Below are 57671 nucleotides of genomic sequence, written 5' to 3'. Positions count from 1 at the left end.
CGATCTTGGAGACGGCATTGCGCTTCTTGAGTTCCACTCACAGTCAAATGCGATTGGCTTGGATATCATGCAAATGATCAATTTTGCGATTGATGAAGTCGAGAAGAATTACAAAGGGCTTGTTATCGGCAACCAGGGCAAGAATTTCTGCGTCGGTGCAAACCTGGGCATGATCCTGATGGAAGCTCAAGATGATAATATCTTTGAACTTGATTTCACAATCAAAACATTCCAGAACGCGATGATGAAAATCAAATATAGTTCAAAACCTGTAGTAGCAGCACCATTTGGAATGGCACTTGGGGGTGGGGCGGAAGTAGCTCTTCCAGCTGCACATATCCAGGCTTCAATGGAAACTTATATGGGCTTAGTAGAAGCAGGAGTCGGGCTGATCCCTGGCGGCGGCGGAAACAAGGAACTTTATATGAAGCATTTGAAAGGCATGCCGAATGGCATCGACTTCGACTTACAGAATGTAGCAAGCAAAGTTTTCGAATCAATCGCGATGGCAAAAGTTTCGACTTCTGCCGAAGAAGCGCGTGAAAATAACTTCCTGAACTTTGTGGACGGCATCAGCGTCAACAGCGACCACCTGATCTATGACGCAAAACAGGCGGCATTGTCCTTGTATGAAAATGGCTACCAAGCGCCGAAACGAGAAGGAGTGCCTGTTACCGGTGAACCGGGATATGCGACTTTATTGCTTGGAGCAGAAGGAATGTTCCTGTCAGGCTATATCAGCGAATACGACTTGAAAATCGCCCAGAAACTGGCGTTTGTCCTTTCGGGCGGCAAAGTTCCATACGGCACGAAAGTGGACGAACAATATTTACTGGACCTTGAACGCCAGGCATTCCTGAGCTTAGTCGCTCAGCCGAAATCGCAGCAGCGCATGCAGCATATGCTGGTCAAAGGCAAACCGTTACGCAACTGATCCAAAGATATTAAAGGAGGAAAAAATATGCGCGAAGCAGTAATCGTGGCCAGTGCCAGAACACCGGTCGGAAAAGCGAAAAAAGGTTCTCTTGCATCGGTGCGACCGGATGATTTCGGCGCACTCGCTGTACGGGAAACATTAAAACGGGCAGGCGGATACGACGGCCCGATAGATGATTTGATCATGGGCTGTGCAATGCCGGAAGCCGAGCAGGGCATGAACATCGCCCGTAACATCGGAGCATTGGCAGGGTTGCCGGATACGACACCTGCTGTAACAGTCAACCGTTTCTGTTCATCAGGCTTGCAGACAATCGCCTATGCAGCGGAACGCATCATGGTTGGACACGCGGAAGCGATCATTGCCGGCGGTGTTGAATCGATGAGTATGGTGCCGATGATGGGGAATGTCATCCGCCCAAACGCGAAACTGGCTGAAACAGCTCCTCAGTATTACATGAGCATGGGCCACACAGCTGAACAAGTGGCGACTCAATACGGCGTCAGCCGTGAAGATCAGGATGCTTTCTCGGTGCGCTCCCATGAAAAAGCGGCAGCTGCTATTGAAAAAGGGCATTTCGATGAAGAAATCGTGCCTGTTGAAGTAACTAAAAGATATGTTGATGAAAACAATAAGTACCAGGAAAAATCATTCATGTTCGAAATGGATGAAGGCGTCCGCCATGGTACGACTGTTCAGACATTGAACAAATTGCGCGCGGCATTCTCAGCACGCGGTTCAGTAACAGCGGGTAACTCTTCCCAAACATCTGACGGTGCAGGAGCTTTGCTTGTAATGGACCGTGAAAAAGCGGAAGCGCTGGGCCTCAAACCGATTGCGAAATTCCGTTCATTCGCTACAGGCGGCGTGCCGCCGGAAGTTATGGGAATCGGACCGATTGAAGCGATTCCAAAAGCCTTGAAACTAGCTGGTCTGTCGATCAAGGACATTGATGTCTGGGAATTGAATGAAGCGTTCGCTTCACAATCACTAGCAGTCATCAGAAAATTGAACATCGACATCGATAAAGTCAACTTGAACGGCGGAGCAATTGCGCTTGGACACCCACTGGGTGCAACCGGTTCAATCCTGACAATCCGTATGCTGAGTGAACTGAAACGCCAAGGCAAACAATTCGGCGTAGTCACAATGTGTATCGGCGGAGGAATGGGTGCAGCAGGCGTCTTTGAAATGCTGTAGGACATTTTCAAATAACAACACCGGAATAATAGAACACAGATTTGCAAGAAGATGAAGCGAAAGGCGGCGACTCCTGCGGGAGCAAGAGCGAGTCCTGAGACCCCGCAAGGAGCAACGCGACTGAGGAGGCTCAGGCAGCTCCCCGCGGAAAGCGTCCGCCTGCAGCGAAATCTTCCGAGCAGATTAAAAATAGGAGGAATATAAAATGTCAGAATCAAAAACATTGATCAAAGGCGGAAGTTTCCTAATTGAAGACGCGGATCTTTCACGCGTATTTACACCGGAGGATTTCACAGAAGAACATAAGATGATCGCCAAGTCAACGGAGGATTACGTAAACACGGATGTAATGCCTGTAGTTGAAAATCTTGAAAACCACGAATTCGAACATTCCGTACGACTTTTGAAAAAAGCAGGAGACCTTGGTCTTTTAGGTGCAGATGTACCTGAACAATACGGCGGTTTGGGCCTCGATAAAATCGCTTCAGCTTTAATTGCTGAAAAAATGTCCAAAGCAGGCGGTTTCTCAATCACTCACGGTGCCCACGTTGGTATCGGTTCATTGCCAATCGTTCTTTTCGGTAACGAAGAGCAAAAACAAAGCTACCTGCCACGCCTTGCAACTGGCGAAATGATCGCTGCATATGCATTGACTGAGCCTAGCTCTGGATCGGATGCACTTGGAGCTAAAACGACTGCTAAGCTGAACGAAGCAGGCACACACTACGTATTGAACGGCGAAAAACAATGGATCACAAACGCTGGATTTGCGGATGTATTTGTAGTCTACGCGAAAATCGACGGAGAGCAGTTCTCTGCATTCATCGTTGAGCGTGAATTCGCAGGGGTTTCTGTAGGACCTGAAGAGAAGAAAATGGGGATTAAATCATCTTCAACCCGTACATTGATCCTTGAAGACGCGGAAGTTCCTGTTGAAAACCTGTTGGGTGAAGCTGGACGCGGGCATATCATCGCCTTCAACATCCTGAACATCGGCCGTTACAAATTGGGAGTAGGCACGATCGGAGCTTCTAAACGTGCAATGGAAATCACGATTCCTTACACGAACCAGCGCCAGCAGTTCAAAACACCGATTTCATCATTCAACTTGACTCGTGAAAAACTTGCGACGATGGCTTCACAGCTGTACGCACTTGAAAGCTCTGTTTACCGCACTGTTGGTTTATTCGAGGACCGCATGAGCGGCTTTACGGATGAAGAACATGCGAACGGTAAATTGGTTGCGGATTCAATCGCTGAATTTGCTGTGGAATGCTCAATGAATAAATTCTTCGGAACAGAAACATTGGACTTTATCGTTGATGAAGGCGTTCAATTGCACGGTGGATATGGCTTCATGCAGGAATATGAAATCGAGCGCATCTACCGTGACTCGCGCATCAACCGTATTTTCGAAGGAACAAACGAAATCAACCGTTTGCTGGTTCCGGGTACTTTGCTGCGTAAAGCAATGAAAGGCGAATTGCCACTATTGCAGCACGCACAAAAACTTCAGGAAGAGTTATTGATGATGATGCCGGAAGAAATCGGCACTGAAGCATTGGCTCAGGAAAAATACCTGGTAGGAAACGCGAAAAAAATCGCTATCCTAGCTGCTGGTCTAGCTGCTCAAACTTACGGTACGAAATTGGAACAGGAGCAGGAAGTTCTTGTGAACATCGCTGATATCGTCAGCAATGTATTTGCAATGGAATCTGCGGTTCTGCGTACCGAAAAAGCGATCGCTGCTTCAGGTGAAGAAAAAGCGAAACAGAAACTTCTTTATACGCAAATCTATTGCCAGGAAGCATTCGATAAAATCGAGAAAGATGCGAAGGAAACATTGATCGCTGCAATTGAAGGCGACAACCAACGCATGATGCTTTCAGCATTACGCAAATTGACTCGTTCAACTCCTTACAATGTCATCGCTAAAAAACGCGAAGCTGCTGTTAAGTTGATCGATGTTGAAAAATACGTAGTTTAATAGATTAATTGAAGGCCGCCATCTTTTTGGCGGCTCTTTTTTATTCGCCCGCATTCCATGGCTTTGCTAGAATAGTAAAAGAAGGAGGTTTTAAATATGTTGGATTTTTATTGGTACCCGAAATGCAGTACCTGCCAAAAAGCGAAAAAGTGGCTGACCGCAAACGGGGTGGATTTTAAGGAAATACATATCGTCGATAACCCGCCGCCAAAAGATGAGCTGAAGAAAATGGTAGTAGCCAGCGGCATCGAATTGAAGAAGTTTTTCAATACCAGCGGACAGCAATACCGCGAGTTGCAGTTAAAGGATAAGCTTGCTGGAATGTCCGAAGATGAAAAACTGGAACTGCTTTCATCAAACGGCATGCTGATCAAGCGTCCGCTTGCATGGGACGGTTCAAAAGCGACAATTGGCTTTAAGGAAGAGACGTATAAAAATACCTGGGCTTAAGGAATATGCAATCTTGTAATTGAGTGGTTAATATGTCAAACTGAAATTGAAGCTACTACATATTTTGGAGGCGTTTGGATGAGCACACCACAAGAACTTCGTTATTCAAAAGAACATGAATGGGTCAAACTTGAAGATGGTAAAGCACGCATCGGAATCACTCATTTCGCGCAAGCTGAACTTGGAGACATCGTTTTTGTCGAATTGCCGCAGGTCGGTGACGAACTTAAGAAAAACGAACCATTCGGCAGCGTTGAGTCTGTTAAAACGGTTTCTGAATTATATGCGCCAATCAGCGGGAAAGTGGTTGAAGTAAACTCTGAGCTGGAAGACAGCCCGGAATTTGTCAATGAATCTCCGTATGAACAGGCATGGATGGTTGTCATTGAAGCGCCTTCTGAAGATGAAATGGGCGATTTGATGGATGCTGACCAATACAAAGAAATGACTAACGAGTAAGAAACAGTAAGCGCCCTTTTTCGGCGCTTTTTTTAATAAGCATTTATTTCAGGCGAATCGCAGTGCCGAGCATATCAATTGATTAGGGTGTTATGGCTATATAAACTAAATAGGTAACAACATGCTCTCTATTCCAATTAATCAGCGGGGTGTTGGATGATGGACAAAGTGATTGTAGTGGAAGGAATATCGGATAAAAATAGAATTGCGCCGCTCATTGCAGAATCCGTGACGATTCTTTGCACAAATGGTACAGTGAGTGCCACAAGACTTGAAGAACTGCTGTTGCCATTTGAAGGGCAGGATATCATTATTTTAGTAGATGCAGATAAATCGGGTGAAAAGCTCAGAAAACTGGTCAAGCGTGAATTTCCGGAAGCCCGCCATTTTTATATCGACCGGAGCTACAAGGAAGTGGCGACAACTCCTTTGCGTATTCTGACTGATGTCCTCATAGCAGCAAATGTCCGAGTCAATAACCTATTAGCCGAAGGATGAAGAACCATGGAAGAATGGAACCATAAAGAATGGAGTAAAGCCAAGAACACCAATAAGGTGGCGGCTTATTACCTTTATACGCCTATGTGCGGGACATGCCAATTGGCATCAAAAATGCTTGAAGTCGTAGTTGCGGCAATGCCGGAATTGCCAATCGGCAAAGCCAACTTGAATTACGTACAGGAGATCGCTTCTTTATATGAAGTGGAAAGCGTGCCGTGCCTGTTGATAACAGAAAATGGCAAGCTGAAAGAAAAGGTTTACGCCTTTCATTCTGTGCCATATATTTATGAAAAGTTGAAAACGGTTGACGTATAAATCAAGCCGTGATAAATTAATATCCTGAACAACAAACTTAATAACGTAACTCTTATAAAGAGTGGTGGAGGGAAGTGCCCTGTGAAGCCCGGCAACCGTCATGAAAATGAAATGGTGCCAAGTCACACAAAGCGAAAGCTTTGGAAGATGAGAGAACGGTTAACGTATATATTTTTGCGTGTGCCCTTCTGCTCATTTCTGAGCAGAAGGGTTTTTTATTTTGAAGTAGGAGAGTGTATCAATGATTGAGTTAAAGCAACTTACGAAGACATTCGATGTCGGAAAAACCGCCTTGACAGCTGTTGATGATGTAAATCTGACGATTGCTGACGGAGAAATCTTCGGCATCATCGGTTACAGCGGCGCAGGCAAAAGTACGCTGATCCGCATATTGAACGGTTTGGAAAAACCGACATCCGGAACAGTCGATATCAATGGGCAAAAAATAACGGACATTAAAGGCGTAGAGCTCCGTAAAGCCCGCCAAAAAGTAAGCATGATTTTCCAGCACTTCAATCTTTTATGGTCCCGGACAGTGCAGGAGAATATTGAATTTCCGCTTGAAATTGCTGGTGTGCCAAAAGCAAAAAGAGTGGAAAAGGTAAAGGAATTGGTTGAATTAGTGGGATTGGCTGGCCGTGAAAATGCTTATCCTTCCCAATTATCAGGTGGCCAGAAGCAGCGTGTCGGCATAGCCCGCGCATTGGCGAACGATCCGGAAGTCCTGCTTTGTGACGAAGCCACGTCAGCCCTTGATCCGGAAACGACGGACGCTATTTTGGACCTGCTTGTCGATATCAATAAACGCCTTGGTTTGACCATCGTCCTGATTACTCACGAAATGCATGTCATCCGGAAAATTTGTCATCGTGTGGCAGTTATGGAAGGCGGCAAAGTGGTGGAACTTGGAGATGTACTTGAGATTTTCCAAACCCCGAAACAGGAAATCACCAAACGCTTTGTTGCTCAAGTCACCGAGTCGGAGGATTCAAGCGAAACCATCAAGCATCTCCGTGAATTATATCCAACAGGAGAACTGGTGAAGCTGATATTCGTTGGTGAACAGGCAGAACAGCCGATACTGACACAGTTGATCCGGAAGTTTCCGGTGGAAGTGAATATCGTCCAGGGGAAAGTATCCCATACACAACGCGGCGCATATGGAACTTTGATCCTGCAGCTAAAAGGAGCGGATGCTGATATCCGTCAGGCGCTCGAGTTTCTCGTCCGAGAAAATGTACAGGCGGAGGTGATGGCAAATGATTGAGTCATTATTTCCAAATGTCGACTGGGATAAGATGTGGGAAGCAACAATCGAAACCATCTATATGACAGCGATGTCGACACTTTTCACGTTCGTCATCGGCCTTGTGCTTGGCATCATTTTATTCCTGACAGCTCCGAAGCAATTATGGGCCAATAAAATCGTCAACTGGCTTACTGGGGTATTTGTGAATGTTTTCCGTTCGATACCGTTTATCATCTTGATCATTTTGCTGATTCCTTTTACAAGCTTCCTGATCGGCACGATTCGTGGACCGAATGCTGCATTGCCAGCGCTGATTATTGGAGCGGCTCCATTTTATGCGCGGCTGGTCCTGATCGCTTTCCAGGAAATCGATAAAGGGGTCATTGAAGCCGCTCGTTCCATGGGCGCAACAACTGGAACTATTATCCGGAAAGTCTTATTGCCGGAATCAAAACCCGCTTTGATCTCAGGAATCACGGTCACTTCGATTGCATTAGTCGGATATACCGCTATGGCTGGAGTCATTGGGGCCGGCGGACTCGGAACTTTGGCATTCCTGGATGGATTTCAGCGCAGCCGGCCGGATGTCGTATTAATGGCAACCATTTTGATCCTGATCATCGTATTCATCATCCAATTTATCGGTGACGCGTTAACCAAAAAAGCAGACAAGCGTTGATAACGGAAATTCCGTTGACATAATAATTACAACTACAGAGAAAAGGGAGAGTACACATTATGAAAAAACTTCTAACAGGAACTTTATTGGCAACATTAGCACTAGCAGGATGCGGTAGTGACAGCAATGAAACTGGCACTGACTCAAGCAACGGCGGATCTGGAGAAAGCGAAACAAGCACGATTAAAGTGGGTGCTTCAAATGTGCCGCACGCAGAAATTCTGGAACAAGTTCAACCGATTCTAGAAGAACAGGGAATTGAATTGGAGATTGAAACCTACCAGGATTATATCTTCCCGAATGAAGATTTGGATTCAGGCGAAATCGACGCCAACTACTTCCAGCATATCCCTTACTTCGAAGCTCAGATGGAAGAGCACGGTTATGATTTTGCAAATGCCGGCGGTATCCACATAGAGCCAATCGGTGTCTACTCCCAGGAATACGATTCACTTGAAGAGCTTCCGGAAGGCGCTACTATTTTAATGAGCAGTTCAGTAGCTGACCACGGACGTATTCTTTCAATGTTAGAAGCGCAGGGGTTGATCACGTTAGCTGAAGACATCGATAAAACAAAAGCTGAAGTAAGTGATATTGCTGAAAACCCTAAAGATCTGCAATTTGAAACAGATTATGAAGCAGCGTTATTGGTGCAAATGTATGAGCAAGGTGAAGGCGATGCAGTGTTGATCAACTCAAACTATGCGATTGATGCAGGCATCAACCCGCAGGAAGATTCAATTGCACTTGAAGATTCAGATTCACCGTATGTAAATATCATCGCTGTCCGTTCTGGCGATGAAGACAATGAAGCAGTACAAGCATTGGTAGAGGCACTTAAATCAGAAGAAATCCAAGATTTCATTCTTGAAGAGTGGGGCGGCTCTGTAGTACCAGTGCAATAAGAAAAGCGACTCAAAAAAGCATCCTTCGGGATGCTTTTTCTTAATTATGGAGCTATTGGTAAAAAGTACACAAAATGATGGGGAGTTTAAACCAGCAGTAAATGATTATTTAGATATAGTAAATTAATAAAATATTCCGTGTATTTCCGAAAAGCTTATCTTATTCTGTCATCTATGGTATTTTGATATCTATTATGAAAAAACATTTGTACACATAGGGAGGACATGAAATGAAGTTTAAATTCGGTTTATTACCCAGAATTATTGTGGCTATTGTATTGGGAGTTTTAATTGGTTCCATCGCTTCGGAAAACATCGTGAGGATTTTTGCTACATTCACTTCTATCTTTGGCAATTTCCTAAACTTTGTTGTGCCATTGATTATCCTGGGCTTTATCGCACCCGGTATTGCGAAATTAGGCAAGGGGTCCGGTAAATTACTGGGGGTTTCTACACTTGTCGCTTACAGTTCCACCGTAATTGCAGGGGTTTTTGCTTTCGGGGCAGCTATGCTAGTACTTCCTGGATTCATGGAAGGCCGCGCTCTGACAAGTCTGGACGACCCTGAGCATGCACTTGCCAAAACATTCATCGACCTTGAAATGGCTCCGCTATTTGGCGTGATGTCTGCATTGATCCTGGCGTTCCTGCTTGGTATCGGAATGGCGTCTACGGGCAGTAAAACCATGATAGCCTTTTTTGATGAATTCCAGGCCATTATCGAGAAAACAATTTCTGTCATCATAATTCCGCTTTTGCCTTTCTACATTTTCGGTATTTTTGCCAACATGGCATACGGCGGAGCAGTTATGGAAATTCTGTCGTTGTTCGGTATTGTTTTTGTTTTAATCATCATCCTTCACTGGCTTATGCTGCTGCTTCAGTACAGCACAGCTGGTGCTTTAAAGAAAAGGAATCCTTTCAGCCTGCTGAAGACCATGATGCCTGCTTACTTTACGGCACTTGGCACGCAGTCTTCAGCAGCGACTATACCTGTAACACTAAGACAAACCCGAAAAACAGGAGCGGATGAACGAATCGCTGATTTCTCGGTTCCACTGTTCGCGACAATCCATTTATCAGGCAGTACGATTACTTTAGTATCCTGTGCGATCGGAGTGGTTCTTTTAACTGGCCAGACTCCTGATTTCGGATCATTCTTTCCATTTATCCTTATGCTTGGCGTTACGATGATTGCTGCCCCTGGGGTGCCGGGTGGTGCTGTCATGGCGGCAATTGGTTTATTGCAAAGCATGCTCGGTTTTGATGCAACCATGGTCGCTTTAATGATTGCCCTATATATGGCTCAAGACAGTTTCGGAACAGCTGCCAACGTTACAGGAGACGGTGCTTTGGCCAATATTGTCGACCGTTTTACAAACGGACGAAAAGTTTGAAATAATTTTTTGATTCAGTGTATTCCGGCTATTTTCTATTCTCTATACTCTTCAATAAAGCTATGGTAATATATCGAAGTATTGAGAATAAGGAGGAAACACCATGAAAAAATTATTCGTAATTGGATTATCATCTTTACTTTTTTTAGGCGCCTGCAGTTCTGATGATTCTGCTGATACAGATAAAGCGGCAGATTCATCAAATGGCGAAACAGCTTCAACAGACAATGCCGAAGTGAAAAAAGAATTGATGAGATTTTATATGGCAGTGCCTAACACGATCAACGAAGTGGACGGCGATCTGAACACATTTGAACAGCAGCAGGCTGAAGGGATTCTGCCTGAAGGCAACGAATTGGCAGCTGTGAAAGAGGCGGCTGCAAGTTCTGCAGAAGAAGCATCCCAAGCTGTTGAAGGAATCGAAATTCCGGAAACTCTAAGTGAGAAAGAAGAAGACATCCAGTCTGCACTTGGTATGATTTCAGAATCATATGATATGAAAGCAGCAGCGCTTGCTGAAGAAGAGACATCATTTGAAGCTGCCAATGCCAAATTTGCGGAAGCGGATGAAATCTTCAATTCAATTCTTGAAGAACATGAATTGATTCCTTCAAGCATTCAAAACGAAGTAAATTAAGATATAGCGAAAAGCCCACCATTCATTTGGTGGGCTTTTTCTTGTATTTTCCATAAACTATGACGATAGGTCTATTTTCAGACAAATTGAAGTGATATGCGTTTATCCGAATTTTATTGGGGTATAATGGATATTGTAAGATAATCTGAAAGGAATGATTTATTATCGAGTCAAACGGTATCGAGCATACTGAGAAAATGGAACAGGCATTTAGAAATGCACATGGATTTGGAATCAATGAGTATCAGAACGATCCGGGAAAAATTATTGAAGTGGAACAACGAAGAGATCAAGATTATAATGATAGCCAAAGAATCGTATCTCAGTTAGAACGTCAAGTACACCGTGATATATAAAAATTAAACAGTTAAAAGCTAACAGTAAAGCCGGTGCCTTGTGCATCGGCTTTTTTTATGAGAGGACGGCCCTTTTTTCTCCAGGTGGACCAGCAGTCTGAAGCTGAGAGGACAAGGGACTTCTCACTGAAATCCATTCTCAATTAAATGACATTCATTGAAAATGAAAAAAAACTAATTTTTTATGAAAAAACCGCTCGGCACTTTAAAAATACTGAGTTTTAAATTGTTTAGAGACAGTTTCCAAACTCGGTTTAATGATTTGCCAGAGCAGTCGATATCGGTTAAGATTAGAATGATACTAATTAAGAATGGTTATCCGTTCAACATTAACTATATGGAGGTATTTACATGTCAACTTTGGTCATCAAGGATTTACACGTTGAAATCGAAGGTAAAGAGATTTTAAAAGGTGTAAACTTAACTATTAATACAAGCGAGATTCATGCAATCATGGGTCCGAACGGTACAGGTAAATCAACATTGGCTTCCGCTATCATGGGCCACCCTAAATACGAGGTAACTTCTGGTTCCATCACTTTGGATGGAGAAGATGTTCTTGATATGGAAGTTGACGAACGGGCGCGCGCAGGTCTTTTCCTAGCTATGCAATATCCAAGTGAAATTTCTGGTGTAACAAACGCTGACTTCATGCGTTCTGCCATGAACGCACGCCGTGAAGAAGGCGATGAAATTTCGTTGATGAAATTCATCCGCGAGCTTGACAGCAAAATGGAAGTTTTGGATATGGAACAGGATATGGCTCAGCGTTATCTTAATGAAGGATTCTCAGGCGGGGAAAAGAAACGCAATGAAATTCTTCAAATGATGATGATCAAACCGACAATCGCTGTTTTGGACGAAATTGACTCCGGTTTGGATATTGACGCATTGAAAGTCGTTTCCGACGGGATCAACCAAATGAAAGGCGAAGATTTCGGTTGCCTGATCATCACTCACTACCAGCGCCTGTTGAATTACATCACGCCGGACCACGTCCACGTTATGATGCAGGGCCGCGTCGTTAAATCTGGCGGAGCAGAACTTGCGCATAAATTGGAAGCTGAAGGTTACGACTGGATCAAGCAAGAACTTGGAATTGAAGACGAGACTGTAGGACAAGCATAATTGAAGGGAGAGACTGGCATGACGGTTGAAACAAATTTAAAAATGACCGAGCAAGAGCTGCGCTCCTTTTCAGAGATGAATGGTGAACCTTCATGGTTTACCGAGTTGCGCCTTCGCTCGTTTGCAGAAGCGGAAACTTTGCCGCTTCCAAAACCAGATAAAACAAAAATCCTGAACTGGAATTTCACAGATTATCCGGTTCACACAGTGAAAAGCTCTACATTCGGTTCGATCGAAGATTTGACTGAAGATATCAAAACTATCGTAGATCTTGAGCAAAAAAATCTATACATCCAGCACAATAATACACCTGCGTTTTCACGTGTTTCAGAAGATTTGGCTGCTAAAGGTGTCATCTTGACAGACATTTTCACAGCACTTCGTGAACATGGTGACCTGGTGAAAAAATATTTCATGACCAACGGCGTAAAAACCGATGAGCATAAGCTGACTGCTTTGCATGCGGCATTGATGAACGGCGGGGCATTCCTGTACGTTCCGAAAAACGTGGAAGTTGAAGAGCCGGTGCAAGTTGTGTTCTATCATGACGATGCAGAAGCTTCATTATTCAATCACGTAATCGTAGTAGCGGACACAAGCAGTAAAGTTACTTATGTAGAGAACTACTTCTCAACTGTTGCAAAATCAAATGGTTTGGCAAATATCGTATCAGAAGTATTTGCTGAAGATAACGCACAAATCACTTATGGTGCAGTTGATGTTCTTGCAGAAGGGTTCACTACTTACGTAAATCGCCGCGGTGTTGCCGCGCGTGATGCGAAAATAGAGTGGGCGCTTGGACTGATGAATGACAGCGACACTATCTCTGAAAACGTGACTCACCTGATCGGTGATAATTCTATCGGCGATACAAAAACTGTAGTAGTCGGCAGAGGCAGCCAAAAACAGAACTTTACAACGAAAGTTGTGCATTGGGGTAAAGATTCCGATGGCCAAATTTTAAAACATGGCGTTATGAAAGATTCTTCTTCCGCTATTTTTAATGGAATAGGCAAGATTGAACATGGCGCAACCAGATCGAATGCGGAACAGGAATCACGCGTATTGATGCTTAGCCCGAATGCTCGAGGCGACGCAAACCCGATTCTGTTAATTGATGAAGATGATGTTACAGCAGGCCACGCAGCATCTGTTGGGCGTGTAGATCCGCTACAACTTTATTATCTGATGAGCCGAGGCATTACTAAACAAGAAGCTGAACGTCTTGTTATTCACGGTTTCTTGGCACCAGTTGTAAATGTGCTGCCAATCGAAGGCGTTAAAAAGCAATTGACGGAGGTTATCGAAAGGAAAGTCCGCTAATGATCAATAAAGAGATAAAAAGCTATTTTCCTATATTGAACCAAGAAATCAATGGCAATCCGCTTATCTATCTGGACAGCGCTGCGACTTCACAGAAACCGGTGCAGGTAATTGAAGCGCTGGAGAATTATTATAAATTCGATAATTCGAATGTGCATCGCGGCGTCCATACTCTTGGCAACCGTGCCACAGAAAAATATGAAGGTGCCCGTGAAAAGGTGCAAAAATTCATCAATGCCAGTTCCACAGAAGAAATTGTCTTTCTTCGTGGAACCACAACGGCTATCAATCTTGTAGCACAAAGCTACGGGCGTGCCAATGTGGAGAAAGGCGATGAAATTATCATCACTTATATGGAACACCATTCCAATATCATTCCATGGCAGCAATTGGCCAAAGAGCGTGGAGCGATCCTGAAATATATCGAACTTGAAGAAGACGGCACCATTTCACTTGAACAAGTGAAAGCGGCAATTACCGAACGGACTAAAATCGTTTCAATGGTCTATGTTTCAAATGTCCTTGGAACCATGAATCCGGTGAAGGAAGTTGCACGCATCGCCCATGAAAATGGAGCGGTGATGGTGGTTGACGGTGCACAGGCTGCTCCTCATCTTAAAATCGATGTCCAGCAATTGGACTGTGATTTCTTCGCCTTCTCAGGCCATAAAATGGTCGGACCGACAGGAATCGGTGTATTATATGGAAAGAAAGCTTTATTGAATGAAATGGAGCCGGTTGAATTCGGCGGCGAAATGATCGATTTTGTCGGTCTTTACGATTCAACCTGGAAAGAGCTGCCATGGAAATTTGAAGGCGGTACACCTATAATCGCCGGCGCAGTCGGACTTGGCGCAGCCATCGATTTCCTTAACGAAATCGGATTGGACGAAATCGAAAAGCACGAACATGAAATGGCAGCTTATGCCATGGAAAAAATGAGCGGAATCGACGGCCTTGAAATTTACGGTCCGAAAGATCCGGCCAAGCGGGCAGGCATTGTCACATTCAACTTGAATGATGTCCATCCTCATGATGTGGCGACGGTGCTAGATATGAGCGGAATCGCTGTCCGTGCAGGACACCATTGCGCACAGCCGTTGATGAAATGGCTGGAAGTATCCGCTACGGCCCGTGCAAGCTTCTACCTTTATAATGGCGAATCGGATGTCGACCGCCTTGTAGAAGGATTACGCTCTGCAAAGGAGTATTTCAACGATGTCTTTTAAAAATTTAGATCAATTGTATCGGTCCGTGATTATGGACCATTATAAAACGCCACGGAATAAAGGCACTATTGAAAATGACAGCATTAATATCGAAATGAACAATCCGACATGCGGCGATCGCATCCATCTGACCTTGCAGGTTGAAGACGGTATTGTAAAAGATGCAAAATTTGATGGTGAAGGATGTTCAATTTCGATGGCTTCAGCTTCAATGATGACGCAGGCAGTAAAAGGGAAAGATGTGGACACTGCTCTTGGGCTGTCCAAAACTTTTTCTGATATGATGCTCGGCAAAGATTACGACGATTCTGTGGACCTGGGTGATATTGAAGCGCTGCAGGGAGTCTCTCAATTCCCAGCAAGGATCAAATGCGCTACACTAGCTTGGAAAGCCATGGAAAAAGGCGTGCACGAGCAAGAAAAATCGTAACACAAGAATGGAGGAACGATGATGGCTAAAAAAATGCCCGAAATCGATGATTATAAATATGGGTTCCATGACAAAGATGTCTCGATCTTCCGCTCAAAACGCGGTCTGACTGAAGATATCGTCAGAGAAATTTCCAATATCAAGAGCGAACCTGAATGGATGCTCGAATCTCGTTTGAAAGCTCTTAAATTGTTTTATTCTATGCCAATGCCGCAATGGGGTGGCGACTTGGCACCGTTGAATTTTGACGAAATCACTTATTACGTCAAACCATCGGAAGCCAGCCAAACTTCATGGGATGAAGTGCCGGATGAAATCAAACAGACTTTTGATAAATTGGGTATCCCGGAAGCGGAACAAAAATACCTTGCAGGTGTTTCTGCACAGTACGAATCAGAAGTTGTCTACCACAACATGAAAGTTGAACTTGAGGACATGGGTATCATCTTTAAAGATACAGATGCTGCACTTCGTGAAAACGAAGACTTGTTCCGTGAATATTTCCAGACAGTCATTCCGGCTGCTGACAATAAATTCGCGGCTTTGAATACAGCTGTCTGGTCAGGTGGCTCATTCATTTATGTTCCGCCAAATGTTAAAGTTGAATCTCCGCTGCAAGCATATTTCCGTATCAACTCGGAAAACATGGGGCAGTTCGAGCGTACGATGATCATTGTGGATGAAGGCGCGAGCGTTCATTATGTGGAAGGCTGTACAGCACCTGTATATACGACGAATTCACTGCACTCTGCTGTAGTTGAAATCATCGTTAAAAAAGACGCTTATTGCCGTTACACAACAATCCAGAACTGGGCAAACAACGTTTATAACCTTGTTACAAAACGAGCGTTTGTTGATGCCAACGGCACAATGGAATGGATCGATGGCAACATCGGTTCTAAATTGACGATGAAATATCCTGCAGTTTACCTTCGCGGTGAAGGCGCACGCGGTATGACGTTGTCGATTGCAATCGCAGGCAAAGGCCAGCACCAGGATGCGGGCGCTAAAATGATCCACATGGCACCGAATACTTCATCTTCCATCGTTTCGAAATCAATTTCGAAACAGGGCGGTAAAGTTTCGTACCGCGGGATTGTCCGTTTCGGCCGTAAAGCTGACGGAGCCCGTTCGAACATTGAATGTGATACGTTGATCATGGACAACCTGTCCACGTCTGATACGATCCCGTACAATGAAATTCTTAACGACAATGTATCTTTGGAGCACGAAGCGAAAGTTTCAAAAGTCTCTGAAGAGCAATTGTTCTACTTGATGAGCCGTGGCGTTTCTGAGCAGGAAGCTACTGAAATGATCGTTATGGGCTTCATCGAACCATTCACAAAAGAACTTCCGATGGAATATGCGGTTGAAATGAACCGTTTGATCAAGTTCGAAATGGAAGGTTCAATCGGTTAATAGATTCTTATACAAATCCCTACTGCTTAATTGCAGTGGGGATTTTAATTTATGAAAATGTGCAAACGATATTCCGCAAAACAGCTCCGCTTTCCTGGTGGCTTGCGCTGAGCTAACTCGGGCTTTTTGCACTTCGCCCGAGTGGATCTCAGCACTTCGCCCGAAACGGAGTTGGAAAGCCAACTCCGTTTCTGCTCACCTGGGAGTCTTCGCTATTTTGCTCCATATCTCTATTTACCTTCTATAAATGGAGTTGCATAATAGCTTGATCTAAGTAAAAAGATTTTCATTGATTCCGCATGAAATCAGAATGAAGCGCTAGGCGGTGAATGGCAAAGATGTGCTCCTGCATCGCTGCGCTGCTTCGTCGCAAAGACTTGACCTTGCAAGCTCCGGTCAATGTCTTTCCTGCGGGAAAAAGACTGAGTCCTGAGACCCCGCAGGGAGCGAAGTGCACGAGGAGGCTCAAGCCGCTCCCCGCGGAAAGCTTCCGGCTAGAGCGTAAGGGTTGAAGAAATCGACAGTTTCTCAACAGCCTGCGAATCCCCATTGCTTAACTGCAATGGGGATTTTTTCTTCGTTTAATGGGTAAAGCTCAGGTAGGACGTTCTATTTTTTCTGTGCTATCATTTAACTAACAGTATCTCGGAGGTGGCGTAATGATTTATGCGGGATTAACGGGTTGGGGCGATCACCCGGATGTTTACAGTCCGGGATCGAAGCAAAAAGACAGATTGGCTGATTACACAGGACACTTTCCAATCGTGGAACTGGATTCTTCTTTTTATGCTGTGCAGCCCGAAAGGAATATCCGGAAATGGATTGCTGAAACACCTGATTCTTTTCAGTTCATCGTTAAAGCATATCAGGCGATGACCGGACATTTACGCGGAGAAAATCCGTTTGATACAGAAGAGGAAATGTATGAGGCATATATAAAATCCATCAGGCCACTGAAGGAAGCCGGAAAACTCGCGATGGTATTGCTGCAATTTCCGCCGTGGTTTGATTGTGTAAAAGAAAATGTAGATGAAATCAGGCGTATTACGGACAAGCTGAGTGAATTTGATTTGGCGATCGAATTCCGTCATCAGTCCTGGTATGCCGAAGGGTTCCGAGAAAAAACCTTCGAGTTTCTGCGGGAACACAATTTGATCCATTCGGTTTGTGATGAACCCCAGGCGGGTGATGGTTCGATTCCCCTGGTACCTGTCTCGACCCGAAAAGATAAAGTCCTGTTCCGGCTTCACGGCCGCAACGTTCATGGGTGGCAAAATGTAGGGAACTCAAAGAAATGGCGGGAAGTCCGTTATTTATATGATTATAACCGTGAAGAGTTAACGGAAATCAGCAAAGCGGCAAATAAGCTGGCGGAACAGGCTGACAATGTTTACATCATATTCAATAATAATTCCGGCGGCCATGCGGCTGGGGACGCCAAACAATTTCAGCAAATGAATGATTTGACCTTCGAAGATCTTGCTCCCAAACAACTGGATCTTTTTGAAGGAGAATTTTAACGTTAGGTTATAAAGAGGTGTTGTAAAATGGCTGAAACCATTCATATATATCATACAAATGATTTGCACAGCCATTTTGGCAATTGGCCGAGTATCCATGCTTTATTGGCTGAACGGAAGCGCTGGCACGCCGAAATGGGCGATTTCTGCCTTATATTGGACATTGGCGACCATGTGGACCGTTCGCATCCATTTACTGAAGGAACAGCAGGAAAAGGAAATGTGGAATTGCTGAACCAAGCAGGATATGATGCTGTGACCATAGGCAATAATGAAGGAATTACTTTGTCCAAGGAAGAGTTGGATGAACTGTACAATGAAGCGGATTTTGATGTCATCCTTTCCAATTTATTAAGTGAAAATGGGGAACAGCCGCCCTGGGCCAAGCCGCATAAAATACTTCGGACACCTGAGGGCAAGCGCATCGGTCTGGTGGGAGCGACTGCAGAATTCACTCCGTTTTATGAAAGGCTGGGGTGGAAAATAACTGCGGCGCGCGAATCGATTATTCAGGCAGTGGATGAGATTAAAGCGGATACAGACTTTATTGTCTGTCTGTCTCATCTCGGAATCAGAGAAGATGAAATCCTTGCTGAGAGCTGTCCCGAAATTGATCTGATATTGGGCGCGCATACGCATCACATTTTTCACGAAGGAAAGATGATCGGCGATGTGCTGCTCGGAGCGGCAGGCAAATTCGGAGCTTATCTCGGACACGTTATCATTGAAGAAGATCTGAAGAAGAAAAAAGCTTATTTGATTGAGACAGAGAAATTGGAGAATCCGGATGGCAGCTACGACCAAAAGCTGCGGGAAAGTGGCAAGGAATTGATGAGAGATGCTGTATTCTACAATGATTCAGCTCTTAAAGCCGAGTGGTTTAAGGAGTCGGAATTGGCTCAGTTATTCGGCAAGGCCATGATTGAATTTTCGGAAGCGGATTGTGCGCTATTCAACGCAGGCCTGTTTATGGAAGATATGCCATTAGGCGAAATTACGCGTTACGATTTCCACCGGATGCTTCCACATCCCATCAATCCGTGCATGATTGAGCTGACAGGCGCAGAATTAAAGGAAATTTATCTTCAGTCGATGAATTCCGAATGGCCGCAGCTTGAGTTGAAAGGCTTAGGTTTCAGGGGAGCTGTTTTTGGGAAGATGATCCGCACAGGAATGGACATGGACAATCATCATTTATATATAAATGGCCAGCTGGCTGACAGTGACCGTGTATATAAACTCATCACATTGGATATGTTCACTTTCGGTTATTTCTTTCCGGAGTTTAAACGCTCTCCGAAAACTTATTTTATGCCTGAATTTATCCGGGACGTATTCAGTGATTATTTTTCGCGAAACACGGTACGGTAAGCAAACTGGATGAAATTGACCTTGATTTCAAAACAATTTTAGTATATGCTAACAAAGAATTGTATATCGATGGGTAGAGGCTGCAAAACCGATAAGTAAAATATGTGAGCGTGACAGCGATGATCATATTTGAAAGGCGATTTTGCCGAAGTCCATTTTCCGTTGTCACCGGGAAGTGAGGCTGGGGTCATCCTTAATAGGGATGTCACTGTCATTTATGCTTGCATAAATGGAGAGCTACAGGGTTGTTTGATGTTTTACCGCACAGACGAATTGTAGGAAGCCGACTTGTCCCTTTGGATAGAGCCGGCTTTTTTTCTCCATTCTATTCCATCAAAAAATAGGAGGAAACTATTCATGGAAAACACGATCTTCTCGATCCTGCCGCCGATTATCGCAATCGTAATGGTATTACTTACCCGGCGGGTACTATTATCTTTGGGCGTAGGTATCATTTCTGCAGCGCTCATTTTAACATCATTCGCGCCGGTTGGTGCCATGCAGGAATTACTCACATCATTTCAGGTGATATTCTGGGATGAAGGCTTTAATGCGTATAATGTCTTTATACTTCTCTTCTTATTATTGCTGGGCATCATAACTGCATTCGTCAGTTTGTCCGGAGGAAGCCATGCTTTCGCTGACTGGGCTTCAAAACGCGTCAAATCCCGCCGCGGGGCAAAAGTTCTTACCGTCGCGCTGGGTATTGTTATTTTTATCGATGACTATTTCAACGCTTTGGCAGTCGGACAGGTTGCACGCCCCATAACTGACCGCTATAAAGTGTCCCGCGCGAAACTCGCTTATTTCATCGATTCAACTGCAGCACCTGTCTGTGTGGTTTCGCCGGTTTCCAGCTGGGGAGCGGCAATCATCGGAATCATCGCTACGATTCTTGCCGGGCAGACATTTGTGGAATATTCCGCTTTGGAAGCCTTCCTCTGGATGGCGCCGATGAATTTCTATGTAATTGCTGCACTGGCCATCGTATTCTTCGTTGCCTACCGTGATGTCGATTTCGGGGAAATGAAAAAGCACGAGATCAACGCAATCGAAAACGGACAGCTTTACGACCCTGAAAAATCGATCCCTGGAGAAATGAAGGAAGAATTTCCTTCGCATTCCCATGGACGTGTTCTTGACTTATTGCTTCCGATTCTTGTATTGGTCGCAGGGACAATCGCCGCAATGTTATGGACGGGCTATCAAAACGCCGGCCAGCAAATGGATATCTGGCTGATCTTTGAAAACACCGATGTTCCTTTGTCCTTGCTGGTTGGTGGACTCCTTGGAACAATCACATCCATTGTTCTATACCTGCTGCAAATGAATAAAAATGAAACTGCGAATGCCGGTTGGATTGGAAAAGGGATCTGGGCAGGGATCAAATCGATGATCGGAGCAGTACTGATTCTGATTTTTGCCTGGTCTCTGACTTACCTGATCGGTGCACTTGAGACAGGTACTTATCTGGCAGGAGTTGTGAGTGATGGAAATATTCCGGTTTCAGTTCTTCCTGTGATGCTGTTCCTGTTAGCTGGAGTAATGGCCTTCTCGACCGGAACATCTTGGGGTTCGTTCGGTATTCTATTGCCGATCGCCGGTACCATCATGATTGAAGCGGCGCCTGAATTGTTATTGGCATCGCTGTCGGCAGTCCTTGCGGGTGCTGTTTTCGGTGACCATTGTTCTCCGATTTCAGATACGACGATCTTATCTTCGACTGGAGCGGGGAGCAATCACATGGATCACGTTGCTACCCAGCTCCCATATGCTTTGACAGCTGCGGCAATCGCCTCTGCAGGGTATTTAGTCATAGGCTTGACTGGTTCACTTCTATGGTCAATAATTGCTGTTGTTGTTATCCTTGCAATACTATTCGTAGTTTGGTCACAAAGAACAACAATACTCGAAAGAGCCAGAAACGCTCAGTAAAAGGAAAGCGGAGAGAATATCTCTCCGCTTTTTTATTATTGTAATAATAGTTTTTTCAAAAAATATAAGAAATCGTCTTTACTTTGAACTACCCGCTCGGTATACTATTTTTAGATTAGAAAATAATCTGAAAATATACAAACTTCCCATTTTTCTGTAAGGAAATTGGAAGTTCGTAAAGAGGGGGAGAAATTATGGAACGTTCGCAATGGGGGACACGCGCCGGTTTTATCATGGCGGCAGTCGGCTCGGCAATCGGTTTGGGAAACATTTGGCGTTTTCCGTATGTGGCCTATGAAAATGGTGGAGGAGCATTCTTTATACCGTACTTATTCGCTCTGTTAACCGCAGGGATACCGATTCTAATCTTAGAATTCACCATCGGGCACAAATACCGTGGATCAGCGCCATTGTCATTCTTCCGCATGAGCGGCAAGAAAGCGGAATGGCTTGGCTGGTGGGCCGTACTTGTATCATTCGTCATATCCGTCTATTATGCAGTCATCATCGCCTGGGCAATGCGATACACAATATTCGCAGTCAATCAGGCATGGGGGAATGACACAGAAGCATTCTTATTCGGAGATTTCCTGCAACTGGGAGACGTCCCGGGGCAAACCGGCGATATCGTATGGGGAGTATTCATTCCATTAGTGCTGGTTTGGGCAATTACATTGGGCATTTTAATGGCTGGAGTCAAGAAAGGGATTGAAGCTGCCAACCGCATTTTCATCCCGACATTGGTGGTCATTTTCCTTATCATAGTAATTCGCGCTGTTACTTTGGATGGAGCTATGATGGGTCTTAACGCATTCTTCGAACCGAATTTTGATGCTATCATGGATCCGTCGGTTTGGGTTGCTGCTTACGGACATATCTTCTTCAGTTTATCCGTAGCCTTTGCCATAATGATAACTTATTCAAGTTATCTTCCGAAAAAATCGGACATCACAAATAACGCTTTCATTACCGGATTTGCCAACTCAAGCTTTGAGTTGCTTGCAGGGATTGGGGTATTCGCTGCACTCGGCTTCATGGCGGCGCAATCCGGAGTGGAAGTAGCTGACGTAGCTACTGCCGGAGTCGGTTTGGCATTTGTGGTGTTCCCACAAATCATCAACCAGTTCCCAGGATTGAATGGGCTCTTCGGTGTCCTGTTCTTCCTGTCATTGACTCTTGCAGGATTAACTTCCTTGATGTCAATAACAGAAACGTATGTAGCAGCAATTTCTGAGAAATTCGGAACTTCACGCCGCAAAGCGGTTGCTTTCGGTGGAGGATTGGCTGCATTAATTTCCATTTTGTTCGCTACTCAAGGCGGTCTTTACTTCCTTGACCTAGCAGATTACTACATCAACCAATTCGGTGTTGCAGCAGTCGGCCTAGTGGAAGTTGTCATGGTTGTATGGATCCTGCGTAAAGCAGATAACCTTAAAACTCATGCGAATGCTATTTCTGACATCCACCTTGGCGGATGGTGGAAATTCAGCCTTGGTGTCATAACTCCAATCGTATTGGGTTATATGATGTTCGGATTGCTGAAACTTAACATTCTTCAAGAGTTCGATAATGACACAGGAAACTACGAAGGCTATTCCGATATGTTCACATTATTCGGAGGAGTCGCTGTAGCAGCTGGTGCTCTGATCTTAGGAATCTTGTTCTCACTCGGCAAATGGCATAAGAGCCACGCGGCATTCGAGGAAGAAAAATAAGGGGGTTAACGCTATGGAAGTAAGCGCAATCGTAGTTATGATTATTGGTATCGTGCTTTTATGGGGCGGCTTGGCTGCCAGCATATTCCATGCAGTACGAAGCGGCAAAAAGAACAAGGCTGACAACGCAGCTTGATGAAAAACTCCGGAAACTTTATGTTTCCGGAGTTTTTATTTTGGATGCACTGTTCCTTGTTAGGCTGTTGGCTTTATGGTACATTTGGGAAAGAGAATGGTTGACAGGCTTCCAGGTTTTCAAAAGGAGATTGCTTGCAATGCGCCGTTGAAAAGCAAGCCTTTGCCTGAAGGCTAAAGTAAATGGATGGTGAATGTTTTGATTACTATAGACCAGTGGAATTATGAAATCGTCATCGATTACCGCGAAGGATTTCAGGAAGAAGCGATCAATAACCGTTACAGCGAGATTTTAGGCAAGTATGATTACATACTTGGCGATTGGGGCTATGGCCAGCTGCGGTTGAAGGGTTTCTTTGAAGACACCAACCATAAAGCGAGCTACGACACCAAAATCAGCACGCTGCAGGATTATTTATATGAATACTGCAATTTCGGCTGTGCTTATTTCGTCATCAAAAAAGTTGGCAAAGCACCTGTAGCTGAACCGGAAGCTACAGAAACAGAAATTGAAACAGCAGAGCAATCGACAGAGGAAAATCCCGTTGCAGAATCATGATGCAACGGGGTTTTTTTATGCCATTATGCTATTATAGGTAATGATAATATATAGATAGAAACTATACCTGTTGGAGGGTTATACATGTATTTTATTGATCGCAGCAAAATTACAGAAACAATCGCTTATATGAATTCATTATTGGAATTATATAAAAAGAAATCGAGCTGGAACAGTCTTGAAGACCAATTGGCGTTGGAGCGGCTTACGCATAATATCGTCGAATCCATCATAGATGTCGGCAACAGCATGATTGATGGTTTCATCATGAGGGACCCCGGCAGTTATGATGACATCATTGATATCTTAACTGACGAAAAAGTGATTTCGCCTGAAATGGATGCACCTTTGAAACGGGTGATCGGTTTACGTAAATCGTTGGTTCGTGATTTTATGAAGATGGATCATGGAAATATTATTGAAGTTCTGAATGGCGCCTTTAAAGAATTGGAAGCATTCGGCCCTAAGGTGGAACATTATCTTGTTCATGAACTGGGACCGGTATCTGCATTCATCCCGGAGACAAAAAATGAAGGATTATAAAGTATATTGCCTCGACTTGGATGGCACAGTATTTAGAGGCAGAGAATTGATACCGGAAACGGCCGATTTTATTCATCGTCTGCAAAAGCAAGGCATTGAACCTTATTATGTAACGAATAATGCATCCATGACTCAGCAGCAATTTGCGGAAAAGCTGGAGGCATTCGGCATCGTGTCGCCGGTTGAACATATTATGACTTCATCAATTGCAGCAGCAAAGTACATTAAAAGATGGTATCCGGGGAAAAAAGTTTTCATGATCGGAACAGATGGTGTGGAAGAAGCGCTTAAAGGTGAAGCGATTGAAAGAGTTCAAGAAAATGCGGACATTGTGCTGATGGGCATTGACCGGAATATCAACTTTCAGAAACTGGCGACCGCCTGCCTGGAAGTCCGTAAAGGGGCAGTCTTTTTATCGACGAACAGGGATTTGGCTTTTCCTTCAGAGAAAGGTTTCATGCCGGGAAATGGGGCTTTTACAAAGGTGGTTTCTTCATCAACAGGAGTAGAACCTGTCTTTATCGGCAAACCCGAAATGCATATGCTGGAAGCGATCCAATATGAAATCGGCTGCAATAAAGAAGGCATGGTCATGATCGGAGACAATTACGACACTGATATTCAAGCGGGTATCCGCTTCGGTGTCGATACGATTCATGTCAATACGGGCGTGACGCCGATGGAAGATGCGGTTAAAAAGGACGTTCCGCCTACGTATGCGATAGAAAATCTTAGTTATTGGGAAATTTAAAAAAGCCATCGGAATGATGGCTTAAAATAATGGGTTTTCTTCTATAAACTCATACACTTTTTGTGTAAGTTCTTCGGGAGTATCTGCTTCGACAATTTCGCCGTTCACTAGGGCGTAAAGAGTTTCGGAGCATTTCGTACAATAACTCAGGCAGCCATATTCCAACACATCGAGATTTGGGTCCCGATCGAGTTTTTCAAAAGCATCCTGGGCTCCATTGACGATATTGCTGACGCAAAATTCAACAATTGGATTCATTAAGCTCACCTCGCTACTTCGAAATCCTACCTTTTTTCAGGGGTAAAGTCAATTATTTGATTTCTTCACTTATGTGTCTAGACTCCAGCGGCCCAGTCCCCTCGAGTAGCTTCGATCTTGTCGGGGAAAACGGGCGCTGACGCTTTTCTGAAAGATATTGTGAAAGTTATCACAATCCTATATAATTTGATGTGAGAAAGTAGTAGACAGAAGAAAGTTAAAGGAGATATTTATGCGAAAACTAGTCTTATTAGGCGGCGGTTACGGCAATATGAGAATATTGCTTCGTTTATTGCCCAGCAGTTTACCCCAGGACGTGGAAATAACATTGATCGACCGTACGCCATTCCACAGCATGAAAACAGAGTTTTATGCTTTGGCTGCCGGTACCGAATCTGATCAGGATGTCCGAGTCGATTTTCCGGAGCATGACCGCCTTAAATTAGTTAATGGCGAAATTTTGGAGATCGGCATTGAAGAAAAGTGCATCTTCATGGAAAACGGCCAACGGATCGACTTTGACGATTTAGTAATCGGACTGGGCTGTGAGGATAAATACCATAATGTGCCTGGTGCTGATCAATGCACGTATAGTATTCAAACTATCGGACAGTCTAGACGGACATACCAAGCTTTGTTAGGTCTGCCGGCTAATGCGGTTGTCGGTATAGTGGGTGCGGGGCTAAGCGGAATCGAATTGGCGAGTGAACTTCGTGAAAGCCGCGAAGACCTACAGATTAAATTGTTTGACCGCAGCCCGCGTATTTTGCGCGATTTTCCAGAACGTTTAAGCAACTTTGTGAAAAAATGGTTCGATAGCCATAACGTTGACGTTGTTTCGAATTCCAATATCACAAAAGTGGAACCGAACCTGCTTTATAACCACGAAGAGACTATTTCGGTTGATGCGGTTGTTTGGACAGCTGGCATCCAACCGGTTAAACCGGTACGTGATCTTGGCTTGGAAGGTGACTCGATCGGACGTCTAGTCATTAACCAATACCATCAATTACCCGCCAATGAAAATGTCTACGTCGTAGGAGACTGTGCAGCTTTGCCGATGGCACCTTCTGCGCAGCTTGCTGAAGAGCAGGCGGAACAGATTGTCAAAGTGCTTAAGATGCGTTGGAAGGGCGAAGAGCTTCCTGAAACAATGCCTGAGATCAAACTGAAAGGCTTCCTTGGTTCATTAGGCAAGAAACAAGGCTTCGCCTACCTTGCAGACCGAACAGTCACAGGGCGCATTGCACGCCTGATGAAATCCGGTGTATTATGGATGTACAAATGGCATAACGGTTGATACTGATTCAAAAACAAAAAGCGCTCAGTGATGAGCGCTTTTTTTAATGAAGAATAATATATTTTTTTTAAGTTACTACAGATATAAAGCCTATTTGTATATTTGAAACAAGTATGAATATCAATTTTATTATAGCGGGGAATATCTATCGAATTCATTGCCTTCTCATTCCGCCTTAAATCCGTGCTTTTCGAGTTCTTTATAAATCGGTTTTAATTGGACGTATCCTTCAGCTGCAACTTCATCTTCCACAAGCACCAATGGATAGAAAAATTCATCATTTTGGATGCGTTCGATATAGTCTTTTTGGCGATCGTTTTCGGGCTCTTTCTCAATATCGATATAAGTAATTGAAAATGGCTTATCCTTATATTTTCTTGGTATGGCAGCCTGCAGCCATTCATACGTATCAATGGATGACGGAGCATTCACACAGCTGGCGCAGATTACTTCCGCCCCGTATACTTCAATCGCAATATTCTTTGTCATAAAAAAGAACCTCCTGTGAATTCATTAGTGGCTTTTTCCTTCTAATCACATTATAATGATTATAATGAAAGGAGTCGATATTAATGACTGAAGCATTGTTGGAAGATCAAGTAATGGAAGTCTTAGATAAATTGCGTCCATTCCTTTTACGTGACGGAGGCGACTGTGAACTCGTCGATATTGAAGATGGAATCGTAAAACTTCGTCTGCTCGGCGCATGCGGAAGCTGCCCAAGTTCGACTATTACATTAAAAGCTGGAATTGAACGCGCATTAACGGAGGAAGTTCCTGGCATAGTTGAGGTAGAACAAGTATTTTAAAGCCAAGGGACCTGTTGCAGGTCCCTTTTTCTGTTTGTATAATAGCAGTAAGCAAGCCAGCTTTCTTGTACGCTGGAAGGATTTATTGATATGATAAATGAAAGGAAAGGGTGACAGGTAATGGAACAGGTAGTCGAAATTACAGAAGCCGCTTCTTTTCAGGTAAAAGAAATGATGCGGCATAATGAAGAAGAAGATTCTTTTCTGCGTGTAGCTGTTAACGGCGGAGGCTGCAGCGGTTTGACGTACGGAATGGGATTTGAAAAAGAACAAGGTGCGGAAGATGACCTTTATGAACAGTTCGGGATCCCGATTCTTATTGCGAAAGATGATGCACCGATATTAAAAGGCACTGTCGTCGATTATAAACAATCGCTGATGGGCGGAGGTTTCACGATTGAAAATCCGAATGCCATCGCTTCATGCGGATGCGGCACTTCATTCCGTACAGCGAAAAAAGCAGGAACACCTGAAAGCTGCTGATTAATTTAAAATGAGAAAACCTTCTGCTCACGTTGTGTGGCGCAGAAGGTTTTTTTATGAAAAATGGGGAATAATCTGTTTACTCACACTGGGGGATTATCTGGTGCTATCCAGTTGAAATCACTAGTTAAAAAGGCTAATATAGAGTGTAGGAGTAAATTGGAAACATTACAAAACGTAATTTATGGTTTTCCGATTTAAAAAATGACTCGAAGGTGGTTGCGATTAGATTGAAAAGACCGTCAATTTTAGTATTAGGTGCAGGCTATGGTGGGTTGACTACTGTAGTGAATTTGCAAAAACTTATGGGAACAGACGAAGTCGACATCACGTTGATCAACAAAAACGAATACCATTATGAAAGCACATGGCTGCATGAAGCTGCAGCTGGAACAATGACTCCAGAACAGGTCCGTTATGATATTAAAGAGGTAATTGATCCTGTCAAAGTCAGATTCGTTCAAGCTACTGTCGAAGCAATCGACGTTGAAGGCAAGAAAGTCCTTACGGATAATGGCGAATTTACATATGATTATATCGTCATCGCCCTTGGTTTTGAAGGTGAAACATTCGGTATCGAAGGACTAGATAAATACGCTTTATCAATTGCGAATGTGAAAGCGGCGCGTTATATCCGCGAACATATCGAATTCCAATTTGCCACTTGGTCAACTGAAGAAGTCAAAGACGACAGCCGTCTGACTATCGTTGTTGGTGGTGCTGGATTCACAGGAATCGAATTCCTGGGCGAATTGGCGAACCGTGTACCTGAACTTTGCAAAGAGTTTGATGTACCTCGTGAAAAAGTTCGTGTAGTCTGCGTAGAAGCTGCTCCGATGGTGCTTCCTGGATTTGATCCTGAATTGGTCAACTATGCAGTTGGTCATCTTGAATCTAAAGGAATTGAATTCTCGATCGGGACTCCGGTTGTAGAAGCGACTCCTGAAGGCGTCAATGTCAAGAAGAGCGATGATGAGTTCGAATTCATCAAAGCTGGTACTGTTGTTTGGGCTGCCGGAGTTCGAGGCAACAGATTGATCGAAACTACGCCTATCGAAAATATGCGTGCACGCGTTAAAGTTGAAAAAGACCTTCGCGCACCAGCATTCCCTGATGTATTTATCATCGGTGACTGTGCGTTGATGATCAATGAAGAAACAAACCGTCCATATCCGCCAACAGCTCAAATTGCAATGCAACAGGCAGAAGCAACAGCTGCCAACCTCAAAGCGTTGATCCAAGGCGGTACCACACAGGCATTCATTCCTGATCTTAAAGGTACAGTTTGTTCACTTGGCGATGACGATGCTATTGGTGTTGTATTCGGCAAAAAAGTAACTGGCAAGCGAGCGTCATTCATGAAGAAAATGATCGACAACCGTGCATTATACATGGTTGGCGGACCAAAATTAGTCATGAAAAAAGGTAAGTTCAACGTACTTTAATCTTAAATAAAAGAAGTCTCCTTCTGGAGGCTTCTTTATTTTTGTCCAGAGCCCCTTCAATTAGTTAATAATTGTGAAAATTGTGTCCATTTTATGATATTGTTAAAATTTTTTCAATGTATCCGCTTACATTGTTTTCTTTCTCTTGCTAGTTTTAAACCACCGTGTTATATTATCAGAATATTAAAAACAATAGCAGGAGGAGGTGTTTCGGATGAAGAATTTCAAACAAGTCAAATCAACGAACCAATGCCCATATTGCGCAGGCCAAGGTTATTTCCAATTGCGTTTGGGCGGATCGGAAACGTGCTCTTGCTGCTCGGGATCAGGAAAGAAATAACATAGCTCACTCTGAAAAGCACGGCGCTAACTTGCGCCGTGCTTTTCTTTTTTGAGCCGGGAAAAGCAATCAGGAAAGCAAAGAATTGTTTGATGCTCCCTCTTTTAAGGGTATGAAAAAGCATCTATATATAAAGTGCTTTTATGGATCATCTAAGTGTAAGATCGTCAAAAAAAGGAGAGGGTGTTATGAAAAGAAGTTTAAAAATAGCCAGTGCCTTTATCGGAATTGTTGTGGGCGCTGGTTTTGCTTCGGGACAAGAGATTTTGCAATACTTTACAAGCTTCGGTTATTGGGGGCTTGGCGGTGTTCTTGTAGCGACCGGGCTATTCGGCTATATCGGAATGATTCTGACGAGCCTTGGAAGCCGCATGCAAACGACATCCCATGAAGATGTCGTCTACCGCATCAGTGGGAAATGGCTTGGAAAAGTGATTGATTATACATTGATTTTGACATTATTCGGTATTCTGGTCGTCATGATTGCCGGAGCCGGCTCCATTTTCTCCCAGCAGTTCGATCTCGCGCCAGCATTCGGGCGCGGAATCATGATCGTGCTGGTCATCGTGACAATCATGATGAATGTAAAAAAAGTAATAACTGTGATTTCCAGCATTACGCCGTTCTTGATCTTGATGGTAGTAGGCATCGCCATCTACAGTGTTATGACGATGGAGGGCAGTTTCAGTTCACTGGATCCGGTGGCCAAAGAGCAGCTGTCGGCAACGCCGAACTGGCTGTTATCAGCAATCAATTATGTATCGCTTGCCATCGCGCTGGGAGCCTCGATGTCGCTCGTCATGGGCGGCGCAGAACAAGATGAAAAAGTGGCTTCCCGTGGCGGCTTGATTGGCGGACTCGGCTTCGGCTTACTTATCTTGTTGAGTTATGTGGCGATATTTGCGAAAGTGGATGTCGTTGGAGGAGCGGATCTGCCAATGCTTGCCATCGGCGATGATATTTCCCCGGTACTCGGCATTATTATGGCAGTTGTCATCTTCGCAATGATCTATAATACAGCGGTCAGCATGCTGTTATCATTTTCTGCCCGTTTTACGGAAATCGGTACAAAGAAATTCCGCATTTTCGTCATCATTGCAGGGCTCATTGCTTTTGCACTCAGCTTCGTCGGCTTTACATCCCTAGTCAACTGGCTCTATCCAGCAGTCGGCTATCTTGGCTTGTTGTTGATCGGTGCATTGATTTTGGCGGATATCCGCAAAGTAGGAAAAAACGACAGAGCAAACAATAAAATAGCATCAAACTAAGCATTGGCTTGTGTCAATGTGATGAACTATGGGCAAGCGGATTGAAAGCCCCAGATATTTCAGTTAAACTGATTAGAGGAATATCGGAGGTTAGTATATATATGAATAGTTCATTCACTATTGTCCAATTAATTATTTCAATGCTTTTATTCTATGTAATGTTTTTCGGCATCGGTTTTCTGCTGAATATGCTGTTGCGCATGACTTGGCTCATGGCAATCGTTTATCCGGTCGTCATTCTCCTTGTTATTGATGACGTTGGCGTTTTTGATTACTTCACCAATCCCGGGGAATCATTCAGTATGCTTGGCGATACGATCACATCTCTCACAGGAACAGACATTGCTGTTCTGTTATCGGGATTTGCGGGTGCAATCACAGCCGGCTTTGTTATGAAAGTCCTTCGGAAAATGGGATATCAGATGTTTTAAAAAAATCCGTGTGAGCCAATTTGGCCTGCACGGATTTTTTTATAGGATCAAACTGTAGACGATAGCGGATATTGCAATACCCGTCAAAGCGCCCATGAATACTTCGCTAGGCTTATGGCCCAATAGTGTTTTTAACTCTTCTATTTTTTCTTCTTCTTTTTTCTTTGGCCAGTTTCTGGTTTCATTCATGAATAATTGCAGGTCCATACGCATTTTATTGATCGTCAATGCCTGCTGACCCGCTTGGAATCTGACCCCCGTCGCATCGTACATGGTGATGACGGCGAACATGGTCGAAACCGCAAAGATTGTCGAACCGACACCATGCTCATAAGCGACTGCAGTTGTAAGTGAAGTCACTGCAGCAGAATGCGAACTAGGCATTCCGCCGGTGGAAGTGAAGAGCCTCCATTCCAGTTCCCGTGTCACCGCATATTGAATGGGGATTTTTATGAACTGGGCAAAGATGATTGCGAATAGGGCAATCATTAAGGGGGTATTCGAGAATAACTCCATTCAATTATCAACCTTTCAAAATAAAATCTATTGCTTCAGTATAGCATACTCTCTTTTTTCTTCCTGTCAGAAACAATTTCGACTGTCGAACTACTAAGCTTTCGAAATCCATGCTAAACTGAAATAGAACAGATAATGAGGAGGAGACCAATGAATATTTCAGTACAAAACCACGAGCAGAAAAACAATGCGGATATTCTGATTGTCGGACTTACGCGTCATCCTGAAAATACAAATGGATGGGATGGTTTCGCAGAACGATTCGAAGGGAAATTACAGGATTGGGTTAAAAATGAATTGTCTTTCGATAAAAAAAACATCATTACATACCCGACTTTGTCGGGGGACATTCCGAGAGTTATGTTCATCGGCATGGATGACCGCAAAAAAATGAATGAAGATGACATCCGAGCAGCATTTGGATTAGCCGGCAAAGAATTGGTTAAGAAAAAGATTAAACACGCTGCCATATACCTTGATTCATTCCAAAACGATGACATTACTGCAGAAGATGCGGCGTATCTTGCAGCAGAAGGAATCGGGATGGGGATGTACAGCTTTGCGGATTACAAGACTTCTTCCAACGAAACGGAAGTAGAGCTTGAGAATATATCGGTACTTACAGAAGAAAACGGCGAAGACATAGAGGCAGCCGCACGAATCGGACAGGTTTTCGGTGAGTCGGTCAACGAAGCGCGTACCTTGGTCAATATGCCAGGGAATATCCTGACGGCTACAGCTCTCGCTGATTATGCGCAGGAACTCGGTGAACAATATGGATTTGAAATGGACATCCTCGATAAAGCGCAGATGGAAGAACTGGGGATGGGCGCTATTCTGGCTGTAAACCAGGGTTCTATTGAAGAGCCACGTTTGATTGTAATGAAATACAAAGCGACTGAATCATTTGAAGATCCGCTTGCTCTTGTCGGTAAAGGAATCACTTTTGACACAGGCGGTTATTCATTGAAACCGAAAGACGGTATTGTCGGCATGAAAGGCGACATGGGCGGAGCTGCAGCGGTTCTTGGCGCGATGAAAATTATCGGGGAACTTAAACCAGCTAAAAACGTGATTGCAGTGATTGCTTCTACAGACAATATGGTTTCAGGCAATGCATTCAAGCCGGATGATGTCATTACATCTTTAAGCGGAAAAACGATTGAAATTCTCAATACAGATGCTGAAGGACGATTGGTACTGGCGGATTCCGTTACTTACGCCAAGCAATTAGGCGCAACCCGCATCATTGATGTTGCTACGCTTACAGGAGGCGTTATTGTTGCTCTCGGTATGGACAAAACCGGGGCACTCACAAATGACGAAGCATTTTTCGAGGAATTCCTGGAAGCTTCCAATGAAACAGGGGAATTTGTATGGCGCTTGCCGTTAACGGAAAATGATAAGAAGCGCTTGCGCAAAAGCGACGTCGCTGATTTGAATAACTCACCGGGCCGCGATGGCCATATGATTTTCGGTGGCGGATTTGTCGGCGAATTTGTTGAAGATACACCGTGGATCCATTTGGACATAGCGGGAACATCATTTACATCGGCCGCACATGATCTTGGCCCCAAAGGCGGGACAGGTGCAATGGTCAGAACATTGGCGATGATGGTCGAAAGTCTGGCCGAAGAAAAATAAATCCATAGAAAAACCTGCAGACTCAATTGTCTGCAGGTTTTTTCAGACTATCGAGAAACATCATCTGCTTTAACCATTTCGCTGCACATCTTTTTATGTCTACAAGCTAGCGCAGCAATGCAGGAGCACCTCTTTGCCCTTCGCCGCCTGCTGCTACACTTTATATCTGTAGAATCATGTGAATATTTTTCTCGGAAAACCAAAATAGTTAGATTTCTTCTATATAGAAAGCGATTCTGAGATATGGAGCAAAACAGCGAGACTCCCAAGGGAGTAGAAACGGAGTTGGGTTTCCAACTCCGTTTCGAGCGAAGTGCTGAGATCCACTCGGGCGAAGGGGAGCGAGACCGAGTTAGCTCAGTGCAAGCCCCAAGGAAAGCGAAGCTGTTTTGCGGAATATCGATTGTTTACCTGTATCTTTTTCTCAACAAGCTAAAAAACCTGCAGACTCAATTGTCTGCAGGTTTTTTCAATGCGTATCTTTTTTTCTTGCGTTGAACAGCAGGTCCCAAATCGTCGCGTACTGTCTGGTCTGCCACTTTGGTGCCGGAAATATAGGCGGCACGGCCGATCAAATGTCCTCCAACTGGGGCCGTGATGAACAGGAACGCGATGGCGATGATCATTTGAGTATTGAAAATGCCTTCTACCAGCCAGAAGTGGATAAAGGTACCCGACAGGATGGCCAATACCCCCAGTGTGGAACTCTTGGAGGCGGCATGCGTCCGCGTATAGACATCCGGCAAGCGCACCAGTCCGAGAGCTGTTACGACACTGAAAAGGACACCTACACTGATCAGAAAGATGATAAGGATGTTAGCGATTGTTGTCACGATCGAAAATCTCTCCTCTCTCTATGAATTTAGCGAATGCTGCTGTACCGATAAAGGACAGTATGCTCAGCAACAGAATGATTTCCAGGAAGAATTCTGTTTCGATAATCAGGGATAGGAGAGCCACGATTGAAACCAGGCTGATCCCAATTGCATCAAGTGCCACAACCCGGTCAGCGACTGTAGGTCCCTTGACCAATCGGAACAAAAGACCTGCAAATGCGATGCTGACGATAGCCAGTGCAACCCAATAAAACATCATCATGGGCGGCTCACCTCCAGTATGGCACGTTCGAATGTATTCTTAATGGAAGATACGGAAGCGTCAATATCTTCAAAATCGAGCGCATGGATGTAAAGCCTCTTCTGGTCATCGGATATGCCGACAACAAGTGTGCCTGGAGTCAGGGTGATCAATGCTGAAAGCAAAGTTACTTCCCAATCTTCCTTTAACTCGGTTTCCATTTCGAAAATCGCCGGTTTGATGTTCATTTTCGGGCGAAGCACGATGCGCAAAACTTGCAGGCTCGATAACGTTAATTCCTTCAGGAAAAGGATGAACAAAGAAAGAACCGCCCATACACGCGTCAAATACAATCTTCCTTTAAAGAATCGGCGCATCATGATAATGATCCCTAAGCCGACCAAAAAGCCGATGGCGAATCCGGAAGGAGTAAAGGACACCGAGATGAACATCCAAACGATTGCCAAAAAGAAGTTCAATAGGATTTGTGAAGACATATCATCTACTCCTTAAATACCGCTTCAATATAAAGCGTAGGATTCAGCAGCACTTCAGCCGCGCCAGAAACGAATGGCATGAAGAGTTCCGCACCGACTCCGAAGAATACTGTAATGGCAACCAGTAAGATCGAAGGAATCAACATAGCGTTGTATGCTGATTTTTTTAAAGGTTTTGTTTCAACCGGTTCACCCCAGAATGCGTAGATGAATATGCGAACCGCGCTTAACAATACAATCAGGCTTGTTGCGAGAATAACAATGCTTCCCCAGAATTGAGGACCTTCAAAGCCGCCTTGCACAATTAATAATTTCCCCGGGAACCCGCTAAGTGGCGGTATACCCGCAAGTCCGAATGCAGCAACCAGATAAGTCCAGCCGAGCACAGGATAGGTTTTCATCAATCCGCCCATCTTACGCAGATTGGAAGTCCCGAATATGACGGCTACAATTCCGACAAGGAAAAATAACGCGGCTTTAATCATCATGTCATGAATCAGATATAGAATCGAACCTTGGATGCCAGCTTCATTCAGCTGAGAGACTCCGAACAGGATGACTCCGACTGCAATGATGATATTGTAGATGATAATTTTCTTTACATCGAAATAGGCGAGAGCGCCGACACATCCGGCCAATATGGTCAGGATGGCGATGATGGCAAGTAATTCATGGGTAAATCCGACATTCATTGTAAAGAACAGCGTATATGTACGCATGATCGCATAGACGCCGACTTTCGTCAGCAGCGCTCCGAATAATGCCAGTATAGGCATTGGAGGCGCGTGATAGGAAGCCGGGAGCCAGAAATACAACGGGAAGATCGCGGCCTTGAAGCCGAAAACTACAAGGAACAAGACTGCAATGACAGTCAGGATGCCGGTATTTTCAATCTGCGGTATTTTGACAGCCAGGTCCGCCATATTCAATGTGCCTGTCACGGAGTAGAGAAACGCGACAGCGGCAACAAACAATGCCGATGAAATGATATTGACCAGCAGATACTTGATCGATTCACGAAGCTGCTGGCGTTCACCGCCATGGACGATCAATGTATAGGATGCCATCAGCAGCACTTCGACAAAAACGAATAAGTTGAAAATGTCTCCTGTAGTAAATGCGCCGTTTACACCCGTCATCAGGAACAGCACAGCGGGATAGTAGAACGACTGCTCACGTTTTATCCCGATTGTCGGGAAGCTGTAGAGTACCACGAACAGTACGATCAGCGATGTCGTAACGACAAGCAGAGAAGAGAACAGGTCGGACACCATCGAGATGCCGAATGGTGCCGGCCAGCTGCCGAGTGTCACGACTTGTATCCCGTCATTGTACACCTTGAACAACAGGAATACAGATGAGATAAGAGTGAGCAAAGCGCCAAGCAGTGCAATCAGCCGCTGCATTTTGATTTTATTCGGAAACAGCATCAGGGCTGCAGCGATTATCAATGGAATGATGATCGGGAACAATAATAAATTACTCATGGTCTTCAGTTCCTTTCAGCAATTCCATATTGTCTGTACCGAGCTCCTGATAAGCGCGGTATGCAACAACCAGAAAGAAAGATGTAACAGCAAACGAAATAACGATCGCTGTCAATATTAGAGCCTGTGGGAGTGGGTCTGCATAATCAGAAACAGACACACCGTCCGCGACAACCGGCGGAGATTCCCCGCCAAGGCCGCCCATCGTCAACAGGAGCAGATGGGCACCATGGCTGAGGAGTCCGGTGCCGATAATGATGCGGATCAGACTTTTCGAAAGCATTAGGTAAACAGCTGCCATGAACAGAAAGCCGATGACAACCGACATGATAATTTCCATTATTCATCCTCTCCAATCGTTTGAATAATGGTCATCGTAACGCCAACAACAACCAAATAGACTCCTGCATCAAAAAGCATTGCTGAATGCAGGGAAGTTTCGCCGAACAGCGGCAAATCGAAATAATCATATGCGTGTGTAAAGAATGGCACATCGAACAGTATAGAGGCAGCCGCTGTAGCAATTGCCAGCAGTAGGCCGACCGAAGTCATGACGACGTAATTGACCGGTACAATCTTTTTCACCGTCTGGATCCCGAATGCAAGCATCAGCAATACGATGGCACTCGCTGTCAGCAAGCCGCCGACAAATCCGCCGCCCGGTGTATAATGACCGGCGAAAAAGATGTGGACAGCAAACATCAGAATGATGAAGGTTACAACTTTCGTAACCGTCTGGAGCATAACATCATTTGTTTTCATGCTGGCCCTCCTTTTTCGTAAGCCGCAGCTTAATCAAAGTAATGATGCCGATGCCGGCGATGCCGAGAACACCGATTTCAAATAAAGTATCAAATCCGCGGTAATCGACAAGAATTACGTTGACGATATTTCCGCCGCCCGCTTCCGAATAAACAGTTTCTTTGTAGAACTCCGAAATGGAAGGGAGGGCTTTGCCGGAATGTGCCGCCAAAGCGACGAATGTCATTGTAACGCCTACGCCGACAGCAATCACAGCGTTACCGAAACGGAAGCGCATCCGTTCCTCTTTTCTGCTGATCTGCGGCAAGTGGTAGAAAGCGAGCAGGAACAATGCAACAGAAATCGTTTCAATGACCAGCTGGGTCAGCGCAAGATCCGGCGCACGGAAAATGACAAAGAACAAAGCAACAGAATAACCAACAGCCCCGAGTGCGATGATCGCAGTCAAACGGGATTTGGAAAACAGGATTGTCACTGTCGATCCGACCAAAGCCAGCATGATGATGATCTCATACAATCCGACCGGTGCCAGGTTATTCATGTCAATTGCGAAAGCGTCATTTAAGACAAATGTGCCGAGTACGATAATGACAAGGAAGCTGAACATATAAACCAGATACGAACGGATGAAACCGGTCATATAAAGTCTTGAGAAACGGTTGGCTCCTGTATCGCTCAGGAACATTAAATTATCGTAAAGGCTGTTCAAAGTATTCGGGAAGCGTTCATACAGGTGCTGCCATTTGCGCAGCGACCAGAACATCAGGCCTCCCACTGCAAAAATACCGATGGTCATCCAAAGTTCAGGTGTAATGTAACCATGCCAGGCTGCGACATGAACGTCCACTGCCTGCGGAGAATCATACATGAACGGCTGAATAGCGGCGACGGCTGGTTTAACGAGCCATTCGCCGACAATATTCGGGATAAAGAAGATGACGACCGCCAATATAGCCAGGAAGACAGGCGAGATCAGCATGCCTTTAGGCGCTTCATGTGCCGGTTTCGGCAATTCTTCCGGTTTATGTTTTCCGGCAAATGTATGGAATACAAAATAGAAACTGTAGATGAATGTGAAAACAGAGCCGATCCAAGCAATAACTGGGAACATGATTCCCCAAACATCCATTGACAATAAATCGAATTCAGTTAGAGCGACCATGCCGGTCAGGAACATTTCCTTACTCAGGAAACCTCCGAACGGCGGCAAACCGGCCATCGAAAATGCACCGATCATAGCTACCGTGAAACTGATCGGCATCAAACTCATCAAACCGCCAAGTTTCCGGATATCGCGTGTTCCGGTTTCATGGTCCACAATTCCGGCGATCATGAACAGGCTGCCTTTAAATACAGCATGGTTGATTAGGTGGAAAATCGCCGCAAAGCCTGCGTAATTCAAAGCGATTTCTGTGGCGTTTTCAACATGGAATCCAGCAGCAGATACGCCGAGCAGCGACATGATCAAACCAAGCTGGGAAACAGTGGAGAAAGCCAGAATGCCTTTTAGATCTTTTTGCTTCAAAGCGAAGAATGAGCCCCAAAGCATGGTGAACAACCCGATTCCTGTCACCAGCCAAACCCACGTGCCGGATGCGGCAAATATAGGCGTGAAGCGGGCAACCAGGTATAGGCCTGCTTTTACCATTGTTGCGGAGTGCAGATAAGCACTGACCGGAGTCGGCGCTTCCATGGCATCCGGCAACCAGATGTAGAACGGGAACTGTGCGGATTTCGTAAACGCTCCGAGAAGAATCAGCACGAGTGCCCAGACGAAAAAGTCATGGCCAACCAATTCCGGTGCCTGTGAAATAAGCTCTCGGATTGAATAAGTGTTGCCCATGATTCCGAGCAGCACAAAGCCCCCTAGCATCATCAATCCGCCGAATACGGTGATCATCATTGACTTCAGCGCTCCGAATCGTGAACGGTCGCGCGTATACCAATAACCGATGAGCAGGAAAGATGAAATGGAGGTCAACTCCCAGAACAAGTACAGCGAAATCAGGTGGTCAGATTGAACAACCCCGAGCATCGCTGTCATGAACATCAGGAGATAAACGTAGAAATTATGTAGTTGTTCGCGGTACTTATCCAAGTAAAATATGGAATAAAGTACAACAAGTGCTCCAATGCCCGTGATAAGCAATGAAAACAATAAACTCAATCCGTCGATATAGGCGATGAATGCAATATCAAGCGAAGGAATCCATTGCAGTTCGGACACACGATTGCCGCCTTCTGCAATTGAGGGTAGCAAAGTGGAGTAATAGATGAATAAAGCTGCCGGGACCAGCAAAACAAACCAGCCCGTGTGGATCTGTCCGATTTTTTTAAATAGCAGTGGAATAAATAACGCTGCAATTATGGGCAGAAAAATTAATAAGACGAGTGACAATTGAATCCTCCTTCCGAGCATAAACATGATGAGTTGCTAAAAAAATTATAACGTAAATTCAGCCGCTTTGCATTGTTGGGCGTTTAGTTGAAAGGAAACAGACGCATTTCCAATGATTTATAAAGATAGGAAGAAACTCGATCGAAATAACGAAAATTTTTTATGGGAAAATCATTTTTTCGCATAAAAAAAGGCGGATTCCATATGGAAATCCGTCTTTCGAAAAGAGAATGTGACAAAATTTTAAAAAGTAAAAGTTACATCGACTTCATTTCCTGCTCAAGCAGTACGTCTTCGAAATCCTGGTCGGGTTTTGCCAGAGTGAAGCGCAGGAAGACAAATGCCAAAACGAACAATACGCCGGTAACAATAAACACAGATGAGATTCCGATAAAACCACTGACGATACCGCCAAAAACCGGGCCGATTATATTCCCGAGAAAACGGAAACTGGTGTTATAGCCCATAATCTCACCTTGGATTTCAATAGGAGCTTCCCGGCGCATCAGTGCGGTGGTGGTCGGGATCATGCCCCCGACTGCTACACCAAACAACAGGCGCAGCACCATCAATTGCCAAAGTTCTGTAACGAAAGCCTGTGGGACGATGAAAACAAATGAAAGAAGCAATAAAAAGCCGAGCACTTTTTCGTAACCGATCGAATCGCCAAGGCGTCCCCAGCGACGTGCGAAAAGCAGATTGCCGACACCGGCGGCACTGAATGTTACGCCCGCCAGGAAAGCTACCTGTGAACTGTCGACTGTCAGCTCTGCCACATATAATGATAACAACGGCTGGATACTGAAATTCCCGATTTGAATTAATGAGGTGATTATCATGACGTTTATCAGCAGCCGGTGATGGAGAATCCCTTGGATAATCGTTTTGCGTGCATAGACATGTGCGTCTTTATTTGGAGTCTTTTTAATTTCCTTGATTCCGAGGGCTACAAGCAATGCCGCAATACCGATAACAACCGCTGTAATTATGAAAGTATAGTCAAAACCGAACGAATCGGCCATGAGACCTCCGATTACTGGGCCGAATAAAGTGCCTGAAACACTGCCCATCTGCAGAGTGCCAAGCGTTTTACCGGCAATTTCCTTCGGTGTCTGTGTACTGACAAATGCTAGTGAAGTGGGGATGAATCCCGTCACAACCCCCATGAACAGGCGGATCATGAATAGTTCGTGGACAGAATCTGCCGCTCCCATGAGATAAATGCTGATGGCAATACCGAAACCGTTGATGATGAGTATCGGCTTATAGCCGTAACGGTCAGCTATGCGTCCCCAAATAGGCGACATGAAAAGAGCGGCGACAAATGTGACGCCGAATACAAGCCCCGCCCAACGCTGGACATATTCATCCGAAAAGTCGCCAAGTGATTCTATATAAAGAGATAAGAAAGGCATAATCATCGTCGTGCTTCCCGCTACCAGGAAGTTTGTGAACATGATTATTATGAAATTTCTTTTTTGCACATCCATAGCGGATACCTTCTTTCTGAAACGTGCATCTGCTTCTATTATATATTATTTCGTCACTCGAAAAAAGAAAGATAAATTACCAGTGAATTCCGAAATCTATTGTGCTAGAATAAAGCGGGGTGAATGCAAAATGAAAAAATTATTGATGCCTATATTTATGGCAACAGCCCTGCTGGCCGCATGCGGAACGCAGGAAGCAGATAAAGAAACGAAAGAAACAGACCAAGAACCGGCAGAACAGCAAACAGCCGCTACTGCAGAAACCAGTGGGGATTATCCGCAATTGACGGATGAAGTAGCTGAAGATGAAGCGTTAGTGGATATGAATACATCCATGGGCACGATCAAGATTAAATTATTTCCCGAACTTGCTCCAAAAACAGTCGAGAATTTCCTGACTCATGCAAAAGACGGCTATTATGATGGTGTAATCTTTCATCGGGTCATCAAAGATTTCATGATTCAAGGAGGAGATCCTGAAGGCACGGGCAGAGGCGGAGAAAGCATTTACGGCGAAGGCTTTGAAGATGAAATTTCTGATCGCCTCTTTAATTTCCGTGGTGCCTTGTCTATGGCAAACGCCGGCCCTGGGACGAACGGCAGCCAATTTTTCATCGTCCAGCTTCCGGAACTGCCTGAAGAAGGATTGCCTTCTGCTGATCTTCCTGAAGAAGTCAGGGAAGAATATGCTGCAAACGGCGGAACGCCATGGCTTGACGGCAAACACACCGTATTCGGCCATGTAGTCGAAGGGATGGATATCATTGATGCCATCGCTGAAGTCGAAACGATTCACGGAGATCGTCCTGCAGAAGATATAATCATTGAATCCATCGACATCATTCAGGAATAAAAAAAGGAAGATCCATGGCGGATCTTCCTTTTTTATATTTTATAGGAGAACTTTTATCCAAGCGCTTTAATGATGCGGTTGACGCCATCTTCAAGAACAGAAGGAGGGCAGGCTACATTTAAACGCAGGAATCCAGTGCCGGCTTCGCCGTACTTGGATCCTGGCTCCAGCGCGACTTTGCCGACGTTCAGAAGTTTATCCATGATTTCGGATTCTTCCATTTCTAGCTCACGGCAGTCAAGCCACATCAGATAGGTGGATTCCGGTTTCGCAATTCTTATCGCAGGGATGGCGTCATTCAGTTTTTCGATCACCCTATCCATATTGGAAGAAAGAACCTCCAATAATTCATCGAGCCAGACATCTCCTTCTTCATAAGCCGCTTTTAAAGCGACAGGGGCGAACGCGTTCATCATGCCTGTGCCATTGGCAGCGGCATGGTTTTCAAGCCGCATCCGTTTTTTAGGATCAGTAACGATCAGCATCGATGCCTGTATGCCCGCAAGATTGAATGTTTTAGTCGGAGCGGTGCACGTGAAGATACGGTGGGCCTGGTCACCCGCAAGTTTAGCGAGCGGAATATGCTGATGAGCTTTCAACACCAGATCTGAATGGATTTCGTCCGAAATGATCAACACGTCATGCTTCTCAGCCAAACGAAGAATTTCTTTCATCTCATCTTCTTTCCAAACTTTGCCGCCCGGATTATGCGGATGGCAGAAGATGAAGAAGGAAGCTTTTGAAAATTTTTCTTCTAAATCTTCAAAATCGAAACTGAACTCACCATCTTGCTGATTTAATTCGCTGTATAATACTTTTCTTCCCTGGTTTTGCGGAATCGAAAAGAAAGGGGGATAGACAGGCGGTGTTACAACCACTGCATCGCCTGGGTTGGTAAACACTTGTAAAATTGCGGCGATGGCGGGAATCACTCCGGATTGGAACATGATTTCCTCTTCTTTAATTTTCCAGTCATTGCGCTTCAATTGCCATGCTGCGACCGCGCTTTTAATTTCCTCATCCATGTACGTGTAGCCCAGGATCGGATGCTCAAGTCTTTTTTTAAGCGCTTCGGTAACAGGGGGAGGAGCTGGGAAATCCATGTCTGCGACCCAGAGAGGCAATATTTCTGAAGCATCTTCCACCTCATAGATCATTTCCATCAGATCCCATTTGACTGAGCGCGTTTTTCTTCGTTCATGTACTTCTTCGAATAAACTCAACACAATCTCCTCTTTTCTATTAGGGTTTCTATGATATTATAGCTGTTAGCACAACAGAATGTTAGGTGAAAAACTTATGGGTACTGAAGAAATGAATAAGCTGGCTGGAATTATAATGGAAGAATGGGATCCTTTCACCATAGGTGGAGGTAAGTATATCAATGAAATCATGGATGTTCTCGAACAGTTGCAGTTGCTTGACGATCCCAGCAGCCTCGCAAAACAAATCCAGAGTATATATCAGATTTCATTTGGATTATGGATACCGCTCGAGAAATGTGTGGCTGTCTCCTATAAATTGCTGGCGCTGAAATTTGAAGCAAAAAGCATCATATAAAAAAAGAGTTTCCGGTCTGTCTCAACCGGAAACTCTTTTTTCTTTATTGTTCTACTGTTTCCATTCCGTCAAGCAGATTGGAAGCGGGGACTTCAAGCGCATTTGAAAGCTTCATGATAGTCTGCACAGAAGGGATTTCCTCTCCTGTTTCATATGAGTGAAGTCTTGCCACACCGACTCTTGTTTTTAAAGCAAGGTCGTCGAGGGACAAATTGCGCTCTTCCCGCAGGAACTTAAGCTGGGCGTGTAAATCTTTACGCATATTCATACACTCCTTTTTTAAATGGTACTTTCTTCTAAATAAAGCATAACATAAAGCAAGCGTTTCGTTTTACGAAAATATGTCATTTTCAGAACAGTTTTCAGAAGATACCGATGATTCCCTGCACAAAGACGAAAATGATCGCGACTGGCGCGACATAGCGCAACAGGACTCGCCAAACATCGACAAGCCGTTGCTGTTCATGCATTTCTGCATGTGCGTCTTTTTTGGTCAGCACATAGCCTGCAAATAATGAGATGAATAAAGCTCCCATCGGCAAACCGATTCGGCTCGTCAAAATATCGACGAAATCGAAGAAGGTGTATCCGAAGAAAATCGGATCTGAAAAAACGCCATATGATAATGCGCTTGGAATTCCTACGATGAAAATCGCCAATCCAGCAAGCCATGAAATTTTGCCGCGTTTATCATATTTATCCTTAACTGCAATTGAGACAGTGATTTCAAGCATTGAAATGGATGAAGTCAATGTAGCGAAAAGAAGCAGGATGAAGAATAAGATGATCAAGAATTGCCCCATGAATAACTCATTGAAAATCGCAGGCAAAATGATGAACACAAGTCCGGGTCCTTGGTCCGGCAGATAATCCAAAGCGAAGACGGCTGGGAAAATAATGAGTCCCGCCATAATTGAAATGACTATATTCAATGTTACGACACTGACTGCAGAACGGCCCAGATTTTCTGTCTTAGGCAAGTAAGATGCATAAGTGATCATCCCGGCCACGCCGACACTCAGTGAAAAGAATGCTTGGCCTAGCGCGGTCAATGCCGTTTCGAAGTTAAAGAAAGACCAGTCCGGTACGAACATGAAACGGACACCTTCCATCGCGCCGTCAAGAGTCAGTGAGCGGACCATCAGGATAACGAAGAAAATCAGCAATGCCGGCATCATGATCTTGCTGGCACGTTCAATTCCTGATTTAATGCCTCCCTGTACGATGAAAATCGTTAAGAACATGAATGCTGCCTGTGCAATCAGGACTTCCAGAGGATTCGCGATGATATTCGTGAACAGCTCGCCAAATCCGCTGTCACTATAATCGGAAAGCTGGAATAGAATAGCTCTTACTAGATATGATAAGATCCATCCACCTACGACACTATAGAAGGACAGAATCAGGAATGCGAAGATGAAACCTGACCAACCAATTAAAAACCACGGTTTACCTGGTGCTTGTTTTTTTAGACCGGTGACGGCATCTGCCTGTCCGCGGCGTCCGATAACGAATTCGGCGAGCAAGATCGGCAGTCCGATGAAGATGGTGCTGATGATGAATAATAATATAAAAACACTGCCTCCGTTAGCACCTGTTTCATAAGGAAATTTCCAGATTGCACCCAGTCCGATGGCACTTCCGGCAGCTGCCAGGATGAATCCGAGTTTTGATGCCCATTGCTCACGTTTCTCCATTGTCTTCACTCCTATTTCAAGTAGATTTTTTCATTCTACACGAGCAACCTGCAAAAAAATAGATAAATTTGAAACTTCACTGATTTCGTAGCGTATAATAAACATATAAAGGAAGAGATTGAATATTTCAATTTTAAAAGGGGTTCTTTGAATGCAAACTGATGATTTATTGAATAGAGCAAAGGCGGGGGACAAAGAGGCGTTGATTGCCTGGAGCAGGAACTTCGCTCCAGCTATTGCACAATTTGCATACCAGGCTGGCATTGCAAAAGAAAATATACGTCGTTTTCAACTGGAAGTAATCAAGGATATCGGCAACAGCATTGATACGATTGATAGTCGTAATGCTGACAATAAAATTTACGAAGCCGCAGTTCGGTTGCTGAATAAAGAACAATTGAACGATGAAGAAAATAGCAATGCCGTTTCTTTGAAGTTCGATGAAGATCAAGAGACACATAAAGCGATTCAAGAAATATCATCATTAGAAAAAGTTTCACTGATCCTGTTTCAGTTCCACAGAAAGGATGCGCATGATATCGCAGCAATCCTCGGCCTATCCGACACTTCCGCCCAATCAGCTATAGAGACGGCGCAATCCCAATTAAAAAAGTCTCTGTTAATTGAAGGAGAAGAAGGCGTTCAGAAACGGCTGGATTTATTGGCGAAGTCCTACAGCAGGGTTGAATTTCCGGAAGAACACGAAATTGTGCCAGAAGAAGTTGCGGCGGAAGAAGAAGCAGCTGTTGAAGTGAGAAAAGAAGAAAAAGCACCGGTCAATAAGAAAACCTTAGCCACGTTGGCAGGCGCAAGTCTGTTCTTGTCAGCAGTAATCGGTGCATCCTTCCTGTTCAACGAGCAGCCTGCCGAAACGCAGCAGTCAGCAGCAGAAGAAGAGAATCCGACGACCGTCACTAAAGCGATGGTCCAAAAATGGGAAGCTGAGTACGAAGAGATCCGTACAGCAGCACCTGAAAATCTTGGTTTATCTATGGAGACTTTTGAACAGCTGGAATATGTTAAAAAAGCGGATGCTTTAAAAGAGCGCACATTAAGCCGTCAAAACGTAAAACAGCTCCAGGACGATCCGGAGCGGATGCAGGAACAGGTAGATGTTCTGATGTGGAATATCCATACGCCGAAAGGGATGCTTGATTCTGTTGAAAATTATCGGATATTAACTTCAGAAACCAGCAAGTTTCTGTTGATTTACACGGATAAAACAGAACAATTGATGACTATAACTGATGGTTTGCTTGAAAAGTATAAAGACGATTTAGCGAAAGCGGAAGTCAATGGCCAGCTTTCACCTGAAAAACTCCTCCACAGCCGTGGAGATTATCCGGAAGAAATCGAGAATCTGACATCATCCTTGAGGGAATACACTTTTCAGTATTCAGTCCATCCCAATGAAGAACGGTTCCGTACTATGAGGGATATCACTAAATTCTATGAAGTTCATCCATTTGGCTCCGATATGGTGAGCATGCAATACTTGGATATTCTTTGGAGCACGCCTGTTTTCGACGAAACGGGTATGCTATGGCCCGTAGAACTTTTGCCTCAAACGATTCTAACTATGTCAACGTTCATGAGTGATCCGCTTGCGGATCCGACGCTGAAAGGTGAAGTTGAACCTCAATTACTGACTGCTTTCTATACTTTATTGAAAGGGGACGAGCATATCGAAGTTTTTGATCAACAAGGTGTGGTTAAAGAAGAATTTCAGATTGCCTGGGAAAGTTTACTCCAGTTCAACAGCAATCCAGTCACTTTCTTGATGCTGCCGATTCTGGAGGAATTTGAAGAAAGCGGCTGGAAGAAATCTGCGCATTATGACCAGCTCGCATATTCGGATATTCTTTATGCGATTGATCTCGAAAACAACGGGGAGCTGGCTGCCAAACTGCCGAATGCCGACTTGCAGGTAGAAACATTGAGATTAGATATGGAAGATTACGATTACAGTGATATTCAATCTTTATATGAAGAATTTTCATCAACGTATGATCTTCAGCACCTTTCTGGGGTCGAGCCAATGGATATCATCAAACTGTATCATTACGCCAATAAAGTCGAGGATATCGAAACGATGTGGCATCTGACAGCGGATGACGAGCTCAAGCCATCCTTAGAGGACTACACCAAAAAGTGGAGAAAGCAACCGGAGATTACAGAGACCGTTCGAAATATAGAGATTTACAGTGATAATTTGCACCGTCAAGGAAGAAAAATATACATCGAAGCGTTCATCCAAAATATTGAAGCCGGCATAGATTATCAGATGGGAACCAATTACATTAGACTTGTCACTGAAAGGGACAAAATTTGGCTGATGCAGCATCAAATAAATGAGCATTACACCAAGGAAGAAGATTTCGAGGGCTATGACGCCAATGTACAGAACTATTATAAGAACATTGGAGAGAGTGGAAATATGGATGCTGTTCAGCTGGCTACTCCAGCAGAAATTGCTGGCATTTTCCTCATGGCTCTTGAAAACGAAGATGTGAAAACGATGAGGCTGTTGGTTAACGAGACGGATGAATCCATGAGTGATGAAGAGTTTAAGGAAAGGTGGTTGAACGGCCATTTTGTTGGCTATTCAAAAGTCACTGGAATTTCGTTTACTGCAGATGCTATTAGTGTTGGCTCTAACGGAATACATGGTGGGGTCTATATCCGTATGAAATCAAAATCAATGGATGACAGTCGCTTTATGCAAATGGAAAAAGTGGAGGATTCTTGGATGATTCTAGACATGTTCGGCTATTAATTTTACGAAGCTCATCTATCTGTGCTATAATATACAGATGCCAATAGGTGTATAGGATAATATAGATAAGACTAGGAGCGGGTAGAACATGACAAAAACATATCAAACAGGTGACACAGTATCAGGTAAAGTAACAGGAATCCAGCCATACGGAGCTTTCGTAGCACTTGACGAACAGACTCAAGGTTTGGTCCACATCTCAGAAATCACTCACGGTTACGTGAAAGAAGTAAGTGAGTATTTGTCAGTTGGACAGGAAGTTGATGTTAAAGTTTTGGAAGTTGATGAAAAATCGAAAAAAATCAGCCTTTCAATCCGTGCATTGCAGGAGCAGCCACCAGCAGCTCAGCGCACAGAAAAACCAAAACAATCACTTCAGTCACATGTAAACGAAAATGATTCTGAAGGATTCAACTCGTTGAAAGACAAAATGCAAGAGTGGATCAAGCGTTCTGGTCAGTAAGAAAAGCGAAAGCGCCCGTTAAGCTCTGAAAGGCATAAGCTAGAACAGCGCGCGGTCCTGACCGCAAAGCTGGGCTGGCTTATGACCCGAAGAGTTGGGTGCTGGAGTCTGGACAGTAAGTAAAACAAAAAATGAAGCGCAGACATCATGTCTGCGCTTCATTTTTTTTTATTTTCCGTAAACGGTATTGCAGATTCTGACGGCTCATGCCAAGTGCAGCCGCCGCTTTCGTAACATTGCCGTTATGCAGATCCATCGCTTTTTGGAGGTAGTAGATTTCAGCTTCGAACAAATACTCCTCTAAGGGAAGCAATTCTTTATTGGATTGGACAATGAAATCCTCAGGCTGAAGAGTTCCTGTCTTTTCGGTTTTCAACTTAAAGTGATAGGGGAGCAACTCTACGCCAACCGTTTCTTCAGTCGTCAGCATGGACGTGATTTCATCCAGCAGCAATTCAAGCTCTTTCAAATTCCCCGGCCAATCGTAAGACAGCAGCAATTTTTCAACCTGTCCATCGACCTTTCGCACCATAGAACCAAATTTCATCCGGTGCCGTGAGAAATAATCGGAGACAAACGGCAAAATATCTTCTTTTCTTCTCCGGAGCGGCTGAATTGGAATCGCAATCGCTGAAAAGAAATAATAGAGTTCCTTCAATAGTTTTTGCCCCGATATCAATTCGACGGGATCTTCGCCGACACTGGCAATAAAATAAACGTCGCTGCCGGAATGTTCCTTGACCATTTCAAGGAGCTTTAATTGCAAAGGAATAGACAGCATATCAATTCGCTCGCAATATACTGTGCCGCCTGACCGTTTCTTCATTTCCTCAGATAATTGTTCGATCGATTCTACAGTGGTGCCGTGGGAAAAGAGAATCGACATCTCTTCAGCCCCCTCATAATATGCACGGTGAATCGCTTCGGCAATCAATTCTTTGCCTGTGCCTGATTCTCCAACCAATAGTACGGGCAGTTTTGCCAACGCTGCTTTTTCTGCTGTCGCAATCACTTTTTTCATACTGGCCGAGACCGCCGTAATACTGTTGAAGGTTATAGGTTCTTCATATTTCTTCAACGGCTGATAGACAACCTTCTCTAAAGTCGTAACATCCCGCGCCAATTCGATGGCACCTATCATTTGGCCGTTGTCAAAAACAGGATACGTGTCATTGATCGTTGTGATTTCCTGGCCTTTGCGGTTCCAATACGTCTGTTTGGAATTCAGAACCGGCGATCCGCTCTGCAGGACTTTCAGTAAAGTGCTTTCTGCCTGATCAAAACGAAACATTTCAAGCAGAGACCGGTCCGCCAATTCCTCAAAATCGAATCCTTCGATATCTTTCATCTTTTTATTGTACAAGATTGTTTTCCCTTTCGGATCAACAGCATGTACACCTACTCCCACATGCTCTGAAGCGAATTTATAAAATGGGTTCAGATCCACTTTCACTTGCTTCATGTTAGCCACCCCAAAATTTTTTTAATATTTCAAATGAAAATGCTTGAATTATGCAGAGATCTTTTGCATTATTATAAGTGGAAACGCTTTATAAGTGCAAATTTTTTTTGCGCTTAAACCATATTCAAGGAGGATTTATAATGATTCCCTACAAACACGAACCATTCACAGATTTCTCGATCGACAAGAACCGCAACGATTATTTGGAAGGCTTGAAAACTGTCGAGGCATACCTTGGCCAGGACTATCCATTGATCATCGGTGGAGAGCGAGTTAGAACTGATGATAAAATTGTTTCATTCAACCCGGCAAATAAAGAAGAGATTATTGGCCGCGTTTCAAAATCAAACAAAGAATTGGCTGAAAAAGCGATGCAAAGTGCTGACGAAGCCTTTAAAACATGGAAAAAAGTTAAACCTGAAGTACGCGCAGATGTATTGTTCAGAGCAGCGGCAATCATCCGCCGCCGCAAGCATGAATTCTCGGCACTTCTGACAAAAGAAGCAGGCAAGCCATGGAATGAAGCGGATGCGGATACTGCAGAAGCGATTGATTTCCTTGAATATTACGGCCGTCAAATGCTTAAGATGAAAGACGGTATGCCAATGGAAAGCCGTCCGGGCGAATACAACCGCTATGATTATATTCCTCTTGGAGTAGGCGTTGTCATTTCTCCTTGGAACTTCGCATTTGCCATTATGGCGGGCACGACTGTTGCAGCGATGGTTGCAGGAAACACGGTACTATTGAAACCAGCGTCCACAACTCCGGTGGTAGCCTATAAATTTATCGAAGTGCTTGAAGAAGCGGGAATGCCAAAAGGCGTTGTCAACTATATTCCGGGACCAGGTTCTGAAGTAGGCGACTACCTTGTAGACCACCCGAACACTCGCTTCATCTCATTTACTGGTTCTAAAGAAGTCGGACTTCGCATTGCGGAACGCTCATCTAAAGTGAACGAAGGCCAAATCTGGATGAAACGCCTGATTGCTGAAATGGGCGGCAAAAACACGATGGTCATTGATTCTGACGGAGACCTTGAACTTGCAGCTCAATCGATTGTAAAATCTGCATTCGGTTTCAGCGGACAGAAATGTTCTGCGGGATCTCGTGCTGTAATCGTAGAAGACGCGTACGATCAAGTTCTTGAACGTGTTATCGAACTGACAAAAGAATTGACGATCGGTAACCCGGTTGATCAAAACAATTATATGGGGCCGGTTATTGACGGCAACTCTTATAAGAAAATCATGGATTATATCGAAATCGGTAAAGGTGAAGGCCGCTTGGTTGCAGGCGGAGACGGAGACGATTCGAAAGGTTTCTTCGTGAACCCTACAGTTTTCGCTGACCTTGACCCGAAAGCGCGCATCATGCAGGAAGAAATCTTCGGGCCGGTTGTCGGCTTGATGAAAGCTAAAGATTTCAAAGAAGCGATTGATATCGCCAACAACACAGAATATGGTTTGACTGGCGGCGTAATCACTAACAACCGTGAACATCTTGAATACGCGCGTGAAGAATTCCACGTCGGCAACCTATATTTCAACCGTGGATGCACAGGCGCAATCGTCGGCTATCAATCTTTCGGCGGATTCAATATGTCCGGTACAGATTCAAAAGCGGGCGGTCCTGACTACATCGCTCTTCATATGCAAGCAAAAACAACTTCTGAAATGTTCTAATCAGCATTTTAAAGGGTAAGTGAATATTGATGAAAAGGCAGACTGATGGTCTGCCTTTTTCAAAAGGAGGAATTATTAATGACTAAAACACAGGATATTATCAAACAAACTGAAAAGTACGGCGCACCGAACTACCATCCGCTGCCGATCGTTATTGCAGAAGCTGAGGGCGTATGGGTAAAAGATCCTGAAGGCAATAAATTCATGGATATGCTTTCTGCATACTCCGCTGTCAACCAGGGCCACCGCCATCCGAAAATCATACAGGCGCTGAAAGACCAGGCTGACCGTGTAACACTTACTTCGCGTGCGTTCCATAATGATATGCTGGCACCTTGGTATGAAATGATCTGTAAAGTTTCCGGCAAAGAAATGGCTCTCCCTATGAACACTGGGGCAGAAGCAGTGGAAACGGCAGTAAAAGCCGCACGCCGCTGGGCATATAACGTAAAAGGCGTTGAAGAAAACAAAGCGGAAATCATCGCTTGCGAAGGCAACTTCCACGGCCGTACAATGACAGCTGTTTCATTGTCATCGGACCCTGAATACCGCAAAGGCTTCGGCCCGATGCTTCCTGGCATCAACATTGTTCCTTTCGGCGATTTGGACGCTCTTAAAAATGCGATTACTCCAAACACAGCTGCATTTCTGATTGAACCAATCCAGGGTGAAGCGGGCATCATCATTCCGCCGCCAGGATTCCTGAAAGCTGCAAGAGAACTTTGCCGCGAAAATAATGTTCTTTTCATTGCCGATGAAATTCAGGCAGGTCTTGGCCGTACAGGTAAAATGTTCGCTTGTGAATGGGAAGATGTTAATCCGGATATGTATATACTGGGTAAAGCGCTTGGAGGCGGCGTATTCCCGATTTCCTGTGTTGTTGCTGATGACGAAATCCTTGGAGTTTTCAACCCGGGATCTCACGGTTCAACATTCGGCGGGAACCCTTTGGCATGCGCAGTATCCATCGCGTCAATCGAAGTTCTGCAGGACGAAAAGCTGGCTGACCGTTCACAGGAGCTGGGTGAGTACTTCATGAACCAGTTAAAAGAAATATCACATCCTTCTATTAAAGAAGTGCGTGGACGCGGTTTATTCATCGGAATGGAATTGAATGAAGCTGCGCGCCCTTATTGTGAAGAATTGAAGGAACTTGGTTTATTGTGCAAAGAAACCCACGATACAGTAATCCGTTTCGCTCCTCCGTTGATTATCAGTAAGGAAGATCTTGACTGGGCTTTGGAGCGGATCCGGAAAGTATTCACTAAATAATATCTGTATGGCAAAGGCTTAATGAACTGTGTTACACTGTATGCGGAGTAATTACTAAAATACAAAGAGGCGAACTAATAAAATGGCTGAAAACTTGAACTTGTTGACGTCAACGCAGAACGTTATCAGAACTGCATTGGAAAAGCTCGGATACGAAGAATCGATGTACGAACTACTGAAAGAACCTATGCGAATTTTGGAAGTACGTATTCCAGTTCGTATGGATGATGGGAAAACGAAGGTGTTTACCGGATTTCGTGCACAGCATAACGACGCGGTAGGACCAACTAAGGGAGGCGTCCGTTTCCACCCTGATGTAAACCGTGAAGAAGTTATGGCTCTTTCCATGTGGATGACTTTGAAATGTGGCATTGTCGACCTTCCTTACGGCGGAGGTAAAGGCGGAATCATTTGCGATCCACGTGAAATGTCCATGCACGAAATTGAAAAGTTGAGCCGCGGCTATGTCCGTGCCATCAGTCAGATAGTTGGACCGAACAAAGATATTCCTGCACCGGACGTCTTTACGAATTCACAAATTATGGCCTGGATGTTCGATGAGTACAGCAAAATTGATGAATTTAATTCTCCTGGTTTCATTACAGGTAAACCGATTGTGCTTGGCGGTTCGCAGGGGCGTGACAAAGCGACTGCGCAGGGCGTTACAATTGTCATCAATGAAGCAGCTAAAAAACGCGGCCTTGAGATGAAGGGAGCGCGTGTAGTAATCCAGGGATTCGGCAACGCTGGAAGTTTCCTCGCGAAATTCCTTCACGATGCCGGAGCTAAAGTAGTCGGTATCTCTGACGCATATGGTGCGCTGCACGATCCGAACGGTTTGGATATTGATTATCTGCTTGACCGCCGTGATAGTTTCGGTACGGTGACAAACCTGTTCGACAATACAATCACGAACAAAGAGTTGTTTGAACTTGATTGTGATATCCTTGTTCCTGCTGCAATCTCTAACCAGATTACAGAAGAAAACGCCAATGATATCAAGGCTTCAATTGTAGTTGAAGCAGCCAACGGCCCTACGACATCAGAAGCGACGAAAATGCTTACTGACCGGGGAATCTTGTTGGTGCCTGATGTTTTGGCAAGTGCCGGCGGCGTTACTGTATCTTACTTTGAATGGGTACAGAACAACCAAGGTTATTATTGGACACAGGAAGAAGTGGACGAAAGGCTCAACAAGAAACTGGTTGACGCTTTCGAAAATATTTATAATGTTGCTACTACCCGTAACATCGACATGCGCCTCGCTGCCTATATGGTAGGAGCCCGCAGAACAGCAGAAGCTGCGCGCTTCCGTGGTTGGGTGTAAAATTTACGCCGAAAACCGCCTGGATATAATATCCAGGCGGTTTTTCTAATTCAATCTTTTGCAATTGAAAAAAAGAAGCTACATAATAAATGAGGAAAAGGAGGCTGAATTATATTGAATAAATTCACATTTTATAACCCGGTAAAACTTATTTTCGGTAAGGGCCAATTAGAAACTATCAAAACTGAATTGCCTAAATATGGAAATAAAGTGCTCGTTGTTTATGGCGGGGGCAGCATTAAGAAAAACGGTCTGTATGATGAAGTTATGGAAACTTTAGCTTCTGCAAATATGGAAGTATTTGAACTAGCGGGTGTAGAGCCGAATCCTCGCTTATCCACAGCGAAAAAAGGCATCGAAATCTGTAAAAAAGAAAATATCGACGTACTATTGGCTGTTGGTGGCGGCTCAGTTATCGACTGTACAAAACTTATTGCCTCAGGCGCTAAATATGACGGCGATGCCTGGGACTTTGTTTCCCGCAAAGCACAGCCGAAAGAAGCCTTGCCATTCGGTACGGTACTAACGCTCGCTGCGACAGGTTCGGAAATGAATGCCGGATCAGTAATTACTAATGAAGAAACACAAGAAAAATATGGGTGGGGAAGTCCGCTTTCATTCCCGAAATTCTCGGTACTGGATCCTACATATACAATGACTGTTCCTGAAGATCAAACGGTCTATGGAGTCGTTGATATGATGTCCCATATGTTCGAGCAGTATTTCCACAATGCGTCTAATACCCCTGTGCAGGATCAAATGATCGAAGGTGTATTACGCGCAGTGATCGAAACAGCTCCGAAGCTGATGGAAGATCTGCAAAGTTATGAGCACAGAGAAACGATTTTATTTGCTGGGACTATGGGTTTGAATAATTTCTTGCAAATGGGTTATAACGGAGACTGGGCGACGCACAATATTGAACACGCTGTATCCGCTGTTTACGATATCCCACATGCCGGTGGATTGGCAATTCTGTTCCCGCATTGGATGCGCCATAATGTTAAGGTAAATCCAGAGAGATTCGCTCAATTGGCTGTCCGTGTATTCGGAGTTAATAGCGAAGGGAAGTCAGATGAAGAAACGGCTCTGGAAGGCATCGATCGCTTATCCGCTTTCTGGACATCGCTCGGTGCTCCATCGAAACTCGAAGATTACAAGATTGATGACTCGAATTTCGAATCCATCATTGAAAAAACTTTGGTTTACGGTGAATTCGGCAACTTCAATAAACTTAATGACAAAGATGTGCGCGAAATTCTTCAAGCTTCTGTATAAAAATAAAACTGCTTGAGCTAACCAGCTCAAGCAGTTTTTAATTTGTAATTTCAATATCCACTTGTTCGACATTCTTAATGGAGTATAAATCCTGATATAAATCCAAAGTATCTATATCTTGAAGGTATGAAACCCGTATAAAAAGTTCATGATATCCTGAACCTGTGCTTTTTTCATTGTTAGGGTGGGTGATGGATATGCCTTCGATGGCGAGCCCAGATTTTCTCAACTCATCAATAACAGGTTTAATGTACTCTCTATCGAGTATGAAAATTCTAACTGTGGCCTCTGTCATTCGAAGACGGGATGGTCCAAGCTTAATCATCAAAGGCGGCAGTAATTCTATGGATAACAATACTATCAAAACTGCTAGAGCAGCTTCTAAGTAAAATCCGGCAGCTACAGATATGCCGATTCCACCAGCTCCCCAAATCATAGCCGCAGTAGTCAAACCTGAAATTGAATCGTTTCCTCTCTTAAGAATCACTCCGGCCCCGAGGAACCCGATGCCTGAAACAATTTGTGCCGCCAAACGTAAAGGATCCATTGTAATATTTACATTCTCATATTCACTGCCTTGAGCAATATACGCAGATTCAATTGAGATGATAGTCAATAGACAGCTGAAGGTGGAAATTACCACACTAGTTTTTAATCCCACAGGCTTCCGCTTCAATTCTCTTTCTAAGCCGATAACTAAACTCAGTGCGGCTGCAATAAGGAGTTTAAGAAATGTTTCTAATGAAGAAATCTGTAAAGCACTAAAAAATTCCATGAGGAAACCCCCGCTCTATATTTCTGGTTGCTTCTATTAATAGTAAATGGCAAACTAAACTTTAATGATTTAATTACATTATAGAATGAAATTTGAGGTGCAAGCATGGAGAAACCAGCAATTCATCCTTATATTCCAATTATTGTTGGGGTCATATCAGTTGCGATGTCGGCAATTTTTGTGAAAATGACATCGGCTGATGCAGGTGTAACAGCTTTTTATAGAATGTTATTTTCGATTCTGATCATGAGTCCTTTATTCTTTTTTAAATATACCCATGAAGTGAAAAAACTAAGCAAAAGAGATTGGCTCTTTACATCAATAGCCGGTGTCTTTTTAGCATTTCACTTTATTTTATGGTTTGAATCATTAAATTACACCAGCGTTGCAAGTTCCACGGTTCTGGTAACGTTGCAGCCTCTATTCGCTTTTGCTGGTACATACTTTTTCTTTAAAGAAAAATTGTCTGTTAAAACTATAGTTTCAGCGCTTATTGCAATTGGCGGCAGCGTTTTGATTGCTTATGGCGATTTTAAGATAAGTGGACAAGCTTTATTTGGTGATATTCTAGCATTGATTGCATGTGCATTAATAACAGCTTATTTGTTATTCGGACAGGATATTCGTAAACGTCTATCATTAGTGACGTATACGTTCGTCGTCTATGGTGTGAGTACAATAACATTATTCTTCTATATAATTATTAAAGGAGAATCTTTCGGTCCTTATCCAGCACAAGAATGGATGTGGTTTGTACTTTTAGCTTTGATTCCGAATTTACTTGGACATACACTATTTAATTGGGCATTAAAGTGGGTGAGTACGAATGTCATTTCCATAGCGATACTTTTTGAACCGGTTGGAGCAGCTATATTAGCTTACTTCATACTTGGAGAGTACTTAAGCGCCAGTCAAATTATAGGAGGAACAGTAGTGATCATGGGGATACTATTCTTCATCATTGACTACGAAAAAATTAAAAAAATCTTTTTTAAAGTTTTCCCTTGATTTTTTTCGGTCAGGGGTTTATATTTATACATGTCCTTAAAACAGCTCGAAAAAATATTTTAAAATAGTATTGACTTCGCTGCTTAAATGGGATATATTAATAAAGTCGCCAATGAGCGCGACGTTAACATTTGAACCTTGAAAACTGAACAGCAAAACGTCAACAAACAATCTACTGAT

The 57671-nt window shown here is 44.2% G+C and carries 59 protein-coding genes and 2 riboswitches (1 of these 61 running past the window's edge); of the genes, 43 read left to right on the top strand and 16 right to left on the bottom strand.

What is annotated here, in order from left to right; translation table 11 throughout:
• The 26 genes from AC2Q9J_RS15015 to AC2Q9J_RS14890 form a co-directional block, all read left to right on the top strand.
• Positions 1–934 carry the 3' portion of a 3-hydroxyacyl-CoA dehydrogenase/enoyl-CoA hydratase family protein gene (locus AC2Q9J_RS15015; RefSeq protein WP_499041182.1) on the top strand. 1451 nt of this gene lie to the left of the window's left edge, so only the last 934 of its 2385 coding nucleotides appear in the window; the start codon falls outside the window, past its left edge; it ends in the stop codon at positions 932–934.
• A 27-nt stretch (positions 935–961) separates the two neighbouring features.
• Positions 962–2137, top strand: a complete 1176-nt coding sequence (locus AC2Q9J_RS15010) for an acetyl-CoA C-acetyltransferase (protein WP_499041180.1) — start codon at positions 962–964, stop codon at positions 2135–2137.
• A gap of 205 nt (positions 2138–2342) precedes the next feature.
• Positions 2343–4124 carry an acyl-CoA dehydrogenase FadE gene (locus tag AC2Q9J_RS15005; RefSeq protein WP_499041178.1) on the top strand — a complete coding sequence of 594 codons (1782 nt, stop codon included), beginning with the start codon at positions 2343–2345 and terminating at the stop codon, positions 4122–4124.
• A gap of 96 nt (positions 4125–4220) precedes the next feature.
• A complete protein-coding gene (locus tag AC2Q9J_RS15000) occupies positions 4221–4574 on the top strand; it encodes an arsenate reductase family protein (RefSeq protein ID WP_499041176.1) in 354 nt (117 codons plus the stop codon).
• 78 nt (positions 4575–4652) lie between these two features.
• A complete protein-coding gene (gene gcvH, locus AC2Q9J_RS14995; protein WP_499041174.1) occupies positions 4653–5033 on the top strand; it encodes a glycine cleavage system protein GcvH in 381 nt (126 codons plus the stop codon).
• Between the two features lie 159 nt (positions 5034–5192).
• Positions 5193–5531 (top strand): toprim domain-containing protein, encoded by a 339-nt coding sequence (locus AC2Q9J_RS14990; protein ID WP_499041173.1) that lies wholly within the window; start codon positions 5193–5195, stop codon positions 5529–5531.
• 6 nt (positions 5532–5537) lie between these two features.
• Entirely contained in the window at positions 5538–5849 is a 312-nt protein-coding gene (locus AC2Q9J_RS14985; RefSeq protein ID WP_499041171.1) for a thioredoxin family protein, read from the top strand.
• A gap of 49 nt (positions 5850–5898) precedes the next feature.
• A riboswitch (SAM riboswitch) is annotated at positions 5899–6003 on the top strand.
• Positions 6004–6090: 87 nt separating this feature from the next.
• On the top strand, positions 6091–7116 hold the full coding sequence (locus AC2Q9J_RS14980; RefSeq protein ID WP_499041169.1) for a methionine ABC transporter ATP-binding protein: 1026 nt from the start codon (positions 6091–6093) through the stop codon (positions 7114–7116).
• Positions 7109–7777, top strand: coding sequence for a methionine ABC transporter permease (locus tag AC2Q9J_RS14975; protein WP_499041167.1), 669 nt, complete (start codon positions 7109–7111; stop codon positions 7775–7777). Before AC2Q9J_RS14980 ends, AC2Q9J_RS14975 begins: the two co-directional genes overlap by 8 nt.
• A gap of 59 nt (positions 7778–7836) precedes the next feature.
• A complete protein-coding gene (locus AC2Q9J_RS14970; protein WP_499041165.1) occupies positions 7837–8682 on the top strand; it encodes a MetQ/NlpA family ABC transporter substrate-binding protein in 846 nt (281 codons plus the stop codon).
• A gap of 230 nt (positions 8683–8912) precedes the next feature.
• Entirely contained in the window at positions 8913–10079 is a 1167-nt protein-coding gene (locus AC2Q9J_RS14965) for a dicarboxylate/amino acid:cation symporter (protein WP_499041164.1), read from the top strand.
• Positions 10080–10182: 103 nt separating this feature from the next.
• Entirely contained in the window at positions 10183–10716 is a 534-nt protein-coding gene (locus tag AC2Q9J_RS14960; protein ID WP_499041162.1) for a hypothetical protein, read from the top strand.
• 197 nt (positions 10717–10913) lie between these two features.
• On the top strand, positions 10914–11072 hold the full coding sequence (locus AC2Q9J_RS14955; RefSeq protein WP_499041160.1) for a YuzK family famiily protein: 159 nt from the start codon (positions 10914–10916) through the stop codon (positions 11070–11072).
• 345 nt (positions 11073–11417) lie between these two features.
• Complete coding sequence (gene sufC / locus AC2Q9J_RS14950) at positions 11418–12200, top strand: Fe-S cluster assembly ATPase SufC (RefSeq protein WP_499041445.1); 783 nt, start codon at positions 11418–11420, stop codon at positions 12198–12200.
• Between the two features lie 18 nt (positions 12201–12218).
• Entirely contained in the window at positions 12219–13523 is a 1305-nt protein-coding gene (sufD, locus tag AC2Q9J_RS14945) for a Fe-S cluster assembly protein SufD (protein WP_499041158.1), read from the top strand.
• Entirely contained in the window at positions 13523–14752 is a 1230-nt protein-coding gene (locus AC2Q9J_RS14940) for a cysteine desulfurase (RefSeq protein ID WP_499041156.1), read from the top strand. The genes sufD and AC2Q9J_RS14940 overlap by 1 nt, the downstream gene beginning before the upstream one ends.
• The gene (sufU, locus tag AC2Q9J_RS14935) at positions 14742–15182 is read left to right on the top strand and encodes a Fe-S cluster assembly sulfur transfer protein SufU (RefSeq protein WP_499041154.1); all 441 of its coding nucleotides are present in this window, start codon (positions 14742–14744) and stop codon (positions 15180–15182) included. Before AC2Q9J_RS14940 ends, sufU begins: the two co-directional genes overlap by 11 nt.
• A 21-nt stretch (positions 15183–15203) precedes the next feature.
• Entirely contained in the window at positions 15204–16601 is a 1398-nt protein-coding gene (gene sufB / locus AC2Q9J_RS14930; protein ID WP_499041152.1) for a Fe-S cluster assembly protein SufB, read from the top strand.
• A 659-nt stretch (positions 16602–17260) separates the two neighbouring features.
• Complete coding sequence (locus AC2Q9J_RS14925) at positions 17261–18121, top strand: DUF72 domain-containing protein (protein WP_499041150.1); 861 nt, start codon at positions 17261–17263, stop codon at positions 18119–18121.
• A 27-nt stretch (positions 18122–18148) separates the two neighbouring features.
• Entirely contained in the window at positions 18149–19492 is a 1344-nt protein-coding gene (locus AC2Q9J_RS14920; RefSeq protein ID WP_499041148.1) for a bifunctional metallophosphatase/5'-nucleotidase, read from the top strand.
• Positions 19493–19558: 66 nt separating this feature from the next.
• Positions 19559–19740: riboswitch (Lysine riboswitch) on the top strand.
• 109 nt (positions 19741–19849) lie between these two features.
• Positions 19850–21427 carry a Na+/H+ antiporter NhaC family protein gene (locus AC2Q9J_RS14915; RefSeq protein WP_499041146.1) on the top strand — a complete coding sequence of 526 codons (1578 nt, stop codon included), beginning with the start codon at positions 19850–19852 and terminating at the stop codon, positions 21425–21427.
• Positions 21428–21621: 194 nt separating this feature from the next.
• Entirely contained in the window at positions 21622–23142 is a 1521-nt protein-coding gene (locus tag AC2Q9J_RS14910; protein WP_499041144.1) for a sodium-dependent transporter, read from the top strand.
• A gap of 13 nt (positions 23143–23155) precedes the next feature.
• Positions 23156–23278: a MetS family NSS transporter small subunit gene (locus AC2Q9J_RS14905; protein ID WP_121636333.1), complete on the top strand. Its 123-nt coding sequence runs from the start codon at positions 23156–23158 to the stop codon at positions 23276–23278.
• Positions 23279–23476: 198 nt separating this feature from the next.
• Positions 23477–23836, top strand: a complete 360-nt coding sequence (locus AC2Q9J_RS14900) for a YutD family protein (protein ID WP_499041142.1) — start codon at positions 23477–23479, stop codon at positions 23834–23836.
• 84 nt (positions 23837–23920) lie between these two features.
• Positions 23921–24379: a DUF86 domain-containing protein gene (locus AC2Q9J_RS14895; RefSeq protein ID WP_499041141.1), complete on the top strand. Its 459-nt coding sequence runs from the start codon at positions 23921–23923 to the stop codon at positions 24377–24379.
• On the top strand, positions 24366–25130 hold the full coding sequence (locus AC2Q9J_RS14890) for a TIGR01457 family HAD-type hydrolase (protein ID WP_499041139.1): 765 nt from the start codon (positions 24366–24368) through the stop codon (positions 25128–25130). Before AC2Q9J_RS14895 ends, AC2Q9J_RS14890 begins: the two co-directional genes overlap by 14 nt.
• A 21-nt stretch (positions 25131–25151) precedes the next feature.
• Here the strand turns inward: AC2Q9J_RS14890 and AC2Q9J_RS14885 are convergent, their stop codons facing one another.
• Positions 25152–25388, bottom strand: a complete 237-nt coding sequence (locus tag AC2Q9J_RS14885) for a YuzB family protein (RefSeq protein ID WP_084242491.1) — start codon at positions 25386–25388, stop codon at positions 25152–25154.
• 232 nt (positions 25389–25620) lie between these two features.
• Between AC2Q9J_RS14885 and AC2Q9J_RS14880 the strand changes: the two genes are divergently transcribed.
• The gene (locus AC2Q9J_RS14880) at positions 25621–26688 is read left to right on the top strand and encodes an NAD(P)/FAD-dependent oxidoreductase (protein ID WP_499041137.1); all 1068 of its coding nucleotides are present in this window, start codon (positions 25621–25623) and stop codon (positions 26686–26688) included.
• A gap of 165 nt (positions 26689–26853) precedes the next feature.
• On the opposite strand, the gene AC2Q9J_RS14875 is transcribed toward AC2Q9J_RS14880, so the two are convergent.
• Positions 26854–27177 carry a YuzD family protein gene (locus tag AC2Q9J_RS14875; protein ID WP_499041134.1) on the bottom strand — a complete coding sequence of 108 codons (324 nt, stop codon included), beginning with the start codon at positions 27175–27177 and terminating at the stop codon, positions 26854–26856.
• Positions 27178–27260: 83 nt separating this feature from the next.
• Here AC2Q9J_RS14875 and AC2Q9J_RS14870 point away from each other — a divergent pair, with 83 nt between their 5' ends.
• The 6 genes from AC2Q9J_RS14870 (at position 27261) to AC2Q9J_RS14845 (ending at position 31464) form a co-directional block, all read left to right on the top strand.
• Positions 27261–27497: a NifU family protein gene (locus AC2Q9J_RS14870; protein WP_112224421.1), complete on the top strand. Its 237-nt coding sequence runs from the start codon at positions 27261–27263 to the stop codon at positions 27495–27497.
• A 120-nt stretch (positions 27498–27617) separates the two neighbouring features.
• Positions 27618–27980, top strand: a complete 363-nt coding sequence (locus AC2Q9J_RS14865) for a HesB/IscA family protein (protein WP_499041132.1) — start codon at positions 27618–27620, stop codon at positions 27978–27980.
• Positions 27981–28210: 230 nt separating this feature from the next.
• Entirely contained in the window at positions 28211–29425 is a 1215-nt protein-coding gene (locus AC2Q9J_RS14860) for an NAD(P)/FAD-dependent oxidoreductase (RefSeq protein WP_499041130.1), read from the top strand.
• 214 nt (positions 29426–29639) lie between these two features.
• Positions 29640–29765 carry a YuiA family protein gene (locus AC2Q9J_RS14855; RefSeq protein ID WP_158241206.1) on the top strand — a complete coding sequence of 42 codons (126 nt, stop codon included), beginning with the start codon at positions 29640–29642 and terminating at the stop codon, positions 29763–29765.
• 188 nt (positions 29766–29953) lie between these two features.
• Complete coding sequence (locus AC2Q9J_RS14850) at positions 29954–31033, top strand: YkvI family membrane protein (protein ID WP_499041128.1); 1080 nt, start codon at positions 29954–29956, stop codon at positions 31031–31033.
• 101 nt (positions 31034–31134) lie between these two features.
• Positions 31135–31464 (top strand): YuiB family protein, encoded by a 330-nt coding sequence (locus tag AC2Q9J_RS14845; RefSeq protein WP_499041126.1) that lies wholly within the window; start codon positions 31135–31137, stop codon positions 31462–31464.
• 39 nt (positions 31465–31503) lie between these two features.
• Here AC2Q9J_RS14845 and AC2Q9J_RS14840 read toward each other — a convergent pair whose 3' ends face one another.
• Positions 31504–31980 (bottom strand): divergent PAP2 family protein, encoded by a 477-nt coding sequence (locus tag AC2Q9J_RS14840; protein WP_499041124.1) that lies wholly within the window; start codon positions 31978–31980, stop codon positions 31504–31506.
• 150 nt (positions 31981–32130) lie between these two features.
• Here AC2Q9J_RS14840 and AC2Q9J_RS14835 point away from each other — a divergent pair, with 150 nt between their 5' ends.
• Positions 32131–33624: a leucyl aminopeptidase gene (locus tag AC2Q9J_RS14835; protein WP_499041122.1), complete on the top strand. Its 1494-nt coding sequence runs from the start codon at positions 32131–32133 to the stop codon at positions 33622–33624.
• Between the two features lie 449 nt (positions 33625–34073).
• Here the strand turns inward: AC2Q9J_RS14835 and mnhG are convergent, their stop codons facing one another.
• The 8 genes from mnhG to AC2Q9J_RS14795 form a co-directional block, all read right to left on the bottom strand.
• Complete coding sequence (gene mnhG, locus AC2Q9J_RS14830) at positions 34074–34457, bottom strand: monovalent cation/H(+) antiporter subunit G (protein ID WP_499041120.1); 384 nt, start codon at positions 34455–34457, stop codon at positions 34074–34076.
• Positions 34441–34722 (bottom strand): Na(+)/H(+) antiporter subunit F1, encoded by a 282-nt coding sequence (locus AC2Q9J_RS14825; RefSeq protein WP_144841482.1) that lies wholly within the window; start codon positions 34720–34722, stop codon positions 34441–34443. Before AC2Q9J_RS14825 ends, mnhG begins: the two co-directional genes overlap by 17 nt.
• Positions 34719–35198, bottom strand: coding sequence for a Na+/H+ antiporter subunit E (locus tag AC2Q9J_RS14820; RefSeq protein ID WP_499041118.1), 480 nt, complete (start codon positions 35196–35198; stop codon positions 34719–34721). The genes AC2Q9J_RS14825 and AC2Q9J_RS14820 overlap by 4 nt, the downstream gene beginning before the upstream one ends.
• 5 nt (positions 35199–35203) lie before the next feature.
• On the bottom strand, positions 35204–36685 hold the full coding sequence (locus AC2Q9J_RS14815; RefSeq protein ID WP_499041116.1) for a Na+/H+ antiporter subunit D: 1482 nt from the start codon (positions 36683–36685) through the stop codon (positions 35204–35206).
• A complete protein-coding gene (locus tag AC2Q9J_RS14810; RefSeq protein WP_084242477.1) occupies positions 36678–37025 on the bottom strand; it encodes a Na(+)/H(+) antiporter subunit C in 348 nt (115 codons plus the stop codon). Before AC2Q9J_RS14810 ends, AC2Q9J_RS14815 begins: the two co-directional genes overlap by 8 nt.
• A complete protein-coding gene (locus AC2Q9J_RS14805; RefSeq protein WP_499041113.1) occupies positions 37025–37447 on the bottom strand; it encodes a Na(+)/H(+) antiporter subunit B in 423 nt (140 codons plus the stop codon). Before AC2Q9J_RS14805 ends, AC2Q9J_RS14810 begins: the two co-directional genes overlap by 1 nt.
• Positions 37434–39845 (bottom strand): Na+/H+ antiporter subunit A, encoded by a 2412-nt coding sequence (locus AC2Q9J_RS14800; protein ID WP_499041111.1) that lies wholly within the window; start codon positions 39843–39845, stop codon positions 37434–37436. Before AC2Q9J_RS14800 ends, AC2Q9J_RS14805 begins: the two co-directional genes overlap by 14 nt.
• A gap of 257 nt (positions 39846–40102) precedes the next feature.
• Entirely contained in the window at positions 40103–41335 is a 1233-nt protein-coding gene (locus AC2Q9J_RS14795; RefSeq protein ID WP_499041109.1) for an MFS transporter, read from the bottom strand.
• A 130-nt stretch (positions 41336–41465) separates the two neighbouring features.
• Here AC2Q9J_RS14795 and AC2Q9J_RS14790 point away from each other — a divergent pair, with 130 nt between their 5' ends.
• Positions 41466–42188, top strand: a complete 723-nt coding sequence (locus tag AC2Q9J_RS14790) for a peptidylprolyl isomerase (protein WP_499041108.1) — start codon at positions 41466–41468, stop codon at positions 42186–42188.
• Positions 42189–42241: 53 nt separating this feature from the next.
• Here AC2Q9J_RS14790 and AC2Q9J_RS14785 read toward each other — a convergent pair whose 3' ends face one another.
• On the bottom strand, positions 42242–43411 hold the full coding sequence (locus AC2Q9J_RS14785; RefSeq protein ID WP_499041107.1) for a MalY/PatB family protein: 1170 nt from the start codon (positions 43409–43411) through the stop codon (positions 42242–42244).
• A gap of 76 nt (positions 43412–43487) precedes the next feature.
• Here AC2Q9J_RS14785 and AC2Q9J_RS14780 point away from each other — a divergent pair, with 76 nt between their 5' ends.
• On the top strand, positions 43488–43748 hold the full coding sequence (locus tag AC2Q9J_RS14780; RefSeq protein WP_499041105.1) for a DUF1871 family protein: 261 nt from the start codon (positions 43488–43490) through the stop codon (positions 43746–43748).
• Between the two features lie 43 nt (positions 43749–43791).
• On the opposite strand, the gene AC2Q9J_RS14775 is transcribed toward AC2Q9J_RS14780, so the two are convergent.
• Entirely contained in the window at positions 43792–44010 is a 219-nt protein-coding gene (locus tag AC2Q9J_RS14775) for a helix-turn-helix domain-containing protein (protein WP_499041103.1), read from the bottom strand.
• Positions 44011–44110: 100 nt separating this feature from the next.
• Positions 44111–45445 carry a sodium-dependent transporter gene (locus AC2Q9J_RS14770; protein WP_499041102.1) on the bottom strand — a complete coding sequence of 445 codons (1335 nt, stop codon included), beginning with the start codon at positions 45443–45445 and terminating at the stop codon, positions 44111–44113.
• A gap of 151 nt (positions 45446–45596) precedes the next feature.
• On the opposite strand from AC2Q9J_RS14770, the gene AC2Q9J_RS14765 reads away from it, so the two are divergent.
• Together AC2Q9J_RS14765 and yugI are read left to right on the top strand one after the other, a co-directional pair.
• Positions 45597–48221: an RNA polymerase sigma factor gene (locus tag AC2Q9J_RS14765; RefSeq protein WP_499041100.1), complete on the top strand. Its 2625-nt coding sequence runs from the start codon at positions 45597–45599 to the stop codon at positions 48219–48221.
• Between the two features lie 88 nt (positions 48222–48309).
• A complete protein-coding gene (gene yugI, locus AC2Q9J_RS14760; protein WP_112224402.1) occupies positions 48310–48684 on the top strand; it encodes a S1 domain-containing post-transcriptional regulator GSP13 in 375 nt (124 codons plus the stop codon).
• A 145-nt stretch (positions 48685–48829) separates the two neighbouring features.
• Here the strand turns inward: yugI and AC2Q9J_RS14755 are convergent, their stop codons facing one another.
• Positions 48830–50146, bottom strand: a complete 1317-nt coding sequence (locus tag AC2Q9J_RS14755) for a sigma 54-interacting transcriptional regulator (protein ID WP_499041097.1) — start codon at positions 50144–50146, stop codon at positions 48830–48832.
• A gap of 140 nt (positions 50147–50286) precedes the next feature.
• On the opposite strand from AC2Q9J_RS14755, the gene pruA reads away from it, so the two are divergent.
• The 4 genes from pruA (at position 50287) to AC2Q9J_RS14735 (ending at position 55708) form a co-directional block, all read left to right on the top strand.
• Positions 50287–51831: an L-glutamate gamma-semialdehyde dehydrogenase gene (gene pruA, locus AC2Q9J_RS14750; protein ID WP_499041095.1), complete on the top strand. Its 1545-nt coding sequence runs from the start codon at positions 50287–50289 to the stop codon at positions 51829–51831.
• Positions 51832–51909: 78 nt separating this feature from the next.
• Positions 51910–53103: an ornithine--oxo-acid transaminase gene (locus AC2Q9J_RS14745; RefSeq protein ID WP_499041093.1), complete on the top strand. Its 1194-nt coding sequence runs from the start codon at positions 51910–51912 to the stop codon at positions 53101–53103.
• Positions 53104–53185: 82 nt separating this feature from the next.
• Complete coding sequence (locus tag AC2Q9J_RS14740; protein ID WP_499041092.1) at positions 53186–54430, top strand: Glu/Leu/Phe/Val family dehydrogenase; 1245 nt, start codon at positions 53186–53188, stop codon at positions 54428–54430.
• A gap of 114 nt (positions 54431–54544) precedes the next feature.
• Entirely contained in the window at positions 54545–55708 is a 1164-nt protein-coding gene (locus AC2Q9J_RS14735) for an iron-containing alcohol dehydrogenase (protein ID WP_499041090.1), read from the top strand.
• 37 nt (positions 55709–55745) lie between these two features.
• On the opposite strand, the gene AC2Q9J_RS14730 is transcribed toward AC2Q9J_RS14735, so the two are convergent.
• Positions 55746–56483 (bottom strand): MgtC/SapB family protein, encoded by a 738-nt coding sequence (locus AC2Q9J_RS14730; RefSeq protein WP_499041088.1) that lies wholly within the window; start codon positions 56481–56483, stop codon positions 55746–55748.
• A gap of 105 nt (positions 56484–56588) precedes the next feature.
• Between AC2Q9J_RS14730 and AC2Q9J_RS14725 the strand changes: the two genes are divergently transcribed.
• Positions 56589–57491 carry a DMT family transporter gene (locus AC2Q9J_RS14725; RefSeq protein ID WP_499041086.1) on the top strand — a complete coding sequence of 301 codons (903 nt, stop codon included), beginning with the start codon at positions 56589–56591 and terminating at the stop codon, positions 57489–57491.
• The last annotated feature ends 180 nt before the right edge of the window (positions 57492–57671 follow it).

It is taken from the genome of Planococcus sp. RAB007_Raresut (genome assembly GCF_057369535.1).
Note: the sequence above shows the minus strand (reverse complement) of the source record. Positions and strands in the feature narration are given on the sequence as shown.

Bases quoted from the DNA above. Each gene is read 5' to 3' on its own strand.
- AC2Q9J_RS14730 (WP_499041088.1), bottom strand. From the start codon at position 56,483: ATGGAATTTTTTAGTGCTTTACAGATTTCTTCATTAGAAACATTTCTT.
- AC2Q9J_RS14975 (WP_499041167.1), top strand. From the start codon at position 7,109: ATGATTGAGTCATTATTTCCAAATGTCGACTGGGATAAGATGTGGGAA.
- AC2Q9J_RS14745 (WP_499041093.1), top strand. From the start codon at position 51,910: ATGACTAAAACACAGGATATTATCAAACAAACTGAAAAGTACGGCGCA.
- sufD (WP_499041158.1), top strand. From the start codon at position 12,219: ATGACGGTTGAAACAAATTTAAAAATGACCGAGCAAGAGCTGCGCTCC.
- AC2Q9J_RS14980 (WP_499041169.1), top strand. From the start codon at position 6,091: ATGATTGAGTTAAAGCAACTTACGAAGACATTCGATGTCGGAAAAACC.
- AC2Q9J_RS14835 (WP_499041122.1), top strand. From the start codon at position 32,131: ATGAATATTTCAGTACAAAACCACGAGCAGAAAAACAATGCGGATATT.
- AC2Q9J_RS14795 (WP_499041109.1), bottom strand. From the start codon at position 41,335: ATGGATGTGCAAAAAAGAAATTTCATAATAATCATGTTCACAAACTTC.
- AC2Q9J_RS14925 (WP_499041150.1), top strand. From the start codon at position 17,261: ATGATTTATGCGGGATTAACGGGTTGGGGCGATCACCCGGATGTTTAC.
- AC2Q9J_RS14955 (WP_499041160.1), top strand. From the start codon at position 10,914: ATGGAACAGGCATTTAGAAATGCACATGGATTTGGAATCAATGAGTAT.
- AC2Q9J_RS14725 (WP_499041086.1), top strand. From the start codon at position 56,589: ATGGAGAAACCAGCAATTCATCCTTATATTCCAATTATTGTTGGGGTC.
- AC2Q9J_RS14990 (WP_499041173.1), top strand. From the start codon at position 5,193: ATGGACAAAGTGATTGTAGTGGAAGGAATATCGGATAAAAATAGAATT.
- AC2Q9J_RS14960 (WP_499041162.1), top strand. From the start codon at position 10,183: ATGAAAAAATTATTCGTAATTGGATTATCATCTTTACTTTTTTTAGGC.
- AC2Q9J_RS14865 (WP_499041132.1), top strand. From the start codon at position 27,618: ATGGAACAGGTAGTCGAAATTACAGAAGCCGCTTCTTTTCAGGTAAAA.
- AC2Q9J_RS14905 (WP_121636333.1), top strand. From the start codon at position 23,156: ATGGAAGTAAGCGCAATCGTAGTTATGATTATTGGTATCGTGCTTTTA.
- AC2Q9J_RS14815 (WP_499041116.1), bottom strand. From the start codon at position 36,685: ATGAGTAATTTATTATTGTTCCCGATCATCATTCCATTGATAATCGCT.
- pruA (WP_499041095.1), top strand. From the start codon at position 50,287: ATGATTCCCTACAAACACGAACCATTCACAGATTTCTCGATCGACAAG.
- AC2Q9J_RS14740 (WP_499041092.1), top strand. From the start codon at position 53,186: ATGGCTGAAAACTTGAACTTGTTGACGTCAACGCAGAACGTTATCAGA.
- AC2Q9J_RS14855 (WP_158241206.1), top strand. From the start codon at position 29,640: ATGAAGAATTTCAAACAAGTCAAATCAACGAACCAATGCCCATATTGC.
- AC2Q9J_RS14755 (WP_499041097.1), bottom strand. From the start codon at position 50,146: ATGAAGCAAGTGAAAGTGGATCTGAACCCATTTTATAAATTCGCTTCA.
- AC2Q9J_RS14850 (WP_499041128.1), top strand. From the start codon at position 29,954: ATGAAAAGAAGTTTAAAAATAGCCAGTGCCTTTATCGGAATTGTTGTG.
- AC2Q9J_RS14920 (WP_499041148.1), top strand. From the start codon at position 18,149: ATGGCTGAAACCATTCATATATATCATACAAATGATTTGCACAGCCAT.
- AC2Q9J_RS14885 (WP_084242491.1), bottom strand. From the start codon at position 25,388: ATGAATCCAATTGTTGAATTTTGCGTCAGCAATATCGTCAATGGAGCC.
- AC2Q9J_RS14890 (WP_499041139.1), top strand. From the start codon at position 24,366: ATGAAGGATTATAAAGTATATTGCCTCGACTTGGATGGCACAGTATTT.
- AC2Q9J_RS14985 (WP_499041171.1), top strand. From the start codon at position 5,538: ATGGAAGAATGGAACCATAAAGAATGGAGTAAAGCCAAGAACACCAAT.
- gcvH (WP_499041174.1), top strand. From the start codon at position 4,653: ATGAGCACACCACAAGAACTTCGTTATTCAAAAGAACATGAATGGGTC.
- AC2Q9J_RS14775 (WP_499041103.1), bottom strand. From the start codon at position 44,010: ATGCGTAAAGATTTACACGCCCAGCTTAAGTTCCTGCGGGAAGAGCGC.
- AC2Q9J_RS14805 (WP_499041113.1), bottom strand. From the start codon at position 37,447: ATGAAAACAAATGATGTTATGCTCCAGACGGTTACGAAAGTTGTAACC.
- AC2Q9J_RS15010 (WP_499041180.1), top strand. From the start codon at position 962: ATGCGCGAAGCAGTAATCGTGGCCAGTGCCAGAACACCGGTCGGAAAA.
- AC2Q9J_RS14870 (WP_112224421.1), top strand. From the start codon at position 27,261: ATGACTGAAGCATTGTTGGAAGATCAAGTAATGGAAGTCTTAGATAAA.
- AC2Q9J_RS15000 (WP_499041176.1), top strand. From the start codon at position 4,221: ATGTTGGATTTTTATTGGTACCCGAAATGCAGTACCTGCCAAAAAGCG.
- AC2Q9J_RS14910 (WP_499041144.1), top strand. From the start codon at position 21,622: ATGGAACGTTCGCAATGGGGGACACGCGCCGGTTTTATCATGGCGGCA.
- AC2Q9J_RS14940 (WP_499041156.1), top strand. From the start codon at position 13,523: ATGATCAATAAAGAGATAAAAAGCTATTTTCCTATATTGAACCAAGAA.
- AC2Q9J_RS14780 (WP_499041105.1), top strand. From the start codon at position 43,488: ATGGGTACTGAAGAAATGAATAAGCTGGCTGGAATTATAATGGAAGAA.
- AC2Q9J_RS15005 (WP_499041178.1), top strand. From the start codon at position 2,343: ATGTCAGAATCAAAAACATTGATCAAAGGCGGAAGTTTCCTAATTGAA.
- AC2Q9J_RS14845 (WP_499041126.1), top strand. From the start codon at position 31,135: ATGAATAGTTCATTCACTATTGTCCAATTAATTATTTCAATGCTTTTA.
- AC2Q9J_RS14825 (WP_144841482.1), bottom strand. From the start codon at position 34,722: ATGATGATGTTTTATTGGGTTGCACTGGCTATCGTCAGCATCGCATTT.
- AC2Q9J_RS14915 (WP_499041146.1), top strand. From the start codon at position 19,850: ATGGAAAACACGATCTTCTCGATCCTGCCGCCGATTATCGCAATCGTA.
- AC2Q9J_RS14765 (WP_499041100.1), top strand. From the start codon at position 45,597: ATGCAAACTGATGATTTATTGAATAGAGCAAAGGCGGGGGACAAAGAG.
- AC2Q9J_RS14820 (WP_499041118.1), bottom strand. From the start codon at position 35,198: ATGTCTTCACAAATCCTATTGAACTTCTTTTTGGCAATCGTTTGGATG.
- AC2Q9J_RS14895 (WP_499041141.1), top strand. From the start codon at position 23,921: ATGTATTTTATTGATCGCAGCAAAATTACAGAAACAATCGCTTATATG.
- yugI (WP_112224402.1), top strand. From the start codon at position 48,310: ATGACAAAAACATATCAAACAGGTGACACAGTATCAGGTAAAGTAACA.
- AC2Q9J_RS14970 (WP_499041165.1), top strand. From the start codon at position 7,837: ATGAAAAAACTTCTAACAGGAACTTTATTGGCAACATTAGCACTAGCA.
- AC2Q9J_RS14790 (WP_499041108.1), top strand. From the start codon at position 41,466: ATGAAAAAATTATTGATGCCTATATTTATGGCAACAGCCCTGCTGGCC.
- AC2Q9J_RS14770 (WP_499041102.1), bottom strand. From the start codon at position 45,445: ATGGAGAAACGTGAGCAATGGGCATCAAAACTCGGATTCATCCTGGCA.
- AC2Q9J_RS14810 (WP_084242477.1), bottom strand. From the start codon at position 37,025: ATGGAAATTATCATGTCGGTTGTCATCGGCTTTCTGTTCATGGCAGCT.
- AC2Q9J_RS14840 (WP_499041124.1), bottom strand. From the start codon at position 31,980: ATGGAGTTATTCTCGAATACCCCCTTAATGATTGCCCTATTCGCAATC.
- AC2Q9J_RS14965 (WP_499041164.1), top strand. From the start codon at position 8,913: ATGAAGTTTAAATTCGGTTTATTACCCAGAATTATTGTGGCTATTGTA.
- sufU (WP_499041154.1), top strand. From the start codon at position 14,742: ATGTCTTTTAAAAATTTAGATCAATTGTATCGGTCCGTGATTATGGAC.
- AC2Q9J_RS14880 (WP_499041137.1), top strand. From the start codon at position 25,621: ATGCGAAAACTAGTCTTATTAGGCGGCGGTTACGGCAATATGAGAATA.
- AC2Q9J_RS14875 (WP_499041134.1), bottom strand. From the start codon at position 27,177: ATGACAAAGAATATTGCGATTGAAGTATACGGGGCGGAAGTAATCTGC.
- sufB (WP_499041152.1), top strand. From the start codon at position 15,204: ATGGCTAAAAAAATGCCCGAAATCGATGATTATAAATATGGGTTCCAT.